This window comes from Mycobacterium sp. SMC-18, assembly GCF_045310895.1.
Lineage (GTDB): Bacteria > Actinomycetota > Actinomycetes > Mycobacteriales > Mycobacteriaceae > Mycobacterium.
On sequence record NZ_JBJIAL010000041.1, the window covers coordinates 1 to 48,654 of the forward strand.

At 66.0% G+C, this 48,654-nt stretch carries 43 protein-coding genes; 14 read left to right on the forward strand and 29 right to left on the reverse strand.

The genetic code is table 11. The features are described from left to right. Nucleotides 1-169: 169 nt before the first annotated feature. A complete protein-coding gene (locus ACJH6J_RS24895) occupies nt 170-496 on the reverse strand; it encodes a helix-turn-helix domain-containing protein (protein WP_406804688.1) in 327 nt (108 codons plus the stop codon). Nucleotides 497-771: 275 nt separating this feature from the next. On the opposite strand from ACJH6J_RS24895, the gene ACJH6J_RS24900 reads away from it, so the two are divergent. The 3 genes from ACJH6J_RS24900 to ACJH6J_RS24910 are packed head-to-tail and all read left to right on the forward strand — an operon-like array spanning nt 772 to nt 10,332. Further along, nucleotides 772-4,182 (forward strand): helicase-related protein, encoded by a 3,411-nt coding sequence (locus tag ACJH6J_RS24900; protein ID WP_406804689.1) that lies wholly within the window; start codon nt 772-774, stop codon nt 4,180-4,182. Then, nucleotides 4,182-7,001 (forward strand): DUF1156 domain-containing protein, encoded by a 2,820-nt coding sequence (locus ACJH6J_RS24905; protein WP_406804690.1) that lies wholly within the window; start codon nt 4,182-4,184, stop codon nt 6,999-7,001. Before ACJH6J_RS24900 ends, ACJH6J_RS24905 begins: the two co-directional genes overlap by 1 nt. A 1-nt stretch (nt 7,002) precedes the next feature. Further along, nucleotides 7,003-10,332 (forward strand): Swt1 family HEPN domain-containing protein, encoded by a 3,330-nt coding sequence (locus ACJH6J_RS24910; protein WP_406804691.1) that lies wholly within the window; start codon nt 7,003-7,005, stop codon nt 10,330-10,332. Nucleotides 10,333-10,335: 3 nt separating this feature from the next. Here the strand turns inward: ACJH6J_RS24910 and ACJH6J_RS24915 are convergent, their stop codons facing one another. Both ACJH6J_RS24915 and ACJH6J_RS24920 read right to left on the reverse strand, forming a co-directional pair. Beyond that, a complete protein-coding gene (locus ACJH6J_RS24915; protein WP_406804692.1) occupies nt 10,336-10,593 on the reverse strand; it encodes a hypothetical protein in 258 nt (85 codons plus the stop codon). Between the two features lie 9 nt (nt 10,594-10,602). Next, nucleotides 10,603-11,262, reverse strand: a complete 660-nt coding sequence (locus ACJH6J_RS24920; RefSeq protein WP_267324969.1) for a hypothetical protein — start codon at nt 11,260-11,262, stop codon at nt 10,603-10,605. Nucleotides 11,263-11,345: 83 nt separating this feature from the next. Here ACJH6J_RS24920 and ACJH6J_RS24925 point away from each other — a divergent pair, with 83 nt between their 5' ends. Both ACJH6J_RS24925 and ACJH6J_RS24930 read left to right on the forward strand, forming a co-directional pair. After that, entirely contained in the window at nt 11,346-11,549 is a 204-nt protein-coding gene (locus ACJH6J_RS24925; protein WP_267324970.1) for a type II toxin-antitoxin system VapB family antitoxin, read from the forward strand. After that, entirely contained in the window at nt 11,546-11,932 is a 387-nt protein-coding gene (locus ACJH6J_RS24930) for a PIN domain nuclease (RefSeq protein ID WP_406804693.1), read from the forward strand. The genes ACJH6J_RS24925 and ACJH6J_RS24930 overlap by 4 nt, the downstream gene beginning before the upstream one ends. Here the strand turns inward: ACJH6J_RS24930 and ACJH6J_RS24935 are convergent. The 13 genes from ACJH6J_RS24935 to serA form a co-directional block, all read right to left on the reverse strand. After that, a complete protein-coding gene (locus ACJH6J_RS24935) occupies nt 11,915-13,069 on the reverse strand; it encodes a DUF3322 domain-containing protein (protein ID WP_406804694.1) in 1,155 nt (384 codons plus the stop codon). The genes ACJH6J_RS24930 and ACJH6J_RS24935 overlap by 18 nt on opposite strands. Next, complete coding sequence (locus tag ACJH6J_RS24940; protein ID WP_267324973.1) at nt 13,062-16,340, reverse strand: ATP-binding protein; 3,279 nt, start codon at nt 16,338-16,340, stop codon at nt 13,062-13,064. The genes ACJH6J_RS24935 and ACJH6J_RS24940 overlap by 8 nt, the downstream gene beginning before the upstream one ends. After that, nucleotides 16,333-16,944 carry a DUF4194 domain-containing protein gene (locus tag ACJH6J_RS24945; RefSeq protein WP_406804695.1) on the reverse strand — a complete coding sequence of 204 codons (612 nt, stop codon included), beginning with the start codon at nt 16,942-16,944 and terminating at the stop codon, nt 16,333-16,335. Before ACJH6J_RS24945 ends, ACJH6J_RS24940 begins: the two co-directional genes overlap by 8 nt. Continuing rightward, a complete protein-coding gene (locus tag ACJH6J_RS24950) occupies nt 16,941-18,395 on the reverse strand; it encodes a DUF3375 domain-containing protein (RefSeq protein ID WP_406804696.1) in 1,455 nt (484 codons plus the stop codon). Before ACJH6J_RS24950 ends, ACJH6J_RS24945 begins: the two co-directional genes overlap by 4 nt. 341 nt (nt 18,396-18,736) lie before the next feature. Then, a complete protein-coding gene (locus ACJH6J_RS24955; protein ID WP_406804697.1) occupies nt 18,737-19,207 on the reverse strand; it encodes a DIP1984 family protein in 471 nt (156 codons plus the stop codon). A gap of 118 nt (nt 19,208-19,325) precedes the next feature. Next, on the reverse strand, nt 19,326-19,610 hold the full coding sequence (locus ACJH6J_RS24960; RefSeq protein ID WP_406804698.1) for a hypothetical protein: 285 nt from the start codon (nt 19,608-19,610) through the stop codon (nt 19,326-19,328). 15 nt (nt 19,611-19,625) lie between these two features. Next, on the reverse strand, nt 19,626-19,847 hold the full coding sequence (locus ACJH6J_RS24965; protein WP_162563755.1) for a hypothetical protein: 222 nt from the start codon (nt 19,845-19,847) through the stop codon (nt 19,626-19,628). Between the two features lie 80 nt (nt 19,848-19,927). Further along, nucleotides 19,928-20,554: a dihydrofolate reductase family protein gene (locus tag ACJH6J_RS24970; RefSeq protein WP_406804699.1), complete on the reverse strand. Its 627-nt coding sequence runs from the start codon at nt 20,552-20,554 to the stop codon at nt 19,928-19,930. Nucleotides 20,555-20,632: 78 nt separating this feature from the next. Then, entirely contained in the window at nt 20,633-21,907 is a 1,275-nt protein-coding gene (locus ACJH6J_RS24975; RefSeq protein WP_133428395.1) for a hypothetical protein, read from the reverse strand. Nucleotides 21,908-21,916: 9 nt separating this feature from the next. Further along, on the reverse strand, nt 21,917-22,798 hold the full coding sequence (gene bla, locus ACJH6J_RS24980; RefSeq protein WP_406804700.1) for a class A beta-lactamase: 882 nt from the start codon (nt 22,796-22,798) through the stop codon (nt 21,917-21,919). A gap of 27 nt (nt 22,799-22,825) precedes the next feature. Beyond that, the gene (locus tag ACJH6J_RS24985) at nt 22,826-23,413 is read right to left on the reverse strand and encodes a hypothetical protein (RefSeq protein WP_406804701.1); all 588 of its coding nucleotides are present in this window, start codon (nt 23,411-23,413) and stop codon (nt 22,826-22,828) included. Nucleotides 23,414-23,426: 13 nt separating this feature from the next. After that, complete coding sequence (locus ACJH6J_RS24990) at nt 23,427-24,437, reverse strand: 3-isopropylmalate dehydrogenase (RefSeq protein WP_138248762.1); 1,011 nt, start codon at nt 24,435-24,437, stop codon at nt 23,427-23,429. Next, nucleotides 24,434-26,020 (reverse strand): phosphoglycerate dehydrogenase, encoded by a 1,587-nt coding sequence (serA, locus tag ACJH6J_RS24995; protein ID WP_226521549.1) that lies wholly within the window; start codon nt 26,018-26,020, stop codon nt 24,434-24,436. The genes ACJH6J_RS24990 and serA overlap by 4 nt, the downstream gene beginning before the upstream one ends. Nucleotides 26,021-26,107: 87 nt before the next feature. On the opposite strand from serA, the gene ACJH6J_RS25000 reads away from it, so the two are divergent. The 3 genes from ACJH6J_RS25000 to ACJH6J_RS25010 are packed head-to-tail and all read left to right on the forward strand — an operon-like array spanning nt 26,108 to nt 28,559. Next, nucleotides 26,108-27,568 (forward strand): phytoene desaturase family protein, encoded by a 1,461-nt coding sequence (locus tag ACJH6J_RS25000; RefSeq protein WP_406804702.1) that lies wholly within the window; start codon nt 26,108-26,110, stop codon nt 27,566-27,568. 14 nt (nt 27,569-27,582) lie between these two features. Then, a complete protein-coding gene (wrbA, locus tag ACJH6J_RS25005) occupies nt 27,583-28,182 on the forward strand; it encodes an NAD(P)H:quinone oxidoreductase (RefSeq protein WP_406804703.1) in 600 nt (199 codons plus the stop codon). A gap of 47 nt (nt 28,183-28,229) precedes the next feature. Beyond that, nucleotides 28,230-28,559 carry a hypothetical protein gene (locus ACJH6J_RS25010; RefSeq protein ID WP_406804704.1) on the forward strand — a complete coding sequence of 110 codons (330 nt, stop codon included), beginning with the start codon at nt 28,230-28,232 and terminating at the stop codon, nt 28,557-28,559. A 63-nt stretch (nt 28,560-28,622) separates the two neighbouring features. Here ACJH6J_RS25010 and ilvC read toward each other — a convergent pair whose 3' ends face one another. The 3 genes from ilvC to ACJH6J_RS25025 form a co-directional block, all read right to left on the reverse strand. Then, complete coding sequence (gene ilvC / locus ACJH6J_RS25015; protein WP_406804706.1) at nt 28,623-29,624, reverse strand: ketol-acid reductoisomerase; 1,002 nt, start codon at nt 29,622-29,624, stop codon at nt 28,623-28,625. Between the two features lie 71 nt (nt 29,625-29,695). Beyond that, entirely contained in the window at nt 29,696-30,202 is a 507-nt protein-coding gene (gene ilvN, locus ACJH6J_RS25020) for an acetolactate synthase small subunit (protein WP_318985942.1), read from the reverse strand. After that, entirely contained in the window at nt 30,202-31,980 is a 1,779-nt protein-coding gene (locus tag ACJH6J_RS25025; RefSeq protein ID WP_406801388.1) for an acetolactate synthase large subunit, read from the reverse strand. The genes ilvN and ACJH6J_RS25025 overlap by 1 nt, the downstream gene beginning before the upstream one ends. 330 nt (nt 31,981-32,310) lie before the next feature. On the opposite strand from ACJH6J_RS25025, the gene ACJH6J_RS25030 reads away from it, so the two are divergent. Continuing rightward, a complete protein-coding gene (locus ACJH6J_RS25030; RefSeq protein WP_318985940.1) occupies nt 32,311-32,721 on the forward strand; it encodes a PH domain-containing protein in 411 nt (136 codons plus the stop codon). 34 nt (nt 32,722-32,755) lie between these two features. Here the strand turns inward: ACJH6J_RS25030 and ACJH6J_RS25035 are convergent, their stop codons facing one another. Beyond that, nucleotides 32,756-33,661, reverse strand: coding sequence for a DoxX family protein (locus ACJH6J_RS25035; protein ID WP_406801380.1), 906 nt, complete (start codon nt 33,659-33,661; stop codon nt 32,756-32,758). Nucleotides 33,662-33,800: 139 nt separating this feature from the next. On the opposite strand from ACJH6J_RS25035, the gene ACJH6J_RS25040 reads away from it, so the two are divergent. Both ACJH6J_RS25040 and ACJH6J_RS25045 read left to right on the forward strand, forming a co-directional pair. Further along, nucleotides 33,801-34,976 (forward strand): PQQ-dependent sugar dehydrogenase, encoded by a 1,176-nt coding sequence (locus ACJH6J_RS25040; protein ID WP_217267685.1) that lies wholly within the window; start codon nt 33,801-33,803, stop codon nt 34,974-34,976. A 26-nt stretch (nt 34,977-35,002) separates the two neighbouring features. Then, a complete protein-coding gene (locus ACJH6J_RS25045; protein ID WP_212811951.1) occupies nt 35,003-36,112 on the forward strand; it encodes a hypothetical protein in 1,110 nt (369 codons plus the stop codon). Here ACJH6J_RS25045 and gatB read toward each other — a convergent pair. Continuing rightward, the gene (gatB, locus tag ACJH6J_RS25050; RefSeq protein WP_212811952.1) at nt 36,109-37,605 is read right to left on the reverse strand and encodes an Asp-tRNA(Asn)/Glu-tRNA(Gln) amidotransferase subunit GatB; all 1,497 of its coding nucleotides are present in this window, start codon (nt 37,603-37,605) and stop codon (nt 36,109-36,111) included. The genes ACJH6J_RS25045 and gatB overlap by 4 nt on opposite strands. Nucleotides 37,606-37,663: 58 nt before the next feature. On the opposite strand from gatB, the gene ACJH6J_RS25055 reads away from it, so the two are divergent. After that, entirely contained in the window at nt 37,664-38,665 is a 1,002-nt protein-coding gene (locus tag ACJH6J_RS25055) for a glycerophosphodiester phosphodiesterase family protein (protein WP_406801382.1), read from the forward strand. Here the strand turns inward: ACJH6J_RS25055 and ACJH6J_RS25060 are convergent. Genes ACJH6J_RS25060 through gatC form a run of 3 tightly spaced genes read right to left on the reverse strand, consistent with a single transcriptional unit; the run spans nt 38,662 to nt 41,533 of the window. Beyond that, entirely contained in the window at nt 38,662-39,693 is a 1,032-nt protein-coding gene (locus ACJH6J_RS25060; RefSeq protein ID WP_029105781.1) for an ATP-dependent 6-phosphofructokinase, read from the reverse strand. The genes ACJH6J_RS25055 and ACJH6J_RS25060 overlap by 4 nt on opposite strands. Nucleotides 39,694-39,752: 59 nt before the next feature. Then, nucleotides 39,753-41,237: an Asp-tRNA(Asn)/Glu-tRNA(Gln) amidotransferase subunit GatA gene (gene gatA / locus ACJH6J_RS25065; RefSeq protein WP_212811954.1), complete on the reverse strand. Its 1,485-nt coding sequence runs from the start codon at nt 41,235-41,237 to the stop codon at nt 39,753-39,755. Continuing rightward, nucleotides 41,234-41,533 carry an Asp-tRNA(Asn)/Glu-tRNA(Gln) amidotransferase subunit GatC gene (gene gatC, locus ACJH6J_RS25070; RefSeq protein ID WP_212811955.1) on the reverse strand — a complete coding sequence of 100 codons (300 nt, stop codon included), beginning with the start codon at nt 41,531-41,533 and terminating at the stop codon, nt 41,234-41,236. Before gatC ends, gatA begins: the two co-directional genes overlap by 4 nt. Nucleotides 41,534-41,646: 113 nt before the next feature. Here gatC and ACJH6J_RS25075 point away from each other — a divergent pair, with 113 nt between their 5' ends. Beyond that, nucleotides 41,647-42,312 carry an amino acid-binding protein gene (locus tag ACJH6J_RS25075; RefSeq protein WP_318985936.1) on the forward strand — a complete coding sequence of 222 codons (666 nt, stop codon included), beginning with the start codon at nt 41,647-41,649 and terminating at the stop codon, nt 42,310-42,312. 3 nt (nt 42,313-42,315) lie between these two features. Here the strand turns inward: ACJH6J_RS25075 and ACJH6J_RS25080 are convergent, their stop codons facing one another. From ACJH6J_RS25080 to ACJH6J_RS25090, 3 genes are read right to left on the reverse strand one after another with little or no spacing between them, the layout of a single operon-like run. After that, on the reverse strand, nt 42,316-43,020 hold the full coding sequence (locus ACJH6J_RS25080) for a hypothetical protein (RefSeq protein WP_318985935.1): 705 nt from the start codon (nt 43,018-43,020) through the stop codon (nt 42,316-42,318). Between the two features lie 17 nt (nt 43,021-43,037). Further along, the gene (gene ligA / locus ACJH6J_RS25085) at nt 43,038-45,095 is read right to left on the reverse strand and encodes an NAD-dependent DNA ligase LigA (RefSeq protein WP_318985934.1); all 2,058 of its coding nucleotides are present in this window, start codon (nt 45,093-45,095) and stop codon (nt 43,038-43,040) included. 28 nt (nt 45,096-45,123) lie between these two features. Next, entirely contained in the window at nt 45,124-47,097 is a 1,974-nt protein-coding gene (locus tag ACJH6J_RS25090) for an alkaline phosphatase family protein (RefSeq protein ID WP_346415715.1), read from the reverse strand. Between the two features lie 111 nt (nt 47,098-47,208). Between ACJH6J_RS25090 and ACJH6J_RS25095 the strand changes: the two genes are divergently transcribed. Next, nucleotides 47,209-47,604, forward strand: a complete 396-nt coding sequence (locus ACJH6J_RS25095; RefSeq protein WP_029105782.1) for an MmcQ/YjbR family DNA-binding protein — start codon at nt 47,209-47,211, stop codon at nt 47,602-47,604. On the opposite strand, the gene ACJH6J_RS25100 is transcribed toward ACJH6J_RS25095, so the two are convergent. Beyond that, nucleotides 47,582-48,223, reverse strand: a complete 642-nt coding sequence (locus ACJH6J_RS25100; RefSeq protein WP_406801383.1) for a class I SAM-dependent methyltransferase — start codon at nt 48,221-48,223, stop codon at nt 47,582-47,584. The two genes, ACJH6J_RS25095 and ACJH6J_RS25100, sit on opposite strands and share 23 nt — an antisense overlap. Before the next feature lie 108 nt (nt 48,224-48,331). Further along, a partial coding sequence (locus ACJH6J_RS25105; RefSeq protein WP_406804705.1) for an HNH endonuclease signature motif containing protein occupies nt 48,332-48,654 on the reverse strand: 323 nt, incomplete at its 5' end.

Consider the following 48,654-nt stretch of genomic DNA (forward strand, 5'->3'; position numbering starts at 1 on the left):
CACCGTCAGACGGCGATCAACACACCGAAACGGAGGTCGCCTGAAACACCCCGATCCACAGGTATTGACAATTGCTCCCGGCAGGTGGCGTGGTAGCGGTGCTGCATCGACTTCGGGTCGACAAAAGACTTGGCCGTTGCCTCTACCTGTCACGGATATCAGGTACCACTCAGCTCAGTTCGGCGAGTATCTCTGCGACCAACTGGTCAGCGGTCATCCCCAACGCGCTGCTGAGACCCACAAGGGTCGACAATGTTGGGTTTGCCGGACTCCGCTTGTCTCGGTCATTGATGCCGTGCTCCAACAATTGGTAGTGGTTACGCGCTATTCCTGCTGCATGGGCCAGAGCCTCCTGAGTGAGGCCGCGTGCCGATCTCAATTCAAGGAGCCGACGGCCGAGGGCATCGCCTAATTGCCTCTCGATGTCTGACTCTGGCACCCCTGCAATCTGCCGATGACCAGCGACAAGGTCGACCAGATAAATATGGCTCTCCACGATGGCCGTCCACTCTTACGTGCGTTCAAGCCGGAGTGCTCGAACCCACCGCAGACGATTTGCGGCGTTGCCGCCATAGCCATATCGATCTGGCTGTAAGCTCCCATCAGTCGGTTTAGCCACATATATATGGCCTCCCGACGAGTGAAGGGAGCGCCGGGGTGGCCAGTCGACATGTCTGACGGTTGGCATAACCCTGCGCGCAACGCGGGCTCGTGCGGAACCGGTTCACAGACGGCAGGAAAGGCCTCGGACCGGTCAACCGGGGAGGTCGGATGCTGCTAGAAGAACTCAAATCAGGACTTCGAATAGAAGGCCTGATCCCCGCTGAAGTCGTCACGGTGCTTGCCGCCCAACAGCACGGCACAGAGGCCGTCGAGCTGACGTACCGAACCAACAACGGCACGCTCGGACAGCAAGTGGTATTCCGCAAGGACCAGGACCAGCTACGAGTCGCCGCGACGGGTAGCCGGCCGTTCGACTCATCTGCGTCCGACTACAAACTGGTCGCCGAGGCGCAAAGAATCAGCCTCGCAGGGCTTTTCGACCCCATGCTGGCCGTCGCCACCAGCGACGTGCGACCGCTTCCGCATCAGATCCGCGCCGTCTACGGTCAGCTCCTCCCGCGCACGCCGCTACGGTTCTTGCTTGCGGACGATCCCGGCGCCGGCAAGACCATCATGGCCGGCTTGTACATCAAGGAACTTCTGCTGCGCGACGACGTCCGCCAGTGTCTGATCGTCGCTCCCGGCGGCCTGGTGGAGCAGTGGCAGGACGAGCTGTTTTTCAAGTTCGGACTGCGGTTCAACCTGCTGACCAACCAGCGCATCGATGAGAACGTCAACCTCAACGTCTTCGAGACCAATCCATTGCTGATCGCTCGCATGGACCAGTTGTCCCGCAATGAGGAACTGCAGGCCCAGCTCAAAGAAACCGAGTGGGACCTGGTGATCGTCGATGAGGCGCACCGCATGGGCGCCCACTATTTCGGCGGAAAGCTGGAGAAGACCAAGCGCTTTCAGCTCGGTGAGCTGCTCGGACGGATCACCCGTCACCTCCTCTTGATGACGGCCACGCCGCACTCGGGTAAGAACGAAGACTTCAATCTCTTCCTGACCCTCCTGGACCGCGACCGGTTCGAGGGCAGGAACACCAAGACCGCCGACACCTCCGACATCATGCGGCGCATGGTCAAGGAGGACCTCCTGACCTTCGACGGCAAGAAACTCTTTCCGGAGCGCCGCGCCCAAACCGTGCCCTACGAGCTGACTGCACTTGAACATTCGCTCTACGAGCAGGTCACAGCCTACGTTCGCGAAGGCATGAACCGCGCCGACCGCGTGGGCGGAAAGCGTAAGAACACAGTCGGATTCGCACTCACTGTGCTGCAGCGACGGCTCGCTTCCAGCCCCGAGGCGATCTACAAGAGCCTGGTCCGCCGAACCGAGCGACTCGAACGCAAGAAGCAGGAAATCGCCAACGGCACCTACGCCGAAAGCGAACCCACCGTCGACGTCGGTGCCCTCGACGCCGACGACTACAACTCCGAAGAGATCGAAGCGCTCGAAGAGGAACTGCTCGATGCGGCCACCGCTGCACAGACCGTCGAAGAACTCGACGCCGAATTGCTCGAGTTGGCAGAGCTCACCCGAGCCGCCAAAGCAGTGCGCGATTCCGGGACCGATCGCAAGTGGACCGAGCTGAGCAACATCCTTCACGACGAGGCGTTGACAACAGACCCCAACGGATGGCCGCGCAAGCTCATCATCTTCACCGAACATCGCGACACCCTTGATTACTTGGCGGGCAGGATCCGATCACTCCTCGGGAAACCCTCTGCCGTGCAGGCCATTCACGGCGGAGTGCGGCGCCGCGAGCGCCGCCAGATCACCGAAGAGTTCACCAAGAACCGGGACTGCCAAATCCTGCTGGCCACCGACGCCGCCGGCGAGGGACTCAACCTGCAGGCCGCACACCTGATGGTCAACTACGACCTTCCCTGGAACCCGAACCGGATCGAACAAAGGTTCGGACGCATCCACCGCATCGGACAGGAAGAAGTCTGCAGGCTGTGGAACATCGTCGCCAGCAACACTCGTGAGGGCGACGTCTTCGTCCGGCTGCTCGAAAAGATCGAAGAGCAGCGAGAGGCCTACGGCGGCAAGGTTTTCGACGTCCTTGGCGAGGCGTTCAACGAGACGCCGCTGCGCGACCTGCTGATGGAAGCGATCCGCTACGGCGAACTGCCCGAGACTCGGGCCAAGATGCAGCAGGTCATCGACCACAACGTCGCCGACGGCCTCAAGGAGCTGCTCGAAGAGCGCGCGCTCGCGTCCGACCATCTCGCCGAGGCTGAGCTGGAAAAGCTGCGCGCAGCCATGGACGACGCGCGAGCACGCCGCCTACAACCTCACTACATCGAGATGGCCTTCAAAGCGGCGTTCTCCCGTCTCGGCGGACGGATCGCCAAACGCGAACGCGGCCGGTACGAAATCAGCAATATCCCAGCACAACTGCGCGACCCCAAGTTCGGGCCCATTCCCACCAAATACGACCGCGTGACCTTCGACCTCGAACACGTGCATTCGGACGAACTGGCCCGCGCCGACTTGCTCGCCCCAGGCCACCCGCTCCACGACGCGGTGATGCACGAAGCCATCCGTCGCTTCGGGGAAACGCTCACCAACGGAACAGTATTGGTGTCTGCGACGCTCGATGAGCCGCAGCTTCTGGTCGGCGTCACCGAAGAGGTCGCCGATGCCACCGGCGCTTCGGTGTCCAGACGGTTCGGATACGCGTACGTGGACAGCCAGGGCTCCGTGAGCCCAGCCGGCCCCGCACCCTATCTGGACTGTGTTGCCGCGCCCGAGACGCCGGCAGTAGCCGCGGCCCGCCAGCTGTCCTGGCTGGCCGACGCAGAAGACCGCGCCACCAGCTGGATCATCACCACGCGCCTGCCCCAGTACCTCGCCGAGGTACAACCGCGCCGGGCTGCCGAACTCGCCAAGACGCGCGAGTTGGTGACCAAACGCCTTGAGGGCGAACGCGACCGGCTGCTTCTCGATGCCGCCGTGGCATCGGAGAAGGAACAGTCGGGGGCGAAGCCAAAGGAATCCGCGGAAAGCCTGAATCGCAAGGCTGTCGAGCTCGACGCCCGGCTGCGTAAACGGCTGGAGTTGTTGGATCGGCAGGCACTGATGTCGACCAAACCCCCGCGCATCGTCACCGCCGCACTGGTACTTCCTGTGGGCATGGTCGATGCCGACCTGCCGACCTCCGTGCCAATGCACGCCAAAGAGACCAAGGAAGTCGAGCGCCGCGGGGTCGATCTGGTGCTTGCCGCCGAACGGGCGCTGGGCCGCGAGCCGGTCGAGCAGGCCTTCAACAACAAGGGCTTTGACATCTTGTCGGCAGATGCCGACGGGGAAACCTACCGCATCGAGGTGAAGGCCCGTATCGACGGTGCCACCGATTTCTTCGTCACCCACAACGAGGTGATGCTCGGCAAGAATGCCGCGCCACGGTATCGGCTCGCCCTGGTGCGGGTTGACCCGCGCGGCGTCGAGTACGACGACGTGCGCTACCTCGACAATCCTTTCGCCTCAACGGATCTCGGCGACTTCGACGCCACCGGCGTACGCGGCGATTGGAAGAAGATGTGGGCTAAAGGAGTGGACCCGTTCTGATGACAAAAACCAAAACAACGGCAGGGCCTGTCTACAATCGCAAACTCATCGAGGTGGCGATTCCCCTGGAGGCGATCAACCGAGAGGCGGCGTACGAGAAAGTTCCAGCGATCCGCCCCCATCCGCGCACGTTGCACTTGTGGTGGGCTCGGCGACCGAACGTAGCAGCGCGAGCGGTGCTGTTTGCCCAGCTTGTTGATGACCCGAGCGCACATCCAGATGAATTCCCAACCGACGAGCTCCAGCGCAAGGAGCGCGACCGCCTGCATGCGCTGATCGAGCGATTGGTCGTTTGGAGGAATTCATGGGATGAATCGCTTATGGCCGAGGCCCATGCAGAAATTCTCAAATCGACGGATGGGAATCCCCCACCCATCCTCGACCCGTTCGCCGGCGGCGGCACCATTCCCCTGGAGGCTCAGAGACTCGGCCTCGAGGCCCACGCGTCGGACCTGAATCCCGTTGCGGTGCTGATCAACAAAGCACTGATCGAGATTCCACCAAAGTTCCGCAACCAGTCGCCGGTGTTCCCACTGTTGGCCGACTCGGAGATCCGCTCGTGGAAGAGCGCCGACGGACTCGCCGCTGACGTGCGTGCCTACGGAGCGTGGATGCGCGATGAGGCAGAAAAACGGATCGGGCACCTTTACCCCAAAGCGACCCTGCCAGGCGGGTCAACCGCAACCGTCATTGCATGGATTTGGGCTCGAACCGTTACGTGTCCCAACCCGGCGTGCGGTATCGCGATGCCGCTGGTCCGCAGTTGGTGGCTCGGCAAGAAGAAGGGTAAAGAGGCGTATGTCGTGCCGTCGGTGGTCGACGGAAAGGTTCATTTCGCTATCGGCCACGACCCGAAGTCGACACCGACCGCTGAGACCGACGGCACGGTCGGGCGCACTGGTGCCGCATGCATCGGTTGCGGATCAGCGGTTGAGCTGAAATACATTCGCGCCGAAGGGCGAGCGGGACGGATGGGTTCTCAGCTCATGGCGACTGTCGCGGAAGGAGATCGCGCACGCGTCTATCTTGGACCTACACCTGACCACGAGGCGGCAGCCCACGTGCCAGATCCAGACGACGTACCGCGAGGCGAGCTCCCAAACAACCCTCGCGACTTCAAGACTCGGAACTACGGCATGACCACGTTCGCCGATTTATTCACATCGCGACAGCTCACCGCACTCACCACATTCAGCGACCTGGTCGCCGAGGCCCGCGAACGAGTACTCGCAGACGCCATTGCCTCAGGAATGCACGAAGGCGACCGCCTCGAGTCCGGCGGAACCGGTGCCGCCGCGTACGCCGACGCGGTAGCGACCTACCTTGGGCTAGGCGTCAGTCGTACTGCCGATCGTTCGTCGACAATCGCAAGCTGGGATTCGTCACTGGGCAAGGTTCGCAACACCTTCGGCCGGCAAGCGATCCCGATGACCTGGGACTTTGCGGAGGCCAACCTCTTCTCCTCGTCAACCGGAAACTTCGTCAGCCAGTTCGATTGGATTACTGATGCTTTCGAAAACGGACCCACCCAAATCGATGGGACAGTGAGGCAAGTCGACGCGACAACCGCCAATTACGAGAACGCGGTCGTCTCCACAGATCCGCCGTATTACGACAATATCGGTTACTCGGATCTGTCCGATTTCTTCTACATCTGGCTTCGTCGCTCAGTGCGCGCGATTCACCCCGCCCTCCTGTCGACAATGTTGGTTCCGAAAGCGGAGGAATTAGTCGCAAACCCGTACCGGCATGCTGGCAGCCACGGTGCACGCGAATTCTTCGAGGACGGATTTCGACAAGTGTTCGCCCGTGCGCGGATCAGCGCGTCGCGGCACTATCCGATCACCGTCTACTACGCATTTAAACAGAGCGAGACAACGGAACGCGGAGAGGCCTCGACAGGGTGGGAGACGCTTCTCGATGGAATGATCCGCGCAGGTTGGGAGATAACCTCGACCTGGCCACTGCGGAGTGAGCAGGGCTACCGAATGATTGCCAGCGGTTCTAATGCTCTCGCGTCTTCAATCGTACTGTCGCTCCGACCGCGGCCGGAGGGTGCCGCGGCGATCGACCGTCGAGGACTAATTACCGCGCTCGAATCCGAGTTGCCCGAGGCACTCCGCAACCTTCAACAAGGGCAGGTTGCCCCTGTCGACCTACCCCAAGCCGCCATCGGCCCAGGCATGGCTGTGTTCTCCCGGTACTCGGCAGTGCTGGAACCCGACGGCTCCAAGATGTCGGTGCGTTCCGCGCTGGCGCGGATCAACGAGATTCTCGACCAGGTGCTCAACGAGCAGGAAGGCGATTTCGACTCGACCAGCCGATTTGCCATCGCCTGGTATCGCCAACATGGCTACAGCACAGGCACCTTCGGTGACGCCAACAATCTGGCCAACGCCCGTAACACCTCCGTCGACACCATGGATCGCGACGGCATCTTGATCAGCCGCGCCGGCAAGGTCCAGCTGATCAAGCCGGCAGACCTGGCCATCGACTACGACGTGCTCACCGATCTGCACACCAGCAACTGGGAAGTGCTGCATCACTTGATCAAGACGCTCGAAGGCGAGGGCATCACGCCCGCCGGCGAATTCCTTCGTACCGCATTGAGCCGGCCGGATGCCACCATCGACGCCGATCTGGTGAAGGAACTCGCGCACCTGCTCTTCCGGATTGCCGAAAGTAACGGCTGGACAAAGGACGCGCTGAGCTTCAACAGCCTCGTCACCAGCTGGCCCGAAATCATTGACGTGGCACGGGCAGATGCACCGGCGGCAAGCGCGCAGGGAACTTTGGACTACGACGAGGGGGACGACTGACATGGCACTGAGCAATCGGGACCGCATCAACCGCATGTTCGAGGTCATCGCGCCCGCCTTGGACGATTTCATTTCCTCGGTGATCGGGCAGGGCGACCCGGCCATCGGTGCCGCCTGGCCCAAGCTTGTACAGAACAAAGACTCGAAAAACGGCGCCCCGTCATCCAAGACATATGAACCGCTCGACCCTCAGGTCCAGTTGCGGATGCTCACCGAAAGCAATGTCACCGGCGGGTTCAGGAAGGGCTGGTACCCGTTCAACGAATCGCTCGGCAGGGCCGGCGAGTCATTCGCGATCGAGCTGCGCGAGGCGCGAAACACCTGGGCACACAACGGCTCCTTCAGCGACGACGATGCCTACCGAACGCTCGACACCGCCGAGCGGCTGATGCGATTGATCGGTAGCGGCACCGAAGCCGACGAAGTCCAAACCATCAAGCGGAACCTGCGCCGGGTCACAGCCGACAAGGACGACAAGAAGGTACTCAAAGCCGCAGTCGACAACCCTGAGGCCACCGGGCTCAAGCCGTGGCGCGAGGTGCTGCCGCCCCACGACGATGTCGCGACGGGCAACTTCGCGTCCTCAGAATTCGCGGCCGATCTGCACAAGGTCGCCTTTGGCGGAGAACAGGATTCGGACTACGCCGATCCAGTGACCTTCTTCCGGCGGACCTATCTGACCGAAGGCCTGACCGACCTCATCGGCCGAGCCGTCAGGCGTTTGTCCGGCGATGACAACGCGCCGCCGGTGATCAACCTGCAGACCAACTTTGGTGGCGGCAAGACACACTCGATGCTGGCCTTGTGGCATGTCGCCGCCGGGCTACCGGTAGGTGACTTCCCACAAGAAACGGCTGACTTGCTGACCGCCAACGGCTACCAGGCCGGGACGGTCAATCGCGTCGCGATCGTCGGCAACCACTTCAGCCCCGCCGGGGAACCGAAAACCGACGGACCGCACGTCAACACCATCTGGGGCGAGTTGGCCTGGCAACTGGGCGGCGCCGCGGGTTACGCGCTTGTCGCCGAAGCTGACTCGAATCGAACTCCACCGGGCGCAGCCCTGCACGAGCTGCTGGCCAAGTACTCCCCCGCGGTCATCCTGGTCGACGAATGGGTCGCGTACGCCCGCTCACTGGTCGGACGTGACGACCTTGCGGGCGGCACGTTTGACGACCAGTTCACCTTCGCGCAGTCGCTCACCGAAGCCGCCAAAGGAACATCTGGCGTATTGCTGGTCATTTCGATACCGGCTTCCAATTCCATCGACAGTTCGGAGCCAATTGCCGGAAGCGCCGAGGAAGTCGGCGGCTCCAACGGATTGGAAGCCCTGCATCGACTGCAGCGAGTCGTCGGCCGCGTCGCCGACCAGTGGCGCCCTGCCTCATCGCTCGAGGCCTACCAAATCGTCCGGCAACGGCTCTTCCAGTTACCCGATGCCGCCGCGCTGGCCTCGATCGGAGCCACCGCACGCGCCTATGTCGACTTCTATCGCAAGTACAGCGACGATTTTCCGCGAGAATCCCGCGAGCCGGCCTACGAGGACCGCATCAAACGGACCTATCCCATTCATCCCGAACTCTTCGATCGCCTCTACGAGGAGTGGTCATCGCTGGAGCGGTTCCAGCGCACCCGTGGAGTGCTGCGTCTGATGAGCACCGTGATCCACGCGCTGTGGACTGGCGACGACTCGTCCCCACTCATCATGCCCGGCTCGATCCCACTGGCGGTCGGACGAGTGAATTCGGAATTGACGAGCTACCTTCAGGATTCGTGGAAGGCCGTGATCGACGCCGATGTCGACGGCCCGAACTCCGAACCGGCCCGCATCGACATTGCCAAACCCCTGTTCGGTCAGCGGTCCCTGACCAAACGCCTGGCCAGAACCGTGTTCTTTGGCGCCGTGCCGACCATCGGATCCGCCCACAAAGGGCTAGAAACCCAACGAGTGTTCGTGGGCACGGCGGTGCCCGGTGACGTTCCCGGCAACTTCCATGCCGCACTGACACAGCTCGGTGATCGAGCGACCTACTTCTACTCAGGTTCCGGCAAGTACTGGTATGACCTCCAGGCCAACATCACTCGCTACGCCAAGGACCAGGCCGAGCGCCTGCACAAGGAAGATGTCTGGGCCGAGATCGCCCTCCGCCTGCAAGCCCAGGCCCGTACCCGCGGTGACTTCGCCGGCGTACATGTGTGCCCGGAATCCAACACCGATATCCCGGATACCGACGAAGCCCGACTGGTGATCCTGCACCCCAAGGTTGCTCATAAGCGCGGCACGGAGTCCGTGGCAAGGACATTCGCGCACAATGCGACTGAACACCGAGGATCGGCCAACCGGACCAACCGCAACATGCTGGTGCATCTGGCCGCCGACGAAGCGCGTCTCGAAGAGCTCGACAATGCGGTGCGCGACTACCTCGGCTGGAGCCAGGTACTTGCCAACGAGGTCGACCTGGGCCTCACCAAGAACCAGAAGGACCAGGCCACCCAGCGACAGGCGGCGGCCGATCAGACAGTCAAATCACGTCTCCTGCAGACATTTACCTGGGCCTTGATCCCGTCGCAGCCGGATGCCGGCGCACCGTTCATCCTCCGTGAGACGAAAGTGGAAGGGCAGTCGGAGTCGCTAGCCGAACGGGTATCCCGACGTCTCGGCAGCGACGGCGATCTGTCAATCCGGCAGGCCGCTGTGACCGTTCGCCTTGCCATCAACAAGGTCCCGCAGATCTGGAAGGACGGGCACGTCGCGCTCGGCGCGCTGTGGGAGCTCTACTGTCAGTATCCGTACATGCCGCGCCTGCGCGATCGAAAGGTGTTGCAGGAAGGCGTCCTTGACCTTCCCCTGATCTGGGAGACCGACGCCTTTGCGTTGGCGACCGGCTACGAAGACGGCCGGTACGTCGGCCTGTGGATTCCGGGTGACACGAACTCGGCGCCGGCCGCGACAGACTCCCTGCTGTTGGTACGCCCCGATGTCGCGACAAAGCAGCGTTCTGAAGAGATTCCTGCACCCGAACCCGGTGACCCTGGTCCCTCGCCGACGACACCGCAGCCGGCCAAGGGACCAGGCGTCGATGTCGGCTTCCCGCCGAACAAGACCCGCTTCTACGGCGTCAAGACCCTCAGCTCCGACAAGATTGCACTCGATTTCAAGAACATCGCCGACGAAGTCATTGCCAACCTGCGGGACCAGGGAATCGACCTGGTGGTGCGGATCGAGATCGAAGCGGTCAACTCCAACGGCTTCGACGAGAACAAGATTCGTACGGTCGCCGAGAACGCCAAGACGCTGAAGTTCGATCAGTCGGGGTTTGAGGAGAGTTGACGCTCAGGGTACCCGGTCCGCCGCCACGAGGTCGAGCAGTCGGCGCATGCGCGCCACCACCCCAACGTCTTCGGCCAACTCGACGGCCTGAGCCAGGTCCTTGGCAACCTCTCCATGCGGATCTGCGGTCACGGCAGCGATGATGCGCTTCCAATGCATCAGCGATCCGCGGTCAATCGCCGTCGTGATCCCTTCCACGCCCCACGTCTCTACGGGGTCATCGGGGGTGACGATCAAATTGCGAAACTTCAGTGCGGGCACCTCTACCCCTCACATCGCATCTGCGATCGCACGGCACTGCAGCACGACGCGGCCCCAGTCCGTCCACGGCTCACGCAGTGCCTTGTAGCCCGCAAGCTGCATTGTCACCCGGGAATCTTTCGGGCGTGGCTCGCTGAGTTGCCGCAAAATCTGTGAAGCCACGCTGTCCGGACCCGCGTTCACGTCTGCGTAGAAGCTGTCGATATGACTCAATATCGATGCGGCCCAGTCGATTCCGAACGTGTCCGACAGCGCTGCCACATCAAGGTAATCGCGCACCTGATTGCGTCGCACGATAAGCCACGCCTTGACGCGTAACGCCTCTTCCGCCGTCGGCACCCGGATAGTTTGGCCTGACCTCAACGAAACCTCTTCGACCTCAAGAGGAACCGTGCGGATCATCTGCCGGACACCGGCCTCGATTCCACCCAGTTCGCCGAGGATGATTTTGCCGGGCTTCGCGCGGTTGAATACCCACTCGGGGTCGGATTCTAGCGCATCCAATACCGAGTCGAACCGCTGCTCCAGATCACGCAGGACATGGTCGTGATCGAAGGAGTCTCGATGTCGCGCATGATAAGCCGCTGCCGATCCGCCGACCAGCACGGCATCAGGAACCAAACGCTGTAGTCGCGCGGCCGATTCCAGCACAGCGTCGAGGTCGTACACATGCCAACCGTAGCGCTAACCGTAGCGCCATGCCGGAATACCCTTTCATCCCGTAGCACGCACCCATGGTGTATCGTTGGTGTATGGCCCGCACAAACATCGACATCGATGACGAGGCATGCGAGGTCGTCATGCGCAGGTTCCACCTGACCAGCAAGCGCGATGCGGTGAACTTCGCGTTGCGTAATCTCGCGCAGGAAGCACTGGACCTCAAAGCGGCGCGGGAACTCAGAGGGTCTGGATGGGATGGCAATCTCGATGAACTGCGCGGCGACCGCGCCCGATGATCCTCGTTGACACGTCAGCCTGGGTCGAGTTCCTACGGAACACCGGAAGCAGTGCCTGCGAGCGCGTCGACGAGCTGCTCGCGCAGCCGATCGCGATCTGCGCTCCCATCCAGATGGAGATCCTCGCCGGTTCCCGAGATGAGCACCATTTGAGAGACCTCCGCGGCCTTTTGGCGCGGGCACAGACCCTGCCCACCGCACCCACTGACTACGAAGACGCCGCAGCGATTTACCGTGCCTGCCGGCGCCGGGGTGAAACGGTGCGCAAGCTGATCGACTGCCTCATCGCCGCACACGCCATACGTGAGCAGATTGCAATCCTGCACTCCGACAGCGACTTCGATGCGATTGCCCGACATACATCGCTACAACTGGATACCTGACCGCGCCCGGCCAGACCCAGTCGACATCAGCAGTTCAACCGCTGCGCCGATCGGTATCCGCTCCTGCTCCAAGCGGAGGCCATCTCGAAGCACGACGTCCAGTGCTGCGCGCTCGGTTTGGGTGAGCCGCGCCGCGTCCACCGACCCACCCCCACCGTGTGGCACTGCGAGATCGCGCCAGCGGTCCACACTGTCGCGATCCATCAGCAAGCTCTCACACGGACATTCAGCCCGGAAGCGGGCCAGGATATCGAACCCGTCCGTGTCGAGGTCCCCCCAGTAGAGAACACGGGATGCAGTCCGCAGCCACGGGAATCTGGCTACCGCGGTCGCATGGTCACCCCAACCGAACACGGCAACGGTGCCCGGTATGTCAGGCAGCGCTTCGAGAGTCTGCAAGTTTTCGACAACCAGTACCTGGGATGGCGCAAGGGCAAGGTCCGCAAGTTCGCGGTCCGGCGCTGCGAAAATACGCGGAAGACCTTGCCGCAAAGCAGGATCAGCGATGACGACCGCGCGCAGCAGTTCACGCTCCCGCAGTCCCAGATGGTCAGGCACACCGAGTGGCACCGCGAGCGCGGTCACGGCGATACGGTGAGCGCCCAGCCATTTGGTATCGACGCCAGGAATCGGCAGCTGCCGCATCAGCAGTCCGGAGTCCGGGTGCTGTTGCAGCCAACGAACCACAGCCAGGAGCCGCTCGAAGTCATTGTCGGTCAAGGTATTCCAATACCGGAACGTGGCGGAGAGCACTGCAGGCCAATCCCGACGGTCATCGAGCGCCCGCAACTCAACGCAGCGCTGTTGCAATGAACGCCAGCGTTGAGTCTCCCCCGCGGCAGCGACAATGGCGTCGGCCCCGTCGATGGTCACCGCGACCGGCAGCAGTTGCCTGCCAAGGCTCGGCCACCGTCGCTCCTCCCAACGGACATCGAGACGGGACGCCTGCCAGGCGTGGACCCAGTTCTCGACGACCGCACGATGAGCCGCGACGGCCGCTTCACCAGGGCTACCGAGCCTCATGGTCATCGCATCGGCGACGGCACCGAAGAGCCACGATTTGAGATTGCGGTCCACTGCGCGTCGCGCCTTGGCTGCCACGTCGTCGGGCATCAGCAGCTTGGGCGGCTCAACCATCAGCCGCCTCGCTGATGGACGCGACGCCCAGCCGGGAGGCCTTTGAATCGCGAATCGACACCGTGGCGACGCCACCGACGTAGTCCTGCAGTGTCCGGATCATCTTCAGCGGGGTGGCAAGGACGAGATGAAAACCGAACTGGTCGAAAACATCTGCCGCGCGCCGAGTGTATTCGGGGTCAGATCGGTCGAATGCTTCGTCCAGGATCACGGTGCCGTACTTGGGCACGTCGGCGTCGGATCCGACAAGTTGATACCGAAGGGCCGCCGCCAGGCAGAAGAACACCAGTTTCTGCGCCTGCCCGCCCGACAGCGCATCCGAGGAATCGTGATGATTGACTGCCGTACCCTCCGAATCCATTTCGATCCCGACGAACGTCACGTGCCGCCGAGTATCCAGACAGCGGTTGCGCCACGCCACATCGCCAGCATCGGACGATCCGAGCCGTCCGAGCAGCTCCCGCATCCGCTCGAATCGTTGCTCCTGGGCCTGGCGATCGTCGGCGAGCAGCGACCCCTCCTGCACGCTTGCGATGGCCGCGAGAAATTCCGTCACGTCAGGATGCAGGGAATCGCGGACGTCGATCTTCAGGAATCGGCCGCGGTCGAATTCCGAGTGTGCCAGAGACGAGTTCACCTCGTCGATCCGACGACGGATCTCACCGGGCGCGCGCCGGATTCGCAGCGCGAGCGTGCCAAGATTCTGATTCGACTGCCGGTCGTTGAGGTCGAAAAATCGATTCTCCACGCTGGGCAGGTCATCGGCGCGCAGCCGCCGCAGGAATGCCACAGCATCGTCGGCATAGCCGGGCTCGGCGGCAAGCTCTGGATGTGGCCAACGGTTGAGGTACTGCTGCAGCACGGTCTCGATCGCATGTTGCGCCTGCAACAGCTTCTTCTCGGACGCTGCGTGCTCTGCCCGGATCTGCGTCGCCACCGCTCGTTCGGCGGCGGGAAAACCGTTGAGTCGCAGCGCAGCACGCTTACCCTCGTCGAACCGAGCGCAATAACGCGCGGTCAGTTCGGGCGACGACTCGTCGCTCGCGGCCGCCATCCGTTGCAGTTCTTCGATACGGGAAGCGACGTTTTGGGCATGCAGACGGGCTGAGTACAACGCCTCACGCGCGTTGTCATATGTCTTTTCAGACCGTTCGGTCTCGGCTTGTGCCGCCACCACGGCAGCTTCCAGGCGGTCGATTTCCGCGTCACCACGCAGTGCCGCGAGCCGTTCGGCCACATCGAGACGGTGGGCTTCCGCTGCGACAAGGTCCAGTTCATCCCACTCCACAGCGACGATGCCGGGAGCCGATGCGATCCGGTCTCGGCGGTTGTCGGATTCGGCGCGCGCAGCGTGTTCTCGACGGTGCGCTGAACCGGCATCGTCTTCGGCCCGGCGCAGCCCGTCACGCAAGGCCTGAAGCTTGGCGTCATTGTTCGTGCCCAGTACGTAGTGCCGTCGATCGTCGATCGCTGAGCGGTCGTCCTTGATGTGCCGGTCGCCGTTGCGGGTCTGTCCGGCGCGGGTCACGGCACGGTGGTGTCGTCCGACTTCCCGCGCGTTGTCGACGCGCCGGTAGTCGAAGCTGGAGACGAGTTCGAAATGCAGCCAGTGCTGCCACGGCCCCTCCGCTATCTGAAGCACGTTCACGATCGACTCCGCGCCGACCGCCGAAATTCGGTGGGTGCGATGTAGATCCACGCGCCGCCACACCAACCGCGTACCCAGGTGGGCAGCATCGACGGCGGCCGCGACATCGTCGGCGTGCTCGTCGGCAACCAGCATCGTGCGGCCCAACCCGCCGAGCACGCGCTCGGCAGCGCCCGCCCAAGCGGGGTCGATGACGTCGATCAGTTCACCCGCGAACGGCAATGCCCGTGCGGGCAGCCCCGTCGCCTGCATTACCAGGTTCCGAGCCGCCAGCAGCTTGTGGTCCAGATTCGACTTCTGGCCCGCAAGCGCGGCGATCTGCTGTTTGAGGTCGGTGACAAGTTCGTCGGCACGTGCGGCAGCAAGGATGAGGGCGCTGCGGGCAGCGTCGTGTTCGTCCGCACCAGCCGCGAGTTCTGCTGCTTCCCGTGCGATCTGCGAGCACATGGTGGCAAACTCTTCGGCGGTATCCGGAACCGTTGTGTCCCAGGGCTGCAAGGCCACGTCCAATCGGGCCCGCTGCGTGTCCACCCGACGGACCTGCTCGTCGGCGTCGCTCAACGCATCAGTGAGTTCGCGCAGGGACTGATTTCCGTCGCGCGCACGCTCGGCATCCTTCAACGCTGCGGCAGCGCGGAGCCGGACAGAGCTTGCCTGTTCTTCCCGCGTCACGGCGTCGGCGTGCGCTGCCTCGGCGTCGGTGCGCCAACCCTGCGCCAAAAGAAGTTCGAAGCGCGCAGCCAGCCCGTCAAGTGCTGCCAGCTCCTCGCCCAGTTCCCGGGTCTGTTGGGCTTCTCGGTCTCGAGTCTCGGTCAGACTCTCCAACGGCATCAGTGCGGCGATCTGCTCGCGCGTCTGCACAACTCTGCGGTGCGCCTCGTCGAGGTCAGCGAAGAACTCGACTGCACGACGTGCTTCGGCGAACGTGTCCGGTTCGTCGAGCATGTAGTCACGAAACAACCGATCGAGGCTGTCGAGGCCTTTGGCTGACATGGCGCGATGCAGCAACAGTTGCGCGTTCTCGTCGGCGATCCCCAACCTGGCACGGAGCCGCTGACCGAACTGGGGGTAGCTCTTGTTGTAGAGCACGTCAGGCCAACGCTTCTTCAACCCACGCACGTCGATCCCGTCGGTTACCACGTGTCGCAGTTCGGTGATGTCCAGATGGTGGTCGAACAGCAGGAACGCGCGGCCCGATTCGCCGAGATCATTGCTGCCGCGCTTGAGATGGAAGAGCGCAACCAATGTCGTGACGGTGTCACCAGCGGGATCAGCGGTGGTCATCGTCAACCCGACTGCGCTCCAGGTCGCGCCCTCCCGCAGGTAACGGGACCGCAATTCGCGAGTATCGGTATCGGACCCGCGAGCGTAAGCACCACGGATGTACGACGCCACGGTGCGACCGCGGCCCTGCGCGGCCGCATTGAAACTGAGTTTCGTCGGTGGCACGAGCACCGTGGAGATCGCGTCGAGCAAGGTGGACTTACCCGAGCCGGACGGGCCCGTGATCAGGAAGCCCCGGCGTGCCACGGACAGGTCGTGATAACCGTCGTAGGTACCCCAATTGAACAGCTGAACCCGGGCCAGGCGGTGCTGACCATGCCGGAACACGTCCTCACTCATCGCCGGCCTCGGGGTCGGGGTTGGGGTCACTGTCGGCATCCAGGAGCCGTTGGTACTCGGCTTCGACCAAGGCGACTTCGTCCGCGTCGAACAGTTGGCGAAGCACCGGTGACACTTCGAAACGGCCGGCCGTGTCAGCAGCGGAAATCAGCGAGTACTTCTTCATCTTTTCCCACGACGCGTTGATCCGCTTCCGGAACCCCGCGGCATCGGTGGTGTAGCGGCCACGGTACGGATCCATATCGGCGGCAATGTCGTCGTAGTCGACGATGACCCGCTGCCCAGGCGGTGCCACGAGCAACTGATAACGCAGCGCGAGGACCACCAGCGTGTCCATGAAAGTCAGCATTTCGGTTCGAAGCACCTGCGGCGGAGCGAGTTTGGGATCGTCGGGCGCCGGTTGCGGCCGGGTGAACGCGATGCCGTCGTCCTCGTCGAGGACGAGGTCCAGGAACACGTCGGCCAGGCGACGTTCGATTTCGGTGCGATGCGCGAGAATCGCAGACCATTGCTGCCGATGTGCGTCATGTGTCACCACCGGACCTCGGAGTAGCTGGACCAGCGCTCGCTTGGCCTCGAACGGGAAGATCTCCTCGGGGTTCACCGGTGATCCTCGAATGCGTCGGGGCTGAACGTGATGGTCGGGAGCACAACAGTGCGCCGATCGAAAGCGACGTGTTCGATGGTGTCGGCCGAGATGCTGCCGTGCTCGGCGCCGAGGACCATCAGGCCGACGATACTGGCCAGGCCCTGGGTGGCGGGGAACTCGGTCAGTACCTGTCCGGCGCTGACCGGTCCAGCCGACCCATTGAGCCTGGCGATGATGTTGCTGCGGAGTTCCTCGAAATCGATGTCGGATTCGTGTGCCTGCGCGGCGAGGTCCGCGAAGTCGACCTCATCAGTATCGTGCCGATCGAACTCCGTCGGCACTCGGCCCTCGCCGGGGTTGTGCAGTTTGAGTGCGGCAATCGACCGAATTTGCATGCCGATTCGCGTGAGTTCCAAGTTCATCGGCTTCTCAGGCCGGTGATGGGTACTCACCTGCACAGCAAGCGACTGGCAACGCTGAATCAACTGGCGGAGCCGTCGATGTTCCTCGTACTGGCGCGACAGCACGAAATGGCGCAACGACCGGGACAACAGGATCATGGTCTGCCGCACTGTGGCGGCCTCGTCTTCCAAGCGGGTGAGCAGAGTGCTCAGGTCAAGACGCATTTGAGGAGCCAACTCAGCCGCGAAGTCTCGTGACAGGATGGCGCTGATCGCTTCTTGAAGGCGGGTCGATTGTTCAGCGTCGAGGATCACGTCGTAAAAGCCGTTCACAGAGCGCCCTGCCTCCGAGTCGGCCAGCAGATCGACGCCGCGAAAAACGTTGCCCAACGTTGCACCGCCCTCAGCAGTGTCGTCAAGGATCTTGGCCCGAAGGTCCCGGCTGAGTTCTTCGATGGTCGACCGCACGCGGGCGAAATCCACGGGTACCTCTTGCGCCAGGCCCAACGTCTCGGCCACCCGCTCTTTTGCGGTCTCCGCATCGAGCACCGCGAAATCTCCGCGTTCGACTTCGTCGATCCGCCGCTCGAGAGCATTGCGCTCGGCCTCCAGCAGCGCGAGTCGCGACGCAGAAACAGGGTCCGAATCGCGTTGCAGTGCAATCAGGTTGGCGGCGATCGAACCCAGCCGTGACGCCGACGCAGCACGCTGTGGCGCATCGATCGCATGCACCATCGCCGCAGCGTTCAACGCCGCCGCCGACGGCGTCAACGTCTCGGTCCCCCGCATCTGACCGGGACGACGGATCAAGTAGCCGTCGTGAACCCACGAGGCGACATATCCTGTTGCCGTCGAATCAAATTCGGCGCCCGTCTCGCGGAGAAGTTGGAGATCCTGGTCGAGTTCGGCGACCACCTCGGCGGCTGTGCGCGCACGTCGTTCAGGCGGGAAGTAGCCCTGGACCACGGCGATGATCAGCCCCGCGTTGCGGGCCCTCAGCAGCGACCATTCCGGCGCCTCCTGCTGCAGGCGCCGGAAGCGCAGGACGGTGGATGTTATCGCCATGTTTGGAGACTAATCGCAAGCAGTGACAAGCCTCATCATGGTCGTAAAGTCAGTCATTCGCGGCAGACCACGTGCAGACCCGGCGGCGGACCGATCCGTCGGTCGCCGGCGACGACTGGCGCTGATTCTGTGGTGTAGGCCCCATACCCACCCTCGCTGTCGTAGATCTGCACGTGGTGATGCGTTGTGCCTCGTGCTCTGTCACCTGTGCGCATTGCTGGGCTGCGGTGTGCGCGTGGGAATCGAACCCGTTGCACTGCCCTCCGTGCGCCTGAACGGTTGGAGCCGTTTGCGGTTTTGTGCACGCCTCCGCGACAACTACCTGCTACACCATGCTGCTGTCAGTCCAGCAGCTCGATCTCCCAGTTCGCCTTCTGGATCCGGACGTCAAGCGCGCGCAGCTCCTGCGCCACTTGATCGGCCTGCGACCGCAGATCGCCGACGGACAAGGCGGACAACATCTTCAGCTCCGAGCGCAACTGCCGCGAGTAGCCGTATTGGCCGGCACCGGCCGCCGCATCCGCAGCCGTGGTCAGGACGTGGTGCCGCAACCGCAGCGCGTCGCGCCGACCGAGTGCGTCGGTCAGCGTGCCGTCGGCCCCGATCGAGTTGGTCGCGTTCGTCAGGTTGATCCGCCGAATCAGGGATTCGTAATCGCCCAGCGCGCCGTCGATCTCGACCAGTAGCGCTGCGGCGTCCTCCGCGGGCTCTTCGCCCTCCTGGAACCGTGCGTTACCCACGACGCGCACGCGCAACTGCTCGATACGGCGAACTGCGTTCGCACGCAACGACAAAGCTTCTGCCAACTTCATGATCTCACCTCGCTCCTGATGGCACCGGCCGAGCGTTCGTTTCTCGGCCCGAACCATGATGAGCGGAAAAGGCTTGGCCGGCAACGTATTTTTCAGCAGGCCAGACGGTCGGTGGCGATCAGCCCTGCGCGCCGACGAAGAACAGCACGAGCACCGCAACCAGGCCGAACAGGGCGGCAAAGAACGCGCCACATGCCACGTCGTCAAACCGCGGCCGCACCGTCGCGACCAGAACCGCGGCCGCGGCGACCAGCAACGCGCCCGCCGGCGCGAACAGCCAGTAGTAAAACAGCGGCGCCGGGGACATCACGACCAGGCCGAGCGCGTAGCCGCCGAACAGATATCGCGGATCAACCTCGCGCTCGATCCGTGGGTCGAGCGTGCTCTCATGCTCGAAGGACATGCGCACCTCCTCTGGTCAGCGACACACCGTCACCGTGGCAACGGCCTGCAGGTACAGCAGACCGACAATGCACCAAACGCTCACGGGTGCGACCACCAGCGCCACAGCGACGCTGCTGAGTACCCGCGCGCGCAACAACAGTGCTGCAATCAGTAGACATATCAGCGAAACACTCACCGCTGCAGTCAAATTCGTTCCAGCTACCCGGTCGAGGTGCGGATCATCACCGGGGCCCATGGCCCCGACCGCCAACAGACCCCAGCCGACTCCCCCTAAGACCGCTCCGGCGAGTACGCCGCGGGTCCAGTCCGTACCAATCAAACGTCCCCCCGATCCGGTTCGCTCATGTCCCCCGTCGCCGGTACGCCCTCGGCCAATCCGTACTGCAGGTACACGATGCCGGCCGGGCTCGATACCGGCGGCTTGAGCAGCGTCAGGTTCGACGGCACCGGACCGCCATCGAACACCTTCTTGCCTACCCCCAGGACAATAGGATGCACCCAGAGGTCGATGCGATCAAATAGTTTTTCGCGCAACAGGGTCTGCACGAAGTTCAAACTCCCGACCACTTTCACGTGCTCGTGGCGATCACGGATTTCCCGCACTTCGCTGACCAGATCCGTGCCGATCTGCGTCGAGCCGGACCACGAGAGATCGGGCTTGCCGCGCGAGGCGACGTACTTGGGGATCCGATTGAACATGGCCGCGAATTCGTCGTTCTGGTGCGGCCAGTAGCCCGCGAAGATGTCGTACGTCCGCCGGCCGAGCAGCAGCGCGTCGGTGCCTTCGTACGCGGCGCCGACCTGCTCCCCCGACACCTCGTCGATCAGCGGTGCCTGCCAGCCTTCGAAAGGAAAATCGCCGTCGGAGTCCTCTCCGGGACCGCCGGGCGCCTGCCCGACGAGGTCGAGAGTGGCGAACAACGCGAGGTGAATCTGGCCCATTTCCAGCTCCTGGTGAGTCGGTGGTGTGTGTCAGTGAAATAGACCAGCGGACTCGGTGAAACTCATCGGCGCGGCCGGCTACTTGCCGGACAGCACCCGGTACTGCGCCGAAATCTGTTGGTCCACAGCGGTTTCATCGTCGGCGAAGACCTGGAACACGAAACGGTCGGTGCGGGCGAGGCAGCTGTAGTGCCACCCCAGGATGCGCCATGTCACCGTCGCGTCCGGTTGCGCGTAGTCGCGGAGGTGCTCGAAACAGCGCGCGCCGGGGAACCCCGGCACCGGCCCGGCCATCTGCACATCCGGATTCTTCATGATCAGAGCGCTGGTGGCGTCCAGCAGCTGCGCGGCCGAATCCGCATTGGGCGCCTGGTAGACCCGGCCCCACCGCTGCGTCACCCACTGGACGCCGGCGCGCTCGAACTGGGTGGTCATGCTCACCGGGTCGGTTTCGAAATGCAGCCACGCCCGCGGTCGCCACGTCCCGATCAGTACGCCCTGCTGCCGATCGGGAGTGGTGATGGTCTTCGACAGCAACTGATCGTCGCTCGGATCTTTGGGCAGGTCAGCGAGTTTCGCGGGATCGGTGGGCACAAAGCTCTTGATGAGCGACTGCTGCCTGCTGAGCAGGTCGGACGTCAGCAACTGAGCCCGCAGCGGTGCCTTGGTCAGCTTGGTGGCTTTGGCGCTCACGAATTGGTACAGCACGAAACGTCCCTGCGCGGTGTACGCCGCGACGCCACTGGCCCCGGTGCCGTAATCCACGCCGACCGCCGGCACCGTGCCGGTACCGACCGAGATCTGGACGGGATATGTCGGAAACGGAGTGGCCACGACGGGGCCGAACTGTGCGGTGAATTCTGCCGCGGCCGCCGCCGCTTGGCCATCATCGGGAAACATCAGGACCGCGTTCTGGATTTCCAGATCGGAGTCCCGGGACCCTGATGACCGGTAGGACCCGAAACCGGCGACCAGACCGTGTGCTCTGGCAATGCCCTGCATCACATTGTCCTTGGACACCCCGAGGATGTTGTCGACACCGAACTCCGACGTCATGGTGCCGGTCCCGATGGCCCCGGGCTTCGTCACCGACGCGTCGATTTCCCAAGGGCCCACGACGTATTCGGCCATCCGGGTCGATTCGACGATCGACTGCGTGAGCGGGTTTGGCCCAGCGCTGAAGAACGGGGTGCTCGGCTTGATCTGGTAGTTACCGGTCCGCAGCTGGCTGACGTCCGGTTCGGGGTCGCTCAGTGAACCGCCGAACCGCGAGGTGCCGGTCGTGGTCGTCGAACAGCCCGCGACCACGCACCCGCACGTAACCACGGCAAGTGCCAGCTTCCGGATCCCCACGATCCAACACTAACTGTGGCCGAGGCGCGCAAGCACCGATCGCACCGACTCCGCGATCGCCTCGTTGAACGGCCCGGCGTCCCGCCGCACGGTGCGCGTGCGGACCAGCACCGTCAGCATGACCCGTTCCCGCTTCGGGCCGATGAGCATCCCGGCGTCGTTGGTCGACCCGTAGTCGCCGCCGCCGGTCTTGTCCGCGCTGGTCCACCCCTCGGGCAGACCCGCGCGAAAACGGCGGGTCGACGTCGCGGTCTCCTCCAACCACCGACGCAGTTGGAACTGAGCCGCACCGGACAACGCGTCGCCGGCGAGAATGGCGCGATACCCGCCGCACAGCGCCCGCGGCGTGGTGGTGTCGCGAAGATCGCCGGGCGCCGCCTCGTTGAGGGCCGGTTCCCAGCGATCCAGCCGGGTCAGCGAATCACCGATCGAGCGGGCGAAATCCGTGAGCGCCGAAGGCCCGCCGATGGTCCGCAACATGATGTTGCCTGCCGCGTTGTCACTCTGGCTCAGGGCCGCGGCACAAATCTCTCGCAACGCCATCCGCGCCCCCACCGCCTCGCTCAGCACCGGCGAGTTGACCACGATGTCACCGGCGGTGATGGGCAACATGGCATCGAGATTCGCCTTGCCCGCCGTGGCCATCTGCAAGATGCGTGCCGCCGCATACGCTTTGAAGGTCGAGCACATCGCGAACCGCTCGTCGGCACGGTGCTCGACCGTCGCCGAAGACTCCAGATCAACTGCGTAGACGCCGATTAACGCCTGATAGCGATCTTCCAGATCGGCGAAGCTGGTCGGCTCGTCCGCCTTGGTGGGCTGGCACCCGGCCAGCACGCCCGTCGCGGCCAACCCGACGATGAAATCCCGTCGGCTCAGCGATACCCCCACGTATTCAGCCAACCATGCATCGGCGCGCTACGCCAAACGGGATTTCTCCGGGTTGCCCTTGGGCCGCACCAACAGCGCGGCCGCCAGGAAGCACAGTGCCCCGACGAACGTCCCGAAGTTGGCCAGCCGCTCGTCGACCGTGACGCCGGTCTTGCGGACGAACGCCGCCAGCGCCGAGATCTGGAACGCGACACAGCCCATCATGTTGATCCAGGATGCCTGCCAGGCAACGGATTTCGGTGACCACAGGCCGACCACCATGACGGCCAGCAGCCCACTGAGCAGGAAGGCCAGTGACCCGGCGGCGTCGGGCGCCCACACGTAGCGGCGCTCGGCGAGCACGGCGTGCGCCCACACGGCCGCGCCGGTGCTCACGTTGAACAACACGGTGCCCATGAATTGGACTGCCGCCGACCACCATTGACTTCCCGGCGGGGCCAGCAGGTACTGCATCAGGGCGGCCGTGGTGAAGAACCACGATCCGACGAAGCACAGCACGTTCGTCGTGCCGGGCCCGGCCACCGAGGGAAACCCCGGGGCCGTGGCCAGCGCGAAGAATGCCGAGCCGACGGCGAACAGCCAGCACTGCCTGCTGAGGGTGGCAAAGCCGGTCATGCCGCTCACGGCACTACAGGAAGCTGCGAATCCGCTCGCCGGTCTCCGACGTCGACAGTTTGGCGTCGCCACGCGTCGAAAGGTGCTCGGCGACAGCCTTGTCCACGCGGGCCGCGGCGTCGGTCTCACCGAGGTGGGTGAGCAGCAGCGCCACACTCATGATGGCCGCGGTCGGATCGGCGAGACCCTGACCCGCGATGTCGGGCGCGCTGCCGTGCACCGGCTCGAACATCGACGGGTTGGTGCCCGTCGCATCGATGTTGCCCGACGCTGCCAGGCCGATGCCGCCGGAGACGGCCGCGGCCAGGTCGGTGATGATGTCGCCGAACAGGTTGTCGGTGACGATCACGTCGAAGCGGCCCGGATCGGTGACCATGTGGATGGTCGCGGCATCGATGTGCTGGTAAGCGGTCTCGACGTCCGGGTACTCGGTGGCGACCTCGTCGACCGTGCGCTTCCACAGCGAGCCGGCGAACGCCAGCACGTTGTTCTTGTGCACCAGGGTCAGGTGCTTCCGCCGCGTCCGGGCCTTCTCGAACGCGTAGCGGACGACCCGCTCCACACCGAAGCGCGTGTTGGTGGACACCTCGGTGGCCACCTCGTGCGGCGTGCCGACGCGGATGGCGCCACCGGTGCCGGTGTACGGCCCCTCGGTACCCTCGCGGACGACGACGAAATCGATGTCCGGGTTGCCGGCCAGCGGGCTGTCGACACCGGCGAACAGCCGCGACGGCCGCAGGTTCACGTGGTGATCCAGCGCGAAGCGCATGGTCAGCAGCAGCCCGCGCTCGAGCACGCCGCTGGGCACCGACGGATCGCCGATGGCGCCCAACAGGATCGCGTCGTGCGTCTTGAGCTCGTCGACCATGCCGTCGGGCAGGGTCTCGCCGGTCTCGTGATAGCGCTTGGCGCCCACGTTGTACTCGGTGCGCTCGACACCCGGCAGTACGACGTCGAGAACCTTCAGCGCCTCGCCGATGACCTCGGGGCCGATGCCGTCACCGGCAATGACGGCGAGCTTCACGACAGATCCACCAGTTCCAGCGTGGTCGCGCCGACGGCCTCGCCGATCGCGCCGAGCACGTCGGCCGGCACCTCGCGGTCCAGGCGCAGCATGATCGTCGCGCCCGAACCGTCGGCGTCCTGCGACAACTGGGCCGCCAGGATGTTGACCTCGGCCGCACCGAGCAGCGTGCCGATCTTGCCCAGGGCACCCGGCTGGTCGCCGTAGTTGAGGATCAGGTTGATGCCCTCGGCGCGCAGGTCCAGGTTGCGGCCGTTGATCTGGACGATCTTCTCGACCAGCTGCGGGCCGCTCAAGGTGCCCGACACGTTGACGACCGAACCGTCGGCGGCCACGGCCCGCACGTCGACGACGCTGCGGTGGTTGGGGCTCTCGGTCTCGCTGGTGAGGACGGCCTCGACACCACGCTCGGCGGCCAGCGCCGGCGCGTTGACGAACGTCACCTGGTCCTCGATGACGGCCGAGAACAGGCCGCGCATCGCCGAAAGCTTCAGAATCTCAACGTCTTCCGACGCCAGCTCGCCGAGCACCTCGACGTTCAGCGAGGCCGGCAGCGCCGGCGCCAGGGCACCGACCAGCAGACCCAGCTTGCGCACAAGGTCGAGCCACGGCGCGACCTCTTCGCCGACGACACCGCCGCCGACGTTGACGGCGTCCGGCACGAACTCGCCGGCCAGCGCCAGCTTCACGCTCGCGGCGACGTCGGTGCCGGCGCGGTCCTGGGCCTCCTCGGTGGACGCACCCAGGTGCGGGGTCACGACGACCTGCGGCAGCTCGAACAGCGGGCTGTCGGTGCAGGGCTCGGTCGCGAAAACGTCGAGGCCGGCGCCACGGACGTGGCCGCTGGTGATCGCGTCGGCCAGCGCCTGCTCGTCGATCAGGCCACCGCGGGCGGCGTTGACGATGATGACGCCCGGCTTGGTCTTGGCCAGCGCCTCCTTGTTGATCAGGCCGGCGGTTTCCTTGGTCTTGGGCAGGTGCACCGAGATGAAATCAGCACGACCCAAAAGCTCATCGAGGCTCAGCAGCTCGATACCCAACTGGGCGGCGCGGGCCTGCGAGACGTAGGGGTCGTAGGCGACGATGTGCGCGCCGAACGCGGCGAGGCGCTGCGCGACGAGCTGGCCGATGCGGCCCATGCCCACGACGCCGACGGTCTTGCCGAAGATCTCGGTGCCCGAGAACTTGGAGCGCTTCCAGGTGTGTTCGCGCAGCGTGGCGTCGGCGGCCGGAATCTGACGGGCCGTCGAGAGCAGCAGCGCGAGGGCGTGCTCTGCGGCGCTGTGGATGTTCGAGGTCGGGGCGTTGACGACCAGCACACCGCGCGCGGTGGCGGCGTCGACGTCGACGTTGTCCAGGCCGACGCCGGCGCGGGCGACGATCTTGAGCTTGGGGGCTGCGGCCAGCACCTCGGCGTCCACCGTGGTGGCCGAGCGCACCAGCAGGGCGTCGGCGTCCGGCACGGCGGCCAGCAGCTTTTCGCGGTCGGGTCCGTCGACCCAACGGACCTCTACCTGGTCGCCGAGGGCGGCGACGGTCGATTCGGCGAGTTTGTCAGCGATGAGTACGACAGGAAGGCTCACGCGCACAGACTAGTGGGCGGCATGGCCGCGCTACCAATCGCGGTTGCCTTGAGCTGCGTTGTCAGCAGCCATCTCTACGATCGAGTGGTGGACGTCACCGTCGTCGGTAGTGGACCCAACGGACTGGCCGCGGCTGTCATCTGCGCGCGAGCGGGGCTGTCGGTCCGGGTCATCGAAGGCCAGCCGACGCCCGGGGGCGGCGCGCGCAGCGCCCCCGACCCGGAATATCCAGGCGTTTTGCACGACGTCTGCTCGGCGGTACACCCGCTGGGGGTCGTGTCGCCGTTCTTCGCGGAGTTCGACCTCGCGGCCCGCGGGGTGCAGATGGTGACACCGGAGATCTCGTACGCCAATCCCCTGCCCGCCGGGGCGAGCGAAGCGACGGGAAAGGTCTCCGGGCGGGCTGCCATCGGCTACCACTCGCTGGACCGCACCTGCGCCGAGCTCGAACACGGCTCGTCGTGGCGACGGCTGCTGGGGCCGCTGGTCGAGCACGTCGACGGTGTCCTCGGCTTCTTCCTCGGCGACAAGCGGTCGCTGCCACCGGACCTGCCGAGCACCGTCCGGGCGGGGCTGCGCGTGCTGGCCCAGGGCAGCCCGGCGTGGCGCCTGCTGCGCGGCGACGACGCCCAGGCCCTTTTCACCGGCGTCGGCACGCACGCCATCCATCCCATGCCGTCGCCCGTCAACAGCGGCGCGGGCATCATGCTCACCACCGTCGCGCACACCGCGGGCTGGCCAGTCCCCGTCGGTGGCACCCAGACCATCACCGATGCGCTCATCGCCGACCTGCGCGCGCACGGCGGCGAGCTCATCACCGACTCCCCCGTGACGAGCCCGCCCAGCGGCGTGGCCATCTACGACACCTCGCCGACCGCGCTGCTCGACATCTACGGACCAGCGGTCCCCGACCGTTACGCAAAAGCCTTGCGCCGCTACAAATTCGGTCCCGGTGTCTGCAAGATCGACTTCGTGCTGTCGGGTGAAATCCCCTGGCGCGACCCGCGAATGGCGTCGTCGCCCACCGTCCACCTGGGCGGCACCCGGGCCCAGATGGCACACGCCGAGCGCGAGATCTGGCACGGCCGCCATGCCGAGCACCCGATGACCTTGGCCGCGCTGCCGCACCTCGCCGATCCGTCACGCATCGACGCCCAGGGCCGTCGGCCCCTGTGGACCTACTGTCATGTGCCTGCCGGCTCGACTGTCGACCAGACCGAGACCGTCATCGCGTTGTTCGAAGACGCCGCACCGGGTTTCCGCGATCTGGTGCTGGCGGCCCGCGCGGTACCGGCCGCCGAGATGTCGCGGCACAACGCGAATTACGTCGACGGCGACATCATCGTCGGCGGCGCGACGCTCAAGGCCGCGATGATCGGGCCGACGCTGCGGGCCAACCCCTGGACCACACCGATCCCCAAGGCGTATCTCTGTTCGTCGGCCACCCCGCCGGGCACCGGCGTGCACGGCATGGCCGGTCTGTACGCCGCGCGCACCGTACTGCGTCGTGAATTCGGGGTGAAGACGCTGCCGTCGCTCGCGCCATAGTGTTGGCTGGGCGCATGGCCAAGCTCTCTGTGATCTTCTACTCCGCGACCGGGCACGGCACCTCCATGGCGCAGCGCATCGCGAGTACCGCGGAATCGTGTGGCGCCGAGGTGCGGCTGCGGCCCGTCGCCGAAACCGCAACCCCCGAGTCGTTCGCGCACAACCCGGCCTGGACGGCGAATTACGCAGTGACCAAAGACCTTCCGGCCGCCACCGGTGACGACATCGTCTGGGCCGACGCGGTGATCTTCGGCTCACCGACCCGCTTCGGCTCGGTCGCCTCGCAGCTGCGGGGATTCCTGGACTCCCTCGGCGGCCTGTGGTCCAAGGGCGTGCTGGCGGACAAGGTGTACGCCGGCTACACCTCGACCAACACCGCACATGGTGGCCAGGAGACGACACTGTTGTCGCTCTACATCACGCTGATGCACTGGGGCGGCATCATCGTGCCGCCCGGTTACACCGATCCACTCAAGTTCGCCGACGGCAACCCGTACGGCGTGAGCCTGCTGGCCAATCACGACAACATCCGTCAGTTCGACGACAACACCTACTCGGCGCTGGACCACCTGGCGCGGCGGGTCGTCACGGTGGCAAACCGGTTGGGTGGCTAGGAGAATATGTGTCGGGGCACCCCTGCCGGCCGACTTACGGTTGATGGGTGACATTCGCAGGCACAGCCCGCCTGGTCGGTTCGGTACCCAATGAGCGGTGGTTCGCGGTCGGCGATCGCCAGCTGTATCAGATGCGCCCGCCGTTGTGCGGCTACCACGTGGTCGCGGTCGAACAGAGCATGTGGGCGATGCGGGCACAGTGCATCTACCCGGACGGGCGTCTCGAACCGCCCGAGCCCGACGATCCGGTGTCGACCGAGATCTACGCGGTGGCGGGCGAAGGACTGACGATCGACCGAACCCAGAAGCTGCCGGGCAGCGCGGACGGCCGGAACGTCACCCGCGCGCTGGCCGCCATCGGCTACACCGTCTGCTGAGACGACGAAAGGCCGGTTGCCGCACGCGAAAAAGCGTGCCGCAACCGGCCTTTCGGCAACTGACTAAGCGGTCTCGGTGATCGGCCGGTCGACCCAGCTCATCAGGTCGCGCAGCTTCTTGCCGGTGACCTCGATCGGGTGCTCGGCGTTGGCCTTGCGCAGGCCCTCGAGCTCCTTGTTGCCGCCCTCGACGTTGGCGACCAGGCGCTTGACGAAGGTGCCGTCCTGGATGTCCTTCAGGATGGCGCGCATGCGCTCCTTGGTGTCGGCGTCGATGACGCGCGGGCCCGACAGGTAGCCACCGAACTCAGCGGTGTCGGACACCGAGTAGTTCATGCGGGCGATGCCACCCTCGTACATCAGGTCGACGATGAGCTTGAGCTCGTGCAGCACCTCGAAGTAGGCCATCTCCGGGGCGTAACCGGCCTCGACCATGACCTCGAAACCGGCCTTGACCAGTTCCTCGGTACCACCACAGAGGACGGCCTGCTCACCGAACAGGTCGGTCTCGGTCTCTTCCTTGAAGTCGGTCTTGATGACGCCGGCGCGGGTGCCACCGATGCCCTTGGCGTAGGACAGCGCCAGCGCCTGGCCCTCACCCTTGGGGTCCTGGTGCACGGCGATCAGCGCGGGCACACCCTTGCCGTCGACGAACTGACGACGCACGAGGTGGCCGGGGCCCTTGGGGGCGACCATGCCGATGGTGACGTTGGCCGGCGGCTTGATCAAGCCGAAGTGGATGTTGAGGCCGTGGCCGAAGAACAGCGCGTTGCCGTCTTCGAGGTTCGGCTCGATGTCGTTGGTGAAGATCTCGGCCTGCGCGGTGTCGGGCGCGAGCAGCATGATCACATCTGCCCAGGCGGCCACGTTCGCGGGGGTGTCGACCTCGAGGCCCTGCTCGGTGACCTTCTCGCGGGACTTCGAGCCTTCCTTCAGGCCGACCTTGACCTGCACACCCGAGTCGCGCAGCGAAAGCGAATGCGCGTGTCCCTGGCTGCCGTAGCCGATGACGCCGACCTTGCGCCCCTGGATGATCGACAGGTCCGCATCGTCGTCATAGAACATCTCAACTGCCACTTGCTTTTCCTTACCCTTGTTTCTGTTGTTCGAAGTTTTGGTTCGGGGGTCCAGCTCGATTACTTGGCCGCGCCGATACCGCGCGGGCCGCGCGCCAACGAAACCACGCCGGACTGCACCAGCTCGCGAATACCATACGGCTCCAGAACTCGCAGCAATGCGTCGAGCTTCTCCTGGGTGCCGGTGGCCTCCACGGTCAGCGATTCGGTCGACACGTCGACGACCTTCGCGCGGAACAGGTTGACGGCCTCGATCACCTGACCGCGGGTGCTGGCGTCGGCCCGCACCTTGATCAGCGCCAGCTCGCGGGAGACGGAGTTGTCCGGCTCCTGCTCGACGATCTTGATGACGTTGATCAGCTTGTTGAGCTGCTTGGTGATCTGCTCGAGCGGCAGCTGCTCTTCCACGCAGACCACGATGGTCATGCGGGACATGTTCTTCTGCTCGGTGGCGCCGACCGCAAGCGACTGGATGTTGAAGCCACGCCGCGAGAACAGCGCCGCCACGCGGGCGAGCACACCGGGGGTGTCCTCGACGAGGACCGAGAGAGTGTGAGTAGTAGCCACTAGACCTGATCCTCGTTGTCGAACAGCGGACGGATATCACGCGCCGCCATGATCTCGTCATTGCTGGTGCCGGCGGCGACCATCGGCCACACCTGGGCGTCGGCCCCGACGATGAAGTCGATGACGACGGGGCGGTCGTTGATCTCGCGGGCCTGCCGGATGACGTCCTCGACGTCCTCGGCACGCTCGCAGCGCAGACCGACGCAACCCAGCGCCTCGGCCAGCATCACGAAGTCCGGGATGCGGTGCGAGTGCGTGGACAGGTTGGTCTGGCTGTACCGCTCGTCATAGAACAGCGTCTGCCACTGGCGCACCATGCCCAGGTTGCCGTTGTTGATCAGCGCAACCTTGATCGGCGCCCCTTCGAGGGCGCAGGTGGCCAGCTCCTGGTTGGTCATCTGGAAGCAGCCGTCACCGTCGATGGCCCAGACCTCGGCCTCCGGGCGGGCGAACTTGGCGCCCATCGCGGCCGGGATGGAGAAGCCCATGGTGCCGAGACCGCCCGAGTTCAGCCAGGTCTTCGGGTTCTCGTACTTGATGAACTGCGCGGCCCACATCTGGTGCTGGCCGACGCCCGCCACGTACAGCGCGTCCGGCCCGGCGATCTGGCCCAGCTTCTCGATGACGTACTCCGGCGAGAGGCTGCCGTCGCTCTGCGGGCCGTAGCTCAGCGGGTAGGTGTCCTTGACGCCGTTCAGGTAGGCCCACCAGTCGGCGAGATCGAGCGTGTCGGCGGCAACGCCGTCACGCCGCAGCGCCGCGAGCAGGTCGACGATGACGTTCTTGATGTCACCGACGATCGGCACATCGGCGTGCCGGTTCTTGCCGATCTCGGCGGGGTCGATGTCCGCGTGGATCACCTTGGCGTCGGGTGCGAACGACGACAGCTGGCCTGTGACCCGGTCGTCGAAGCGGGTGCCGAGGGCGATCAGCAGGTCGCTCTTCTGCAGCGCCGCCACGGCGGAGACCGTGCCGTGCATGCCGGGCATGCCCATGTGCTGCGGGTGGCTGTCGGGGAACGCGCCGCGCGCCATCAGGGTGGTGACGACGGGAATGCCGGTCAGCTCGGCGAGTTCCAGCAGCTCCGCGGACGCCTCGCCGCGGATGACGCCGCCACCGACGTACAGCACGGGCTTGCGCGACGCGGCGATCAGCTTGGCGGCCTCACGGATCTGGCGGCTGTGCGGCTTGGTGTTCGGCTTGTAGCCGGGCAGGTCGATGACCGGCGGCCAGCTGAAGGTGCACTGACCTTGCAGCACGTCCTTCGGGATGTCGACGAGGACGGCGCCGGGACGGCCGGAGGCGGCGATGTGGAACGCCTCGGCGATCACCTTCGCGATGTCGTCACCGTTGCGGACCAGGAAGTTGTGCTTCGTGATCGGCATGGTGATGCCGGAGATGTCGGCTTCCTGGAAGGCGTCGGTGCCGATCAGGCCGCGGCCGACCTGGCCGGTGATCGCGACGACCGGGATCGAGTCCATCTGGGCGTCGGCCAGCGGCGTGACCAGGTTGGTGGCGCCCGGGCCCGAGGTGGCCATCATCACGCCGACCTTGCCGGTGGCATGCGCATAGCCCGACGCGGCGTGGCCGGCGCCCTGCTCGTGCCGCACCAGGACGTGGCGCACCTTCTTCGAGTCGAACAGCGGGTCGTAGACCGGCAGCACGGCACCGCCGGGAATGCCGAAGATGGTGTCGACGTCGAGTTCCTCGAGCGACCGGACGACGGCCTGGGCACCGGTCATCTGTTGCGGGGCAACGGCTTTGGAAGAACCGTTCACAGTGCCGCCGAGGCCGCCGGCGCCGTTGGCCTGCTGCGTCGACTCTGGCGGTCGCGTGGTGGGTGCGCTCACTCTTGTCCTCTTGATCGTGTTGCGGTTTTGGCGTTCCCGGGCAAACAAAAAACCCCCGTCAGCGTCTGCTGCTGTACGAGGGTTGCGCGTCGATGCTTGTAGTCGGCTTAGTCAGCCTGGTCACGCACCAACGCGCCCAGTTACTACAAGCAATGCCGAGGTCTGCATAACGGTGACGGTAGTCCTCGCGGTGCACGCAGGTCAAATCAGTTCCTTGCCGGACACACCCGGCAACCGTCCGACCCGCCGCCTGGGAAGATGAGAGGTGTGAGCCGCCGAACCGCCTCGACCGCACCCCGACCCGTCGTGATCAAGATCCCGGGGGTCGCCCATCTGGCGGTGGGGTTCTTCGCCATCGGCCTGCTGGCCCTGGTGTTCGCCGGGCCGGCCTGGTGCGCGGTGCTGCTCGTCATCCCGATCCTGTTGTCGGCGATGGTGATTCGCTACCGCACGGTGGCCGACAAGAAGGGCGTCACGGCACGGTCGCTGCTCGGCAGCCGGACGGTGACGTGGCAGGACATCAAGGGGCTGCGTTTCGACCGCTCCAAATGGGCCAAGGCCGAACTGACCGACGGCACCGAATTGCGCCTGCCGGGTGTGACGTTCGCGTCACTGCCGGTGCTGACGGCCGCCAGCGGCGGCGTCGTGCCCAATCCGTACAACGAGTGAGCCGGCCCCGCGGCCGATCACACGTCGATCCAGCTCAGTGCAGCGGGTTCGACCCGTTCAGCAGCAGCCAGACGCCGACGCCCGCGCCGATCCCGAGCAGCAGGCACAGGATCGACCCGATGAAGGGCCGGCGGGCCCAACCACGTCCGGCGTCGAAGCCGTAGAGCCCCGGCCCGGTCAGGGTCAGCGCCGCGGCCAGCACGATCAGCGTCACGAGGTACTCGTGACCCTCGGGCAGGAAGTACGGGAAGTAGCCGTGCACCGGCTGTGCGGCCACCTCCACGGCGAGTGCGTTGACCAGGTAGCCCAGCGCGACAGCGGCGGCCACCGGCGTGAACAGCCCCAGGACCAACAGGACACCGGCGCCGATCTGCGCCCCGGTGGCGAGATAGGTCAGGATCCCGGCGTGCTGGAAGCCGGCGGCGGCCAGCGCGTGCTCGTACCCGTTCAGGCCCTGCCCGCCCCACCAGCCGAACGCCTTCTGCAGGCCGTGTACCACCAGCCAGGCGCCCAGGCCGACGCGCAGCACCATGAGTCCGAGGTCCTGGGTGCCGCGGCGCTTGGCGACCCGCACCCGGGCGTCGGTCTCGGGGTCGGGTTCGATCTCGGCGGGGCCCAATGCCTGGGACGCCTGCTCCGCATGCCTCTCCCGGGGTTGCACGTACGGCAGCGGCTCGGGTTCGTGCATCAGGTCGAACGCCATCGAGGACGGCGACGGAGACGACGCTGAGGTCACCTCGGTGACGTCTTCCGATGATGCGGTGTCGAACCGTGGGATGGCGGTGGTCGCCGCCGCCTCACCGCCATCCGCACCGCCACTACCGCGGTAGGTCGTGATGGGCAGGTCGTCTTCGGGATCGACCAGGCGTGCCGACGCGGGCCTGGCGGCCGACTCATCGGGCCGTTGCCATGCACGCGGGTCATGGGAAGTACTGGTCATGATTGCCAGGGTAAGTGCAGTTGCACCGCTGACCGTGGATTTAAAGGGTGGTTTGACCGGCTTGTTCACCGGATTTGCCGCGCCCGGCGCACGGCCCCACCGTGGCGAGCACTGCCGAACAGTCCGTAACCTGGCGGGCATGACATTGCGGCGGTCGACGCAGACTGCGCTGACGAAGCCCCGACGCCGGCCTGAGCGCCCCAGCTCCGCACCCGCTCGACGGGTCCTGGCGCTGTGCGCCATCGCTTTGCTGGCGCTCCCGGGCTGCGCCCGTTTCGATTCGGCCGCCTCCGAGCCGTTCACCATCGAGCCCGACCTCGGTGGTGCCCCGAGCTCGACGCCGCCGCCACCGCCGCCGCTGCCGCCGAACCCGTTCCCGAAGGCATGCCCGGCACCGGCTGTCCTGCAGGGCTGTCTCGAGAGCACCAGCGGCCTGATCATGGGCGGCGACAGCAAGTCGGCCATCGTCGCCGAGCGTGTCACCGGCGCCGTCAAGAACATCGCCACCAACGCGGAACCCAAGGTCAAGACCGTGATTCCGGTCGACGCATCCGGTGACGGCGGCCTGATGGACATCGTCCTGTCGCCGAGCTACCAGCAGGACCGGCTGATGTACGCGTACATCACCACCCCCACCGACAACCGGGTGGTCCGGATCGCCGACGGCGACGTCCCCAAGCCCATCCTCACCGGCATCCCCAAGGGCCCCACAGGCAACACCGGAGCACTGATCTTCACCAGCCCGACGACCCTCATGGTGCTCACCGGGGACGCCGGAAACCCTGCCGCCGCGGCCGATCCGGCTTCGCTGGCGGGCAAGCTGCTGCGCATCGAGCAGCCGACGACCGTGGGCCAGGCGCCGCCGACCACCGCGTTGTCGGGCATGGGCGCCGGCGGCGCCCTGTGCATCGACGGCGCCAGCGGGGCGCTGTATGTCACCGACCGCACGCCGACGGCCGATCGGCTGCAGAAGATCACCAAGGACTCGAAGGTGTCCACGGTGTGGAGCTGGCCCGACCGGCCCGGTGTCGCCGGCTGCGTGGCGACCGACAACACCGTCATGGTCAACCTCGTCAACACCAAGAAGACGGTGGCGCTGCGGTTGGCGAAGGACACCGGCGCAGTGACAGGTGATCCCGAGGCGCTGCGCACCGACACCCACGGCCACGTCTTCGCGCTGAAGCTCTCCCCCGACGGCAACATCTGGGGCGCCACGGTGAACAAGACGGCCGGCGACGTCGAGAAGTTCGACGACGTCGTGTTCCCGCTGTTCCCGCAGGGCGGATTCCCGCGTAGCACGGACGACAAGACGTAATTGGCGCCCGACATGAGGGTCGCTCGATGATGCGCGCCTGCCCGGCCGACTTCGCTCGGCTGGCCGGCTACCTGGGCTTTTCCTGCGACGACGATTCCTGGGTCAAGGTGCGCAACCCCCTGACCCTTGCCCACTGGACCATGCCGGTCGTCGAGCTGCTGATGCTGGTCGGCGCGGCACTGGCCCTGGCCTACGCGCTGCGGCGCGTCCGGCGGGACCCGACCGGCATCGCCATCTGGCTGGCGTCGGTGGTCTATGCGCTGGTGACCGAACTCCCCCGGCATCCACCGGACATCTTCGCCGGCACCCGACTCGGGGTCATGTTGGTGCACAACGTGTTCAGCGTCGATTTCGTCGACGGGCGGCTACCGCTGTACATCGTGGCGCTGTACCCGGCGACCATCACGCTCGCCTATGACATCGTCCGCGCCACCGGGGTCTTCGAACGGCGCGGCGCGGTCATCGGCGCCATCTGCGTCGGCTTCGTGCACGGCTGCGTCTACGGCGTGTTCGACCACCTCGGCCCGCAGCTGCGCTGGTGGGTGTGGAACACCGCGAATCCCCTGAATCACCCGACGCTCGGCTGCGTGCCGGTCAGCAGCTGGGTCAGCCTCGCGGTGGTCGGGCCCGCGGCGGTCGCGTTCCTGGTGCATGTCCTGGTCGGGCGCCAGGTGGCCGCGGGCACACCACCGGGTGCGGTGTCGATGGCCTGGCGCATCCCGGTCATCAGCGTGCTGGCACCGGTGATCATGGGACTACTCAGCCTGCCGACGTTGCTCTCCGCCCAGCACAGCGCGACGCAGTACGCGGTCCTCGGGGTAGAGGTGGCGGTGTTCTTCTTCGTGACGGTGCCCGTCCTGATTCAGGACTGGCGGATCACGCGCCGCGTCGGCACGCAGCACCCGAGTCCGTACGTGCGGGTGTTCGGGGTGCTGTACCTGCTCACGTTCACGGTGCTCTGGCTGGCCGCGCTGCCCGACTTCGCCGGCGCCATCGACGGCGTCACCGGTGCGGGCACGCCGACCGGCAATCTGCCCTGCGCTGCGGTGTGTTTCGTGATCGCGGGCTACTGCGTCGCGGGCGTCTCGTCATTGCGTCCGCAGGCCACGCCCGCGCCGCAGCCGGCGCTGCGCTAGCTGCAGGCCGCGATCACGAGTTCGCGCACGCGCGCGGCGTCGGCCTGTCCCTTGGTGGCCTTCATAACCGCGCCGACGATCGCACCCGCGGCCTGGACCTTGCCGCCGCGAATCTTGTCGGCGATGTCGGGCTGGGCTGCCAGCGCCTCGTCGATCGCGGCCTGGATGAGCGAATCGTCGCGCACCACAACGAGACCGCGGTCGTTCATGACCTGCTCGGGCTCACCCTCGCCGGCCAGCACGCCCTCGACGACCTGGCGGGCCAGCTTGTTGGACAGCTTGCCGTCGTCGACCAGCTTGACCACCGCGGCGACCTGGGCCGGGGTGATGGCCAGCGCGTCCAGTTCGATGCCGGATTCATTGGCCTTCTGCACCAGGAAGTTGCCCCACCAGGCGCGGGCCGCCTCGCTGGACGCGCCGTGCTCGACGGTCGCGGCCACCAGCTCGACCGCGCCGGCGTTGACGAGGTCACGCATGACCTCGTCCGAGATGCCCCAGTCTTCCTGAATCCGCTTGCGCACCAACCACGGAAGTTCGGGGATGGTGCCGCGCAGCCGCTCCACCAGCTCGTCGGACGGCGCGATGGGCTCCAGGTCCGGCTCCGGGAAGTAGCGGTAGTCCTCGGCGGTTTCCTTGCTGCGGCCGGCCGTGGTGTGCCCGTCCTCGTGGAAGTGCCGGGTCTCCTGCGTGATGGTGCCGCCGGACTGCAGCACGGCGGCCTGCCGGCGCATCTCGTAGCGGACCGCCACCTCGACGCTCTTGAGCGAGTTGACGTTCTTGGTCTCGGTGCGGGTGCCGAACTCCGCGGCGCCCTTGAGCTTGAGCGAGACGTTGGAGTCGCAGCGCATCGAGCCCTGGTCCATGCGGACGTCGGAAACGTCCAAGCCGCGCAACAGGTCCCGCAGCGCGGTGACGTACGCGCGGGCGATCTCCGGGGCGCGCTCGCCGGCGCCCTCGATGGGCTTGGTGACGATCTCCACCAACGGCACGCCGGCCCGGTTGAAGTCGGCCAGCGACGTCGTGGCCCCGGAGATGCGGCCGGTGTCGCTGCCCAGGTGGGTCAGCTTGCCGGTGTCCTCCTCCATGTGAGCGCGCTCGATCTCGACGCGCCAGGTGCTGCCGTCCTCCAGCGGGACGTCGAGGTAGCCGTTGACGGCGATGGGCTCGTCGTACTGACTGATCTGATAGTTCTTCGGCTGATCCGGGTAGAAGTAGTTCTTCCGGGCGAACCGGCCCCACGGCGCGATATCGCAGTTCAGCGCGAGCCCGATCCGGATCGCGGACTCCACGGCCGCCTCGTTGACGACCGGCAGCGCACCGGGCAGACCGAGGCACACCGGGCACACCAGTGTGTTCGGCTCGGCGCCGAACCGGTTCGCACAACCACAGAACATCTTGGTCTCGGTGGACAGCTCGACGTGGACTTCCATGCCCATGACGGGCTCGTACGTCGCGAGGACGTCGTCGTAGTCGAGAAGGTCTGCGTCAGCCATGCGCCTGATCCTAGTTGTCGTTCACCGGCCATTTCCCGGGGCCGGTTACCCTCCGCGGATGCTCGCACGCATCGGCGCCCTGCTGACCACCTTCGCGCTGACGGCCATGCCCGTCGCATCGGCCGATTCCGGCGACTTCGACCTGCAGGCGCACCGCGGCGGACGCGGCGAGACCACCGAGGAATCGCTGCGCGCGTTCACCAAGGCCATCGAGCTGGGTGTCACGACGCTGGAACTCGACATCGTCCTCGCCAAGGACGGTGCACCGATGGTGTGGCACGACCCGGCCATCCAGCCCGAGAAGTGCACCGACACCGGCCCAGCCTTCCCCGGCGACCCGCAATACCCGTACGTCGGCAAGCTCGTCCACGACCTCACGCGGGCCCAGCTGCACACGCTGAACTGCGGCAAGCTGCTCGACGGATTCCCGGCCGCCGAAGTGGTGACCGGCAACAAGATCGCCACCCTCGATCAGGTTTTCGCGCTCGCGGACGCGCACCACGCGGGCGTCCGGTACAACATCGAAACCAAGATCGAAGCCGACAAGCCTGAAAGTTCGGCCACGCCACAGCAATTCGTCGACGTCATCCTCGCCACGGTGCGGGCTGCCGGCAAGGTCGACAAGGTGGAGATCCAGAGTTTCGACTGGCGCACACTGCCGCTCGTCCGCCAGCACGAACCCGGTATCCCCTTGGTGGCGCTCTGGGACGAGACGACCTGGGTGCCGAACTCGGCGTGGACGGCAGACGTGAACCCCGCCGTCGTCACCGATCCGATTGCGGGGGCGGCGTCGGTCGGCGCGAACATCCTGTCGCCCGGCTACTCGGTGCCCTACGGCCTGACGCCGAAGGATCCGGATTTCGCCCTGGTCGCCGACAGCGCATTCATCGATCGCGCACATGCCCGCGGGCTCAAGGTGATTCCGTGGACGATCAACGACGCCGACACCATGAAGGCACAGATCGCGGCCGGCGCCGACGGCATCATCACCGACTATCCGAGCCGGCTGCGCGCGGTGGAATCCGAATTCGGCATGCCACTACCGAAGGCCTACCGCTAGCCGAAGAACTCGGCCGCGTCGTCGTAACGGCTCTGCGGCACGAGCTTGAGTTGCCGGACCGCGTCGGCCAACGGCACCCGGCCGATCTCCTGGCCCTGCAACGACACCATCATCCCGTACTCCCCCGCGTGCGCGGCGTCGGCGGCGTTGATCCCGAACCGGGTCGCCAGCACCCGGTCATGGGGCGTCGGCGTGCCGCCGCGCTGCACGTGACCGAGCACCGTGGTGCGGACTTCCTTGCGGATCCGCTTCTCGATCTCGATGGCCAACTGCTGGGCGACCCCGGTGAATCGCACATGCCCGAATTCGTCAATTCCGCCGTCGCGCAACTGCATTGACCCCTCGGCCGGCCGCGCGCCTTCGGCGACGACGCAGATGAAATGCGAATCTCCGCGTACGAAGCGCTGTTTCACCAGTCGGCACACCTCTTCGACGTCGAACGGCTGCTCCGGGATCAGGGTCATGTGCGCGCCGGCGGCCATGCCGGCGCCGAGCGCGATCCAGCCCGCATGGCGCCCCATCACCTCGACGAGCATCACCCGCTGATGCGACTCGGCCGTGCTGTGCAGCCGGTCGATGGCCTCGGTGGCGATCATCAGCGCGGTGTCGTGGCCGAAAGTGACGTCGGTGCAATCGATGTCGTTGTCGATGGTCTTGGGCACACCCACGACGGGGACGTTCTCTTCGGCCAGCCAGTGCGCCGCCGTCAGCGTGCCTTCGCCGCCGATCGGGATCAGCACGTCGATGCCGTTGTCCTCGAGCGTCTGCTTGATCTGGTCCAGCCCGGCCCGCAGCTTGTCGGGGTTGACGCGCGCCGTGCCCAGCATGGTGCCGCCCTTGGCCAGCAGCCGGTCGTTGCGGTCGTCGTTCTTGAGCTGCTCGCGGCGGTTCTCCAGCAGGCCACGCCAGCCGTCCCGGAACCCGACGACCGTCGAGCCGTACCGGGCATCGCAGGTGCGAACCACCGCCCGGATCACCGCATTCAGGCCAGGACAGTCACCACCACCGGTCAGCACACCTATCCGCATGACCCCATACTGCCCGCTCGCGGGTTCTCGTTCTCGCCGAATGTGCGGCGGGGTCGCCTCTAGAGTGCGGTGGGCAGGGCGCCGCGGGCGGCTTCGTAGGCCGCGCCGACGCGGTACAGCCGGTCGTCGGCCAGGGCCGGTGCCATGATCTGCAGCCCGACCGGCAGGTTGTCGTCCGGCGATAGGCCCGACGGCACCGACATGCCGCAGTGGCCGGCCAGGTTCAGCGGCAGCGTGCACAGGTCGAACAGGTACATCGCCAGCGGGTCGTCGACCTTCTCGCCCAGCCCGAACGCGGTGGTCGGGGTGGTCGGGGTGACCAGCACGTCGACCTTCTCGTAGGCGCGATCGAGGTCGCGCGCGATCAGGGTGCGCACCTTCTGAGCCTGGTTGTAGTAGGCGTCGTAGTACCCCGACGACAGCGCGTAGGTGCCGATCATGATGCGGCGCTTGACTTCTGGCCCGAATCCGGCGGCACGCGTCAGCGCCATGACCTCTTCGGCGCTGTGGGTGCCGTCGTCGCCGACCCGCAGGCCGTAGCGCATCGCGTCGAAGCGCGCGAGGTTCGACGACACCTCGGACGGCAGGATCAGGTAGTAGGCCGCCAGCGAGTAGTCGAAGTTCGGGCAGTCGACCTCGGTGATCTCGGCGCCGAGCTCGGTCAGCTGGTCCACCGCGGTGTTGAACGACGACAGCACGCCGGGCTGGTAACCCTCGCCGGTGTGCAGCTGCTTCACGACACCGATCCGGACGCCCTTGAGGTCGCCCGCGGCGCCGGCCCGGGCCGCCGCGACCACATCGGGCACGGGCGCGTCGACCGAGGTGGAGTCGCGCGGGTCGTGGCCGGCGATCACCTGGTGCAGCAGCGCGGTGTCGAGCACCGTGCGGGCGCACGGGCCGCCCTGATCCAGCGACGACGCGCAGGCGATCAAGCCGTACCGCGAGACGGTGCCGTAGGTGGGTTTGACGCCGACGGTCGCGGTCAGCGCGGCAGGCTGACGGATCGACCCACCGGTGTCGGTGCCGATCGCCAGCGGCGCCTGGAACGCGGCGAGCGCCGCGGCGCTACCGCCACCGGAACCACCCGGCACGCGGTTGACGTCCCACGGATTGCGGGTCGGGCCGTAGGCCGAGTTCTCGGTGGACGACCCCATGGCGAACTCGTCCATGTTGGTCTTGCCGAGGATCGGGATTCCGGCCGCGCGCAGCTTCGCGGTCACGGTCGCGTCGTACGGCGACCGCCAGCCCTCGAGAATCTTCGAGCCGGCCGTGGTCGGCGCGTCGGTGGTGGTGAAAACGTCCTTGAGCGCCAACGGAACACCGGCGAGCGGCGATGCCAGCGGCTCGCCGGCAGCCACCTGCTTGTCGACCGCGGCGGCAGCGGCGAGTGCCTCCTGGGCACCCACATGCAGGAACGCGTGGTAGGTCTCGTCGGTGGCGGCGATCTGGTCCAGGTGCGCCTGGGTGACCTCGGTGGCCGACACGTCGCCGGCGGCGATCTTCTCGCCGAGCGTGGCGGCGTCGAAACGGATCAGGTCGCTCACTCTGCTTCTCCCAAGATGCGGGGCACGGCGAACCGGCCGTCCTCGGCCCGCGGGGCCTGCGCCAGCGCCTGGTCCTGCGTCAGGCTGGCCACCTCGGCGTCGGGCCGGGTGATGTTGACCTCTTTGAGCGGATTGCCGGTCGCCTCGATACCGGTGACGTCGACGGCCTGAATCTTGCCGACGTGCGCCAGGATGGCATCGAGCTGGCCTGCGAAACTGTCCAGCTCACCATCGGTCAGGGCGAGCCGGGCCAGATTCGCCAGATGGGCGACATCGTCCCGGGAAATCTTCGACACGTCGAAACAGCCTAGTGGGGAGCCCGATGGGCGCCGCGACGGGGAACGTATCCGTGACACGCGCCGCACCGGCACGTCCTGCCATCGCCACGACGCTGTGCAACAGTTGTCGCGTGTCCTCCTATCTGCTGCGGGTGCAGCTCGAAGACCGCCCCGGTAGCCTCGGCTCGCTGGCGGTGGCTCTCGGCTCGGTGGGCGCCGACATCCTGTCGCTCGACGTCGTCGAGCGCGGTCCGGGCTACGCGATCGACGATCTGGTGGTCGAACTGCCGCTCGGGTCCATGCCCGACGCCCTGATCACCGCCGCGGAGGCCCTCAAGGGCGTGTACGTGGACAGCATTCGGCCCCACACCGGGTTGCTCGAGGCCCATCGCGAGCTGGAACTCATCGACCACGTGGCGGCCGCCAAAGGCAAGGCCGCGCGCCTCCAGACGCTGGCCGACGAGGCACCGCGCGTGTTGCGGGTCGGGTGGTGTGTCGTGGTGGCCGGCGGCAAGGACGGCGTGGCGCCCCATCGCATCACCGGCAGTCCGGGCGCGCCCGAGACGCTCGCCAGCTCAGCGCCGTGGCTGCCGCTCGAGCACGCCGCCGCACTGGACGCCACCGGCGACTGGGTGCCGCAGTTCTGGCAGGACATCGACACCACCCTGGCCGCCGCGCCGTTGGGTGACCCCCACACGGCGATCATGCTGGGCCGCCCGGGTGGGCCGGCCTTCCGTCCGTCTGAGGTCGCGCGGCTGGGGTATCTCGCCGGCATCGTCGCGACCATCGTGCGATAGCGGTCAGCGGTAGCGCACCGAGGCGACGAGCACCGCGGTCAGCGCCGCGCTGACCGCCGGCCGAGCAAGGCCGAGCCCACCGGCCTGACTTGCGTTGGTCAGCAGGAAGGCGACCGCCGCGCCCAACGGACGAGTCAGGACAAAACAACCCCAGAAGCCCGCCGTCGACATGCCACCGGACAAGCGGCATGTCACCGCCACACCGGCGATCAGCACTGCCCACAGCACGAGCTGAAGAACCGGGTCGGGCAAGATGCGAGTCGGCGTCATGTGGGTCAGCGCAGTCCCGATTCCGAACGCCGCCAGAGCGGTTGCCCAGAACCAGCATTCGGCTCGCCGGGTGCGGACAGCGATCAACTCCGTCATTCCGACGTGCGCATGCCCGAGCGCCAGCAGTCCCACGACGCCGGCGCAACAAACGACAGCGATCACCAGGTACCGCAGACCGAACGCGACGTGCAACCCGTTCGCGATCTCCGTGCCCACCGCACTGGTCGCCAGCATCGCGAGCCAGAATGCCCACGGCCGCAAGCGGTCTGCGCGCAGTTGAACCAACAGCGCTACGGCGCATGCCGCCACCAGCAGCGTTGTCGCGATCCAGCGGCCCAGGTGGTCGTAGAGGTGGTCCGGCCAGAACACCGATGCGGCGGTGATCAACGTCTTGCTCACCCAGAATCGCGTGGTGATTGCCGGGATTCTGCGGGACATCGGCGCCGCCATCGAGCTCAGAGCGCGTCCGGCCCCTCTTCCAACAACCGCCGGAAGCCGTCTTCGTCGAGAATCGGCACGCCGAGTTCGACAGCCTTGTCGTACTTGGATCCCGGCGCGTCGCCGGCCACCACGTAGGCGGTCTTCTTCGACACCGAACCCGCCGCCTTGCCGCCGCGCACCAGGATCGCCTCTTTGGCCTCGTCCCGCGAGAACCCGGTCAGCGAGCCGGTCACCACGATCGACAGGCCTTCCAGCGTGCGCTCGATGCTCGCGTCGCGTTCGTCGGCCATGCGCACGCCCGCCGCGCGCCACTTGTCGACGATGGCACGGTGCCAGTCGACGGTGAACCAGTCGATCACGGCGGCGGCGATGGTGGGGCCGACGCCCTCGACAGCGGCCAGCCGCTCCTCGGAGGCTTCGGTGATCGCTTGCAGGTCACCGAATTCCGCGGCCAGCGCCCGAGCGGCCGTCGGACCGACGTGCCGGATGGACAGCGCCACCAGCACCCGCCACAACGGCTGTTGCTTGGCCTTGCCGAGGTTGGCCAGCAGCCTGGCTCCGTTGGCCGAGAGCTCGCCCTTCTGGGTCTTGAACAGGCTGGTGCGCAACAGGTCGTCTTGCGTGAGGTTGAAGACGTCGCCCTCATCGGTGATGACGCCGGCTGCCAGCAGTGCGGTGGCCGCCTCGTAGCCGAGGCCCTCGATGTCGAAGGCGCCGCGGCCCGCGACGTGGAAAACCCGCTCACGCAGCTGCGCGGGGCAGGATCGGGTGTTGGGGCAGCGGATGTCGGCGTCACCCTCCTTCGACGGCGCCAGCGTGCTACCGCATTCGGGACACGTTGCGGGCATGACGAATTCACGTTCAGTACCGTCACGCAGATCGACGACCGGGCCGAGCACCTCGGGGATGACGTCGCCGGCCTTGCGGATCACCACGGTGTCGCCGATCAGCACGCCCTTGCGCTTCACCTCGGTGGCGTTGTGCAACGTCGCGAGCCCGACCGTTGAACCTGCGACGGTGACGGGCTCCATGTACGCGAACGGCGTGACGCGGCCGGTACGGCCCACACTCACCCGGATGTCGAGCAGCTTGGTGGTGACCTCCTCGGGCGGGTACTTGTACGCGATGGCCCACCGCGGCGCCCGGCTGGTGGCGCCGAGGCGGCGCTGCAGCGTGCGGTCGTCCAATTTGACCACCAGACCGTCGATTTCGTGATCGACGTCATGACGGTGCTCGCCCCAGTACGCGACGCGTTCGGCCACCGCCGCGATGCCGGTGACGCGGGTTGTGTGGTCCGACACCGGCAGCCCCCATGCCTGCAGCGCACGGTACGCGTCGTGCAGCGATGCCGGCTCGAAGCCTTCGGTGTAGCCCAGACCGTGGCAGATCATGTGCAGCCGGCGACGTGCGGTGACGGCAGGATTCTTCTGTCGCAGCGACCCGGCGGCACTGTTGCGCGGATTGGCGAACGGCGCCTTGCCCTCCTCGATGAGGCTGACGTTGAGCGCGGCGAAATCCTCCACACGGAAGTACACCTCACCGCGGACTTCCAGCACCGCCGGCACCGGGAATTCGTCGGTGCCGGTCAGCTGCTCCGGTACGTCGGTGATGGTGCGGGCGTTGAGCGTGACATCCTCGCCCGTGCGGCCGTCGCCGCGCGTGGCGCCCCGGACCAGCTTGCCGTCGCGGTAGACCAGTGCCAGCGCGACGCCGTCGACCTTGAGCTCGCAGAGGTACTCGAGTTCGCGGCCCAGCTCGTTGGTGAGCCGCGCGGCCCACGCCGTCAGCTCATCGGTGTTGAAGGCATTGTCTAGCGACAGCATCCGCTCCAGGTGCTGTGCCTCGCCGAACTCGGTCGCGAACCCGGCGCCGCCGACCAGCTGCGTCGGCGAATCCGGCGTCCGCAGCTCGGGGTACCGCTCTTCGATCTCCTGCAATTCACCGAGCAGCTTGTCGAACTCACCGTCGGAGATGATCGGTGCATCTTTGACGTAGTAGCGGAACTGGTGACCGCGGACTTCTTCGGCCAGTTCCTGCCATTGCCGGCGCACGTCGGGATCGGGTGAGCTCACCCGGTAAGGCTAGCGAAGGGCTGTGACATCAAGCCGCGATGATCCCCGCCGACGTGCCGCATGCCACGAGGACCGTGCAAGCAGCTGCCGGGGCCGGGTCCTCGGTACCGACCAGCGGCGGCAGCGGCGGGATGAAGATCGGCACGAGGCTGGCCCCGGTGACTCCGGTCAGCCTGGCGACGACCTGCGCGACGACGTTCGTCGCGGCGTACGTCAGGCTGCCGACCAGCTGCACGGGCACGGTCATCGCCTGTGCCAGCGGGCTGATGACGAAGATGTTCTTCTCGGCGATCGACCGCAACTGCGCCGTCACCTGCTGGAACGCCTGGTTGAGGAAGTAGGGCACGGACGCGGCGACGGTGCGCACGCCGAGCGTCAGGTCGGTGCCGATGTTGGGGTACCCGTACTTGCCGATGACGTCCAGCACGGCGGCCCGCAGTGCCGCGTCGTCGTCGATCGGCGTGACGGTGCTGCCGCCGAGGCCCGTGATGGAGACGCCGTCGGACTTGGGCGCCGGCGTGCCGCCGAACAACGTCACGACCGTCGGGGTGACGTCGACGATCTGGTATTTCAGGTTGACGCCACCGGCGGTGAACAGATCGGGATTGTTGGCGATGACGAAAGTCGATGTCTCATTGGGTGATTGGAACCCATGGCCGAAGCCCTTGCTGTCCTGGTGACCGTGGTCGGTGACGACGATGACGGTCCACTGCTCGCCGGTCGCCGCTTCCCAGTCGTTGACCGACTGCATGATCTCGCCGATGTTGCGGTCGACGTTCCGCACCGCCTCGGCGTATGCCGTGGACGCGCCGCCGTAGTTGTGCCCGTTCTCGTCGACGCCGACGAAGTAGCTGAACACGAAGTTCGGCTTGTTCGGGTCGGCGGCGGCGATCGCGGCCTCGGTCGCGTCGCCGACGGCGTCGTCGGTGAGCGACCAGTTGGAGTCACCCGCGATGTGCGAGATGTTGACGACGTGGTCGGCGCCGACCGAACCCGACACGGCGATGGCCGAGATGACGTCCCAGTTCGCGATCGCCGTGGTCTGGATGCCGGGATTGAACGTCTCCAGTTGGTTGAACACCGTCGGGAACCGGTTGTAGACCGCTGGATTGAAGATGTTGTTGATGACGCCGGTCCTCTCACCCCAGACGCCGGTGAGGATGGCGGTCCATGACGGATTGCTGATCGTGGTGTGCCCGACGATGCTCGCCGGTGCCGTGGTGCCGCCCTGCATGAGCTGGAAGAAGTTGGCGTTGGCCGGGTCGGCCAGCACCCGGCTCAGATTGGTGCCGTCGACGCCGATCACCAGCACATTGGGTGTGGTGTCGGCGAGCGTCGAAACCGACTGCGGCGCAACGGCACTGGTTGGCTTGAGGGTCTTGCGTTCCAGTTCGTCGCGCACCGCGGCGAGGGCCACCAGCACCGATGTCGAGCTGAGCGGAGACACCGGCGCCTGCAGCGACCGCAGGGCCCTGGTGAGTTTGGCGATGGGATCTGCCGACACCGCGGCCACCTTGACCGTGGGCTGTGCGGAGCTCGCTTGCGTCGAGATCGCGGCGGTGACTGTCGGCGTGCCGGCAGTCTTGGCCGCGGCCGTCGGGTGCTCTTCGCGGTTGAGGCCGGCGACGCGCGGCGGGGCTGTCCGCGGCGCGGGCTTCGTGCGCTCGGCGGCCTTCATCTGGTTGGCGGCGGGCTGGTCAGCGGCGGGCTTGTCGGCGGTGGGCTTGTCGCGCTTCTTGTCCGGCTTTCCGGCCTGTTCCTCGTTGGCGGGCTTCGACTTCGACTTGGCGGGCTTGCGCTGCTTTTTCGGCTTCTTGGCAGGAGCGGCTGCCGCCTGGGATGCCTGCGAGGTCGAGGAGGTCTGGGATGTCGATCCCGCCCCGGCTCCCGATCCTGTGGCGTCAGCCCAGGCCGGGCAGTCGCTCCACCCCGCGAGCGCGGTTCCGATCCCCAGGGCGACCGCCAGTCCCCCGACCCGGCCAATGCATCTTCCCGCTGTCATCCGGAATGTATAACGCGCGACAATTATCGGCCGCACAGGAATCGCGAACCTGACGCACAGTCATCTCGAAGGTTGGGCACCCTCCGCCCCGCCGCGGGTTACCGTGGCAACGTGCCGCATCCGATCATGTTCGACGATGACGACCCCGGCCTGGCAGAGCTGCGCGCGGTCGCGCTGAGCTTTCCCGAGGCCTTCGAGAAGGTGTCGTGGGGCCGGCCGGTGTTCTGCGCGCCCAAGATGTTCGCGATGTACGGCGGCAATTCGAAGACGACGGGCGAGATGGTCGCCTACCCGCATTCCCTGCTGGTCAAGGTCGACGAGTCCGACCGCGCAGCACTGGAACAGGATTCGCGCTTCTACTACCCCGCCTACATGGGTCCGTCAGGCTGGCTCGGGCTGGATTTCACCGCGGCGAAGGTCGACTGGGACGAGGTCCGAGAACTGCTCGACGCATCGTTCCGGCTCGTCGCGACCAAGCGATTGATCAAGCTGCTCGACGCGCAATGAGGTAGGCCTGCGGCGTGGATTCGGCCGCGTCTTCGTCGGGTTGCCGGACCGTTTCCGCATAGACGCGAAACCCGCTGTCCGACAACACGTCTGCGACGAGCTCGGGCCGCCGGCGGATGAACGTCAAGTGCACCGACTCGCCGTCGAAGTCCGTCAGCACCCGCGGCTCATCACCGACCTGAAATGCCAACAGCAACACCCCGCCCGGCGACAGGACCCGGTGGAACTCGGCGAAGACTCGCGACAGGTACTCATCCGGAACATGGATGATCGAGTACCAGGCACAGAGCCCGCCGACGCTGCCCTCGGCCACGTCGAGGTCGAGCATCGACCCGACGCGGAACTCCAGAGCCGGATTGTGCTGCCGCGCCTGCGCGATCATGTTGGGAGACAGATCGATTCCGGTGACGTCGAGGCCGGCCGCTGCCAGTGCCGCAGTGGCCACACCGGTGCCGCAGCCCACGTCCAGCACGCTGGCCCCGCGGTCCACCAGTTCGGCGAACGCGCCGATCATGGCCCGGTCCACCGGCCGGTCGTCGAGATGGTCTTGGAACCGAGCGACGTAGTGCGCGGCCGCACGGTCGTAGCCGTCGCGGGTCGCGGCCAGGAAACCGGGCATCGGCCAACGGTACGCGGGAATGCCGACACGGTCGACCGGACGCGCAGCTACCGCAGCGCGACCTGGTCTCGTGCTGCCGGGGGTCATCGCGCGTCGATCGGCGCTGAATCACTCTGCAGGACTGTCGCTTTCACCATCATTAGCGTCGCCCTCGGCTGGATACAGTGTCGGACGGTGGTAGTGGTTGGTTCGTGGTTGGCCGACGTCCAGTAGTGGTGGTGGGGTCCAGTGGGTGCGGCCGTGGGGGCCCATGGTGGTGGTCCAGCCGCCGGTGTCGGCCAGGCGGTTGTCGCGGCCGCAGGCCAGGGTCATGGTGTCGATGTTGGTCAGTCCGTCGTCGCGCCAGTTGGTGATGTGATGAGCCTGCGAGCAGGAGGCGGGGGCGGTGCAGTTGGGTCGGGTGCAGCCGTGGTCGCGGGCGAACAACGCCA

What these genes read in the sequence shown, in the direction of transcription:
- ACJH6J_RS24900 (WP_406804689.1), top strand. Translation starts at nt 772, where the DNA reads ATGCTGCTAGAAGAACTCAAATCAGGACTTCGAATAGAAGGCCTGATC.
- ACJH6J_RS24905 (WP_406804690.1), top strand. Translation starts at nt 4,182, where the DNA reads ATGACAAAAACCAAAACAACGGCAGGGCCTGTCTACAATCGCAAACTC.
- ACJH6J_RS24910 (WP_406804691.1), top strand. Translation starts at nt 7,003, where the DNA reads ATGGCACTGAGCAATCGGGACCGCATCAACCGCATGTTCGAGGTCATC.
- ACJH6J_RS24925 (WP_267324970.1), top strand. Translation starts at nt 11,346, where the DNA reads ATGGCCCGCACAAACATCGACATCGATGACGAGGCATGCGAGGTCGTC.
- ACJH6J_RS24930 (WP_406804693.1), top strand. Translation starts at nt 11,546, where the DNA reads ATGATCCTCGTTGACACGTCAGCCTGGGTCGAGTTCCTACGGAACACC.
- ACJH6J_RS24935 (WP_406804694.1), bottom strand. Translation starts at nt 13,069, where the DNA reads ATGGTTGAGCCGCCCAAGCTGCTGATGCCCGACGACGTGGCAGCCAAG.
- ACJH6J_RS24940 (WP_267324973.1), bottom strand. Translation starts at nt 16,340, where the DNA reads ATGAGTGAGGACGTGTTCCGGCATGGTCAGCACCGCCTGGCCCGGGTT.
- ACJH6J_RS24950 (WP_406804696.1), bottom strand. Translation starts at nt 18,395, where the DNA reads ATGGCGATAACATCCACCGTCCTGCGCTTCCGGCGCCTGCAGCAGGAG.
- ACJH6J_RS24955 (WP_406804697.1), bottom strand. Translation starts at nt 19,207, where the DNA reads ATGAAGTTGGCAGAAGCTTTGTCGTTGCGTGCGAACGCAGTTCGCCGT.
- ACJH6J_RS24960 (WP_406804698.1), bottom strand. Translation starts at nt 19,610, where the DNA reads ATGTCCTTCGAGCATGAGAGCACGCTCGACCCACGGATCGAGCGCGAG.
- ACJH6J_RS24965 (WP_162563755.1), bottom strand. Translation starts at nt 19,847, where the DNA reads ATGGGCCCCGGTGATGATCCGCACCTCGACCGGGTAGCTGGAACGAAT.
- ACJH6J_RS24970 (WP_406804699.1), bottom strand. Translation starts at nt 20,554, where the DNA reads ATGGGCCAGATTCACCTCGCGTTGTTCGCCACTCTCGACCTCGTCGGG.
- ACJH6J_RS24985 (WP_406804701.1), bottom strand. Translation starts at nt 23,413, where the DNA reads ATGACCGGCTTTGCCACCCTCAGCAGGCAGTGCTGGCTGTTCGCCGTC.
- wrbA (WP_406804703.1), top strand. Translation starts at nt 27,583, where the DNA reads ATGGCCAAGCTCTCTGTGATCTTCTACTCCGCGACCGGGCACGGCACC.
- ilvC (WP_406804706.1), bottom strand. Translation starts at nt 29,624, where the DNA reads ATGTTCTATGACGACGATGCGGACCTGTCGATCATCCAGGGGCGCAAG.
- ACJH6J_RS25030 (WP_318985940.1), top strand. Translation starts at nt 32,311, where the DNA reads ATGAGAGGTGTGAGCCGCCGAACCGCCTCGACCGCACCCCGACCCGTC.
- ACJH6J_RS25035 (WP_406801380.1), bottom strand. Translation starts at nt 33,661, where the DNA reads ATGACCAGTACTTCCCATGACCCGCGTGCATGGCAACGGCCCGATGAG.
- ACJH6J_RS25040 (WP_217267685.1), top strand. Translation starts at nt 33,801, where the DNA reads ATGACATTGCGGCGGTCGACGCAGACTGCGCTGACGAAGCCCCGACGC.
- ACJH6J_RS25045 (WP_212811951.1), top strand. Translation starts at nt 35,003, where the DNA reads ATGATGCGCGCCTGCCCGGCCGACTTCGCTCGGCTGGCCGGCTACCTG.
- gatB (WP_212811952.1), bottom strand. Translation starts at nt 37,605, where the DNA reads ATGGCTGACGCAGACCTTCTCGACTACGACGACGTCCTCGCGACGTAC.
- ACJH6J_RS25055 (WP_406801382.1), top strand. Translation starts at nt 37,664, where the DNA reads ATGCTCGCACGCATCGGCGCCCTGCTGACCACCTTCGCGCTGACGGCC.
- ACJH6J_RS25060 (WP_029105781.1), bottom strand. Translation starts at nt 39,693, where the DNA reads ATGCGGATAGGTGTGCTGACCGGTGGTGGTGACTGTCCTGGCCTGAAT.
- ACJH6J_RS25080 (WP_318985935.1), bottom strand. Translation starts at nt 43,020, where the DNA reads ATGTCCCGCAGAATCCCGGCAATCACCACGCGATTCTGGGTGAGCAAG.
- ACJH6J_RS25090 (WP_346415715.1), bottom strand. Translation starts at nt 47,097, where the DNA reads ATGACAGCGGGAAGATGCATTGGCCGGGTCGGGGGACTGGCGGTCGCC.
- ACJH6J_RS25100 (WP_406801383.1), bottom strand. Translation starts at nt 48,223, where the DNA reads ATGCCCGGTTTCCTGGCCGCGACCCGCGACGGCTACGACCGTGCGGCC.